This is a genomic window from Stenotrophomonas sp. STEN009 (assembly GCF_056760395.1).
On record NZ_JBRRES010000035.1, the window covers coordinates 1 to 44,799 of the forward strand.

General features: G+C 67.9%; 42 protein-coding genes, 1 tRNA gene and 1 pseudogene. 24 read left to right on the forward strand and 20 right to left on the reverse strand.

Annotated elements, in window-relative coordinates; translation table 11 throughout:
* Positions 1-88: 88 nt before the first annotated feature.
* Together ACVOMM_RS15200 and ACVOMM_RS15205 are read left to right on the forward strand one after the other, a co-directional pair.
* A pseudogene (locus ACVOMM_RS15200) lies at positions 89-2,119 on the forward strand (bifunctional acetate--CoA ligase family protein/GNAT family N-acetyltransferase); the annotation flags it as partial.
* A gap of 76 nt (positions 2,120-2,195) precedes the next feature.
* Complete coding sequence (locus ACVOMM_RS15205) at positions 2,196-2,897, forward strand: alpha/beta fold hydrolase (protein WP_322523115.1); 702 nt, start codon at positions 2,196-2,198, stop codon at positions 2,895-2,897.
* Positions 2,898-3,013: 116 nt separating this feature from the next.
* On the opposite strand, the gene dkgB is transcribed toward ACVOMM_RS15205, so the two are convergent.
* Together dkgB and ACVOMM_RS15215 are read right to left on the reverse strand one after the other, a co-directional pair.
* A complete protein-coding gene (gene dkgB / locus ACVOMM_RS15210; protein ID WP_128989949.1) occupies positions 3,014-3,823 on the reverse strand; it encodes a 2,5-didehydrogluconate reductase DkgB in 810 nt (269 codons plus the stop codon).
* 128 nt (positions 3,824-3,951) lie between these two features.
* Positions 3,952-5,166: an MFS transporter gene (locus tag ACVOMM_RS15215; RefSeq protein ID WP_481526459.1), complete on the reverse strand. Its 1,215-nt coding sequence runs from the start codon at positions 5,164-5,166 to the stop codon at positions 3,952-3,954.
* 104 nt (positions 5,167-5,270) lie between these two features.
* Between ACVOMM_RS15215 and ACVOMM_RS15220 the strand changes: the two genes are divergently transcribed.
* Positions 5,271-6,173, forward strand: a complete 903-nt coding sequence (locus ACVOMM_RS15220; RefSeq protein ID WP_481526460.1) for a LysR substrate-binding domain-containing protein — start codon at positions 5,271-5,273, stop codon at positions 6,171-6,173.
* 92 nt (positions 6,174-6,265) lie between these two features.
* Here the strand turns inward: ACVOMM_RS15220 and ACVOMM_RS15225 are convergent, their stop codons facing one another.
* On the reverse strand, positions 6,266-8,386 hold the full coding sequence (locus tag ACVOMM_RS15225) for a methyl-accepting chemotaxis protein (RefSeq protein ID WP_481526461.1): 2,121 nt from the start codon (positions 8,384-8,386) through the stop codon (positions 6,266-6,268).
* A 184-nt stretch (positions 8,387-8,570) separates the two neighbouring features.
* On the opposite strand from ACVOMM_RS15225, the gene ACVOMM_RS15230 reads away from it, so the two are divergent.
* Positions 8,571-9,026 carry an Rrf2 family transcriptional regulator gene (locus tag ACVOMM_RS15230; RefSeq protein WP_053518119.1) on the forward strand — a complete coding sequence of 152 codons (456 nt, stop codon included), beginning with the start codon at positions 8,571-8,573 and terminating at the stop codon, positions 9,024-9,026.
* On the forward strand, positions 9,016-9,918 hold the full coding sequence (locus tag ACVOMM_RS15235; protein ID WP_481526462.1) for an NAD(P)/FAD-dependent oxidoreductase: 903 nt from the start codon (positions 9,016-9,018) through the stop codon (positions 9,916-9,918). The genes ACVOMM_RS15230 and ACVOMM_RS15235 overlap by 11 nt, the downstream gene beginning before the upstream one ends.
* Before the next feature lie 48 nt (positions 9,919-9,966).
* On the opposite strand, the gene ACVOMM_RS15240 is transcribed toward ACVOMM_RS15235, so the two are convergent.
* The 4 genes from ACVOMM_RS15240 to ACVOMM_RS15255 form a co-directional block, all read right to left on the reverse strand.
* Positions 9,967-11,187: an RtcB family protein gene (locus ACVOMM_RS15240; RefSeq protein WP_065181439.1), complete on the reverse strand. Its 1,221-nt coding sequence runs from the start codon at positions 11,185-11,187 to the stop codon at positions 9,967-9,969.
* Positions 11,188-11,243: 56 nt separating this feature from the next.
* Positions 11,244-12,368, reverse strand: a complete 1,125-nt coding sequence (locus tag ACVOMM_RS15245; RefSeq protein ID WP_065174288.1) for a slipin family protein — start codon at positions 12,366-12,368, stop codon at positions 11,244-11,246.
* A gap of 355 nt (positions 12,369-12,723) precedes the next feature.
* A tRNA-Gln gene (locus tag ACVOMM_RS15250) sits at positions 12,724-12,797 on the reverse strand.
* Positions 12,798-13,434: 637 nt separating this feature from the next.
* A complete protein-coding gene (locus tag ACVOMM_RS15255) occupies positions 13,435-14,391 on the reverse strand; it encodes an aldo/keto reductase (protein WP_481526463.1) in 957 nt (318 codons plus the stop codon).
* 170 nt (positions 14,392-14,561) lie between these two features.
* Here ACVOMM_RS15255 and ACVOMM_RS15260 point away from each other — a divergent pair, with 170 nt between their 5' ends.
* The 3 genes from ACVOMM_RS15260 to ACVOMM_RS15270 all read left to right on the forward strand — a co-directional run bounded on the left by ACVOMM_RS15260 (position 14,562) and on the right by ACVOMM_RS15270 (position 16,373).
* Complete coding sequence (locus tag ACVOMM_RS15260) at positions 14,562-15,419, forward strand: class I SAM-dependent methyltransferase (protein WP_065174289.1); 858 nt, start codon at positions 14,562-14,564, stop codon at positions 15,417-15,419.
* An 85-nt stretch (positions 15,420-15,504) separates the two neighbouring features.
* Positions 15,505-15,765 carry a hypothetical protein gene (locus ACVOMM_RS15265; protein ID WP_065174290.1) on the forward strand — a complete coding sequence of 87 codons (261 nt, stop codon included), beginning with the start codon at positions 15,505-15,507 and terminating at the stop codon, positions 15,763-15,765.
* Between the two features lie 68 nt (positions 15,766-15,833).
* On the forward strand, positions 15,834-16,373 hold the full coding sequence (locus ACVOMM_RS15270) for a pseudouridine synthase (RefSeq protein ID WP_065174511.1): 540 nt from the start codon (positions 15,834-15,836) through the stop codon (positions 16,371-16,373).
* 59 nt (positions 16,374-16,432) lie between these two features.
* On the opposite strand, the gene ACVOMM_RS15275 is transcribed toward ACVOMM_RS15270, so the two are convergent.
* Entirely contained in the window at positions 16,433-16,822 is a 390-nt protein-coding gene (locus ACVOMM_RS15275) for a hypothetical protein (protein WP_065174291.1), read from the reverse strand.
* A 118-nt stretch (positions 16,823-16,940) separates the two neighbouring features.
* Positions 16,941-19,445 carry an ATP-dependent helicase HrpB gene (hrpB, locus tag ACVOMM_RS15280; protein WP_481526464.1) on the reverse strand — a complete coding sequence of 835 codons (2,505 nt, stop codon included), beginning with the start codon at positions 19,443-19,445 and terminating at the stop codon, positions 16,941-16,943.
* 67 nt (positions 19,446-19,512) lie between these two features.
* On the opposite strand from hrpB, the gene ACVOMM_RS15285 reads away from it, so the two are divergent.
* The gene (locus ACVOMM_RS15285; protein WP_111187264.1) at positions 19,513-20,325 is read left to right on the forward strand and encodes a TatD family hydrolase; all 813 of its coding nucleotides are present in this window, start codon (positions 19,513-19,515) and stop codon (positions 20,323-20,325) included.
* Here ACVOMM_RS15285 and ACVOMM_RS15290 read toward each other — a convergent pair.
* From ACVOMM_RS15290 to ACVOMM_RS15305, 4 genes are all read right to left on the reverse strand, one after another.
* Positions 20,316-21,248: a Rossmann-fold NAD(P)-binding domain-containing protein gene (locus tag ACVOMM_RS15290; RefSeq protein WP_481526465.1), complete on the reverse strand. Its 933-nt coding sequence runs from the start codon at positions 21,246-21,248 to the stop codon at positions 20,316-20,318. The two genes, ACVOMM_RS15285 and ACVOMM_RS15290, sit on opposite strands and share 10 nt — an antisense overlap.
* Positions 21,245-22,183, reverse strand: coding sequence for a 2-dehydropantoate 2-reductase (gene panE / locus ACVOMM_RS15295; protein ID WP_481526466.1), 939 nt, complete (start codon positions 22,181-22,183; stop codon positions 21,245-21,247). Before panE ends, ACVOMM_RS15290 begins: the two co-directional genes overlap by 4 nt.
* 71 nt (positions 22,184-22,254) lie before the next feature.
* Positions 22,255-23,046, reverse strand: coding sequence for an ABC transporter permease (locus tag ACVOMM_RS15300; protein ID WP_053519566.1), 792 nt, complete (start codon positions 23,044-23,046; stop codon positions 22,255-22,257).
* Entirely contained in the window at positions 23,043-24,011 is a 969-nt protein-coding gene (locus ACVOMM_RS15305; protein ID WP_164150561.1) for an ABC transporter ATP-binding protein, read from the reverse strand. The genes ACVOMM_RS15300 and ACVOMM_RS15305 overlap by 4 nt, the downstream gene beginning before the upstream one ends.
* Before the next feature lie 84 nt (positions 24,012-24,095).
* Between ACVOMM_RS15305 and ACVOMM_RS15310 the strand changes: the two genes are divergently transcribed.
* Entirely contained in the window at positions 24,096-24,845 is a 750-nt protein-coding gene (locus ACVOMM_RS15310; RefSeq protein WP_080375334.1) for a ferredoxin--NADP reductase, read from the forward strand.
* A gap of 50 nt (positions 24,846-24,895) precedes the next feature.
* Here the strand turns inward: ACVOMM_RS15310 and ACVOMM_RS15315 are convergent, their stop codons facing one another.
* Positions 24,896-26,065 carry a lytic polysaccharide monooxygenase gene (locus ACVOMM_RS15315; RefSeq protein ID WP_481526467.1) on the reverse strand — a complete coding sequence of 390 codons (1,170 nt, stop codon included), beginning with the start codon at positions 26,063-26,065 and terminating at the stop codon, positions 24,896-24,898.
* 213 nt (positions 26,066-26,278) lie between these two features.
* Positions 26,279-26,779 carry a DUF1203 domain-containing protein gene (locus ACVOMM_RS15320; RefSeq protein WP_180876496.1) on the reverse strand — a complete coding sequence of 167 codons (501 nt, stop codon included), beginning with the start codon at positions 26,777-26,779 and terminating at the stop codon, positions 26,279-26,281.
* A gap of 211 nt (positions 26,780-26,990) precedes the next feature.
* Between ACVOMM_RS15320 and ACVOMM_RS15325 the strand changes: the two genes are divergently transcribed.
* The 3 genes from ACVOMM_RS15325 to ACVOMM_RS15335 are packed head-to-tail and all read left to right on the forward strand — an operon-like array spanning position 26,991 to position 30,441.
* Positions 26,991-28,517, forward strand: coding sequence for an alpha/beta fold hydrolase (locus ACVOMM_RS15325; RefSeq protein WP_053519571.1), 1,527 nt, complete (start codon positions 26,991-26,993; stop codon positions 28,515-28,517).
* Positions 28,514-29,260, forward strand: coding sequence for an ABC transporter ATP-binding protein (locus tag ACVOMM_RS15330; protein ID WP_065174298.1), 747 nt, complete (start codon positions 28,514-28,516; stop codon positions 29,258-29,260). Before ACVOMM_RS15325 ends, ACVOMM_RS15330 begins: the two co-directional genes overlap by 4 nt.
* Entirely contained in the window at positions 29,257-30,441 is a 1,185-nt protein-coding gene (locus tag ACVOMM_RS15335; RefSeq protein ID WP_065174299.1) for an ABC transporter permease, read from the forward strand. Before ACVOMM_RS15330 ends, ACVOMM_RS15335 begins: the two co-directional genes overlap by 4 nt.
* A 156-nt stretch (positions 30,442-30,597) precedes the next feature.
* On the opposite strand, the gene ACVOMM_RS15340 is transcribed toward ACVOMM_RS15335, so the two are convergent.
* Positions 30,598-31,383: an AraC family transcriptional regulator gene (locus tag ACVOMM_RS15340; RefSeq protein WP_481526468.1), complete on the reverse strand. Its 786-nt coding sequence runs from the start codon at positions 31,381-31,383 to the stop codon at positions 30,598-30,600.
* 77 nt (positions 31,384-31,460) lie between these two features.
* On the opposite strand from ACVOMM_RS15340, the gene ACVOMM_RS15345 reads away from it, so the two are divergent.
* The gene (locus ACVOMM_RS15345; protein WP_481526469.1) at positions 31,461-31,715 is read left to right on the forward strand and encodes a hypothetical protein; all 255 of its coding nucleotides are present in this window, start codon (positions 31,461-31,463) and stop codon (positions 31,713-31,715) included.
* A 59-nt stretch (positions 31,716-31,774) separates the two neighbouring features.
* On the opposite strand, the gene ACVOMM_RS15350 is transcribed toward ACVOMM_RS15345, so the two are convergent.
* Both ACVOMM_RS15350 and ACVOMM_RS15355 read right to left on the reverse strand, forming a co-directional pair.
* Positions 31,775-32,773 carry an energy transducer TonB gene (locus tag ACVOMM_RS15350; RefSeq protein ID WP_481526470.1) on the reverse strand — a complete coding sequence of 333 codons (999 nt, stop codon included), beginning with the start codon at positions 32,771-32,773 and terminating at the stop codon, positions 31,775-31,777.
* Positions 32,774-32,974: 201 nt separating this feature from the next.
* Positions 32,975-33,580, reverse strand: coding sequence for a TIGR00645 family protein (locus ACVOMM_RS15355; RefSeq protein WP_053519577.1), 606 nt, complete (start codon positions 33,578-33,580; stop codon positions 32,975-32,977).
* 109 nt (positions 33,581-33,689) lie between these two features.
* Here ACVOMM_RS15355 and ACVOMM_RS15360 point away from each other — a divergent pair, with 109 nt between their 5' ends.
* The 4 genes from ACVOMM_RS15360 (at position 33,690) to ACVOMM_RS15375 (ending at position 39,227) form a co-directional block, all read left to right on the forward strand.
* Positions 33,690-34,379 carry a glutathione binding-like protein gene (locus ACVOMM_RS15360; RefSeq protein ID WP_053519578.1) on the forward strand — a complete coding sequence of 230 codons (690 nt, stop codon included), beginning with the start codon at positions 33,690-33,692 and terminating at the stop codon, positions 34,377-34,379.
* Positions 34,380-34,572: 193 nt separating this feature from the next.
* Positions 34,573-36,801 carry a S9 family peptidase gene (locus ACVOMM_RS15365; protein WP_164150492.1) on the forward strand — a complete coding sequence of 743 codons (2,229 nt, stop codon included), beginning with the start codon at positions 34,573-34,575 and terminating at the stop codon, positions 36,799-36,801.
* A 25-nt stretch (positions 36,802-36,826) separates the two neighbouring features.
* The gene (locus ACVOMM_RS15370) at positions 36,827-37,345 is read left to right on the forward strand and encodes a cytochrome c oxidase assembly factor Coa1 family protein (RefSeq protein WP_193396734.1); all 519 of its coding nucleotides are present in this window, start codon (positions 36,827-36,829) and stop codon (positions 37,343-37,345) included.
* 79 nt (positions 37,346-37,424) lie between these two features.
* Complete coding sequence (locus ACVOMM_RS15375) at positions 37,425-39,227, forward strand: DUF885 domain-containing protein (RefSeq protein WP_346480506.1); 1,803 nt, start codon at positions 37,425-37,427, stop codon at positions 39,225-39,227.
* A 90-nt stretch (positions 39,228-39,317) separates the two neighbouring features.
* Here the strand turns inward: ACVOMM_RS15375 and ACVOMM_RS15380 are convergent, their stop codons facing one another.
* On the reverse strand, positions 39,318-39,776 hold the full coding sequence (locus tag ACVOMM_RS15380) for a hypothetical protein (RefSeq protein WP_053517962.1): 459 nt from the start codon (positions 39,774-39,776) through the stop codon (positions 39,318-39,320).
* Between the two features lie 182 nt (positions 39,777-39,958).
* Between ACVOMM_RS15380 and ACVOMM_RS15385 the strand changes: the two genes are divergently transcribed.
* From ACVOMM_RS15385 to ACVOMM_RS15400, 4 genes are all read left to right on the forward strand, one after another.
* Positions 39,959-40,207, forward strand: coding sequence for a hypothetical protein (locus tag ACVOMM_RS15385; RefSeq protein ID WP_006475755.1), 249 nt, complete (start codon positions 39,959-39,961; stop codon positions 40,205-40,207).
* 121 nt (positions 40,208-40,328) lie between these two features.
* Positions 40,329-41,246, forward strand: coding sequence for a bestrophin family protein (locus ACVOMM_RS15390; RefSeq protein WP_053517963.1), 918 nt, complete (start codon positions 40,329-40,331; stop codon positions 41,244-41,246).
* A gap of 19 nt (positions 41,247-41,265) precedes the next feature.
* On the forward strand, positions 41,266-42,255 hold the full coding sequence (gene hemB / locus ACVOMM_RS15395) for a porphobilinogen synthase (RefSeq protein WP_053517964.1): 990 nt from the start codon (positions 41,266-41,268) through the stop codon (positions 42,253-42,255).
* 33 nt (positions 42,256-42,288) lie between these two features.
* Complete coding sequence (locus tag ACVOMM_RS15400) at positions 42,289-42,558, forward strand: hypothetical protein (protein WP_053517966.1); 270 nt, start codon at positions 42,289-42,291, stop codon at positions 42,556-42,558.
* A 21-nt stretch (positions 42,559-42,579) separates the two neighbouring features.
* On the opposite strand, the gene ACVOMM_RS15405 is transcribed toward ACVOMM_RS15400, so the two are convergent.
* Positions 42,580-43,443 (reverse strand): TolB family protein, encoded by an 864-nt coding sequence (locus tag ACVOMM_RS15405; RefSeq protein ID WP_481526471.1) that lies wholly within the window; start codon positions 43,441-43,443, stop codon positions 42,580-42,582.
* 48 nt (positions 43,444-43,491) lie between these two features.
* Here ACVOMM_RS15405 and aroE point away from each other — a divergent pair, with 48 nt between their 5' ends.
* Both aroE and ACVOMM_RS15415 read left to right on the forward strand, forming a co-directional pair.
* Positions 43,492-44,337: a shikimate dehydrogenase gene (aroE, locus tag ACVOMM_RS15410; protein WP_065174307.1), complete on the forward strand. Its 846-nt coding sequence runs from the start codon at positions 43,492-43,494 to the stop codon at positions 44,335-44,337.
* Between the two features lie 3 nt (positions 44,338-44,340).
* Entirely contained in the window at positions 44,341-44,697 is a 357-nt protein-coding gene (locus ACVOMM_RS15415) for a hypothetical protein (protein ID WP_065181457.1), read from the forward strand.
* Positions 44,698-44,799: the final 102 nt, after the last annotated feature.

Here is a 44,799-nt window from a genome sequence, read left to right on the forward strand (position 1 = left end):
ACCCCCCCCGCGCGCCAGGCTGCACCACCACCCCCATACCTCTGCCCCCTAATAATACGGGGGGGCGCCGGGCGCCCCGCCCCCCCCCAAGCCCGTAGTGGTGGTGAAGTCCGGCCGCAGCGAGCGCGTGCAGCCTGGCAGCCGCGATACCCATGTGCAGGCGCTTGCACGAGCCGATGATGTCTACGGCGCTGCGTTCAACCGCGCCGGCCTGCTGCGCGTGGGTGCCCTGGACGAGCTGTTCACCGCCGCAGAGACCCTGGGCCGGCTGGGTACCTTCCCGGGCCGTCGGCTGGCCATCCTCAGCAATGGGGGCGGCGTCGGCCGGCTGGCCGTGGACCAGCTGGCCGCGCTGCGCGGAACCCTGGCGAACCTGTCCGACAGCACGGTCGAAAAGCTCGATGCGGTGCTGCCGCAGGGCTGGTCGCGCAGCAATCCAGTGGATATCGTGGTGGATGCCGATGGTGATCGCTATGCCGCGGCCATCGAGGCCCTGCTGGCCGACAACGAGAACGATGCGGTGATGGTGGTCAACGTACCGACGGCGTTCACCTCCTCGGCCGACGCCGCGCAGGCGCTGACCCGCACGCTCGGCCTGCGCCCGCGCCACCATCGTGACAAGCCGGTGTTCGCCGTGTGGCTGGGCAACGATGACCAGGCCACCGCCACGCTCAATGCGGCGCGCGTGCCGACCTATCCCACCGAAGCCGAAGCGGTACGTGGCTTCCAGCATCTGGTGCGCTATCGGGAAGCGCAGAACGCACTGATGGAAACCCCGCCGAGCCTGCCGCAGGACTTCAGCGTGGATGCGGCCGCGGCGCGCACGCTGGTCGAGGCCGCGCTGGCCAACGGCCAGCAGTGGCTGGACCCGTTGGCCACGCACGAGCTGCTGAAGGCCTATGGCATTCCCTCCGCGCCGGTGATGCATGCGCGCGACGCGCACGAGGCCATGGATCTGGCGCAGCCGCTGCTGGAGCGGGGTGCGACCGTCGCCTTGAAGATCCTGTCACCGGACATCCCGCACAAGTCCGAAGTGGACGGCGTGCGCCTGAACCTGTCGACGCTGCCGGCGGTGCAGGCTGCGGCCAAGGCGATCCTGTCGCGTGCACGCCAGCTGCGCCCGGATGCACGCATCGACGGTCTGCTGGTGCAGCCGACCATCGTCCGCCCGAAAGCGCGTGAACTGATCGTGGGCATCGCCGATGACGCGACCTTCGGCCCGGTGATCGTGGTCGGTCGCGGCGGCACGGCGGTGGAGGTGATCAACGACAAGGCACTGGCCTTGCCGCCGCTGGATCTGCGCCTGGCCCACGAGCTGATCGGGCGTACCCGTGCGTCGCGGATCCTCAAGGCCTATGGCGATGTTCCCGCTGCCGATGAGCGCGCACTGGCCCTGGCGCTGGTGAAACTGGCGCAGCTGGCCGCCGACATTCCGGAAGTGCGCACGCTGGATATCAATCCGCTGCTGGTCGATGGCAAGGGCATTCTCGCTCTCGATGCACGCGTCGCCATCGCGCCTTCGCGCATCCTGCACAAGGGTCGCGGCCATCCGCGCTTCTCGGTGTTCCCGTATCCGAAGGAGTGGGAGCGCACCATCGAGCTGTCCGATGGCGGTCACGCCTTCGTGCGCCCGGTGCGCCCCGAGGACGACGCGCTGTTCCGCGCGTTCTTTGCCCGGGTCAGCGACGAGGATCTGCGCCTGCGCTTCTTCCAGTCGGTGAAGCACTTCAGCCACGAATTCATCGCTCGCCTGACCCAGCTCGACTATGCGCGCTCGATCGCGCTGGTGGCCATCGAACCGCGCAGCGGCGAGATGCTCGGCGCCGTGCGCCTGCACGCGGATGCGGATTATCACCGCGGCGAGTACGGCATCCTGATCCGCTCCGACCTGAAGGGCCATGGCATCGGCTGGCGCCTGATGGCGATCATGATCGAGTATGCGAAGTGGCTGGGGCTGCACGTGGTCGAGGGACAGGTGCTGCGCGAGAACAGCACCATGCTGGCGATGTGCCAGAGCCTGGGCTTCAAGACCCGGCTGGACCCGGACGACCCGACGGTGATGATGGTGACCCTGCCGGTGCAGCAGGTGGACGTTCCCGAGGTACCGCCGGTGGCGTGAGCGTCACCTCATCGGCGGCGTCGTAACGCCGAAGTGATCGTGGCATACCGTCCGTGCGGTTGCGACAATGCGGGCCATGACTGACCGCATACCCTTGCTGCTGCTCCCCGGCCTGCTCAACGATGCCGAGCTGTGGCGCGCGCAGCTGGCCGACCTGGCCGATATCGCCGAGTGCAGCGTGGGCGACCAGACCCGCGGCGCGACCCTGCAGGCGGTGGCCGAGGATGTGCTGGCGCAGGCACCTGCGCGCTTCGCGCTGGCCGGGTTCTCGCTGGGAGGCTTCGTTGCCCAGCAGATCCTGCGCGTCGCACCGGAGCGGGTGCTGCGGCTGGCGCTGATCGACACCTCGATCCACGCCGATTCGCCGGAGCGTGCCGAGCAGCGTCGCAGCCAGCGCGCCAGCGTGCGCCTGCCCGGGAAGTTCCATGGATTCGGTGACGTCCTGATGCGCAGCTACATCGATGCCTCGCGGCTGGACGACTATGTACTGGTGCAGCGCGTGCGCGACATGACGGCGCGTCTTGGCGCGGAGGTGTTCCTGCGACAGAGCGCGCTGGAACGTCGTGACGGCCACGATGTGCTGGCCGGATATCGCGATCCGCTGCTGATCGTGTGCGGTGCCAACGACCGCATCACGCCATTGGCGGTGAGCGAGGAGATGCACGCGCTGGTACCGCACTCGCAGCTGGTGGTGGTGCCCGACTGCGGGCACCTGGCGCCGATGGAGAAGCCGGATGAGGTCAGTGCGGCGATGCGCGGGTGGCTGCTGCAGGACTGAAGGGCCCGCCGGGCATGGCCCGGCGCTACCTGTGGCGATCCGGTAGCGCCGGAGCGCGCCCGGCGGCCCCCATCGTCATCGTCCGGTAGCGCCGGGCCGTGCCCGGCGGCTTCGGCTCAGTCCCAGGCCGGCGCGATGCCTTCCGGATTGGCCAGCCGATGCCCGCGGTCGAGCCTGGCAATCTGTGCCATGTCCTCCTCGGTCAAACGGATGGCCGCCGCTTCCAGATTGGAGGCCAGGTTCTCGCGCCGGGTCGAGGACGGAATCACCGCAAAGCCCTGCTGCAGTGCCCATGCCAGTGCGATCTGTGCCGGCGTGGCCTGGTGGCGGCCGGCGATGGCCTGGATCACCGGGTCCTTGATGACTTCGCCATAGGCCAGGCTCATGTAGGCGGTGACAGGGATGCCGTTTTCCTGCAGGAACTTCACCAGCAGGCGATTCTGCAGGTATGGATGGATCTCGACCTGATTGGTGGCGATGGCGTCGGCGCCGAGGATGCCGATTGCCTTGCGCGTCTGCGCGATGGTGAAGTTGGAGATGCCGATCTCCCTGGTGAGGCCCTGCGCCCTGGCTTCGGCCAGCGCCGGCAGGTACTCCTCCATCGGCACGTCGACCTTGTCGTTCGGTGAGGGCCAGTGGATCAGCGCCAGGTCGACATGGTCGGTGCGCAGCTTCTTCAGGCTGTCGTGCAGGCTGGCCAGCAGCGCATCGCGCTTGAACTCGGTGATCCAGACCTTGGTGGTCAGGTAGATCTCGTCACGCGGCACGCCGGATTCGGCGATGGCCTGGCCGACCTCGGCCTCGTTGTCGTAGATCTGCGCGGTATCGATGGCGCGGTAACCGACGTCCAGTGCGTTGCGTACCGAGTCGATCACAGTCTGGCCTTTCAGGCGGAAGGTGCCGAGACCGAAAGCGGGGACAGTCATGGGGGAACTCCAGCTAATGGGGGGAAGGGCGCGGTAGATCCGCACAAGGGTAGGGCAGGGCCTGCATGCATGCCGGCAACGGTGCATTGCGCAGGCGTGGAGATGCGTCGGTAGTGAGCGGCGTCGTATCAGTGTGCGGTGATCGCGGTGCCCTCGGCGCGGTCGTCGATGCCGTCCCGACGGTCCAGGCGGCCGCTGAGCACGGTCAATGCATAGGCACCCACCACCACCAGCGCGCCCAGCCACGGCGTATGCATCAGGCCGACGTTCTCCACCACCAGGCCGCCCAGCGATGCGCCCAGGGCGATGCCGATGTTGAATGCAGCGATGTTCAGTCCGGATGCCACGTCGGTGGCCTGCGGCGCATAGCGCTGCGCCTGCTTGACCACATAGACCTGCAGTCCGGGCACGTTGCCGAAGGCCACCGCACCCAGGGCCAGCACCGTCAGCAACATCAACACCGTGTTGTAGGCGGTGAAGGTGAGCGCCAACAGGACCATGGCCAGCAGGGCGAAGATGCGCCTGAGCGCCGGAACCGGACCCATGCGGTCGGCCATGCGGCCGCCCCACAGATTGCCGATCGCCACCGACACGCCATACACCAGCAGCACCAGGCTGACCGCGTTGGCCGAGAAGCCGGTGACGTCCTGCAGGATGGGCGCCAGGTAGGTGAAGGCCAGGAACGTGCCGCCGTAGCCCAGTGCCGTCATCGCGTAGACCAGCAGCAGGCGCGGCTGGGCCAGCACGGCCAGCTGCTGGCGGAAGCAGGCGGGCGCGCTCTGCGGCACAGTGCGCGGCACGAACAGCGCCGCGCCGACCAGGGCGATCACACCCAGGCCGGCCACGGCCAGGAAGGTCGCGCGCCAGCCCAGGTGCTGGCCGATGAAAGTGCCCAGCGGCACGCCGGTCACCAGTGCGACGGTCAGCCCGGTGAACATGATCGCGATCGCGCTGGCGGCCTTTTCTTTCGGCACCACCGCCGTGGCGATGATCGAGCCGATCGAGAAGAACACGCCATGGGCGAGGCCGGTCAGGATGCGGGCGACAATCAGCGAGGCGTAGCCCGGTGCCATCCAGGCGATGACGTTGCCCAGCGTGAACAGCGCCATCAGTGCCACCAGCAGGGTCTTGCGCGGCACGCGGCCGGTCAGCGCGGTCAGCACCGGCGCGCCGATGGCTACGCCCAGGGCGTACAGCGAGACCAGCAGGCCGGCCGAAGGCAGGCTGACCTGCAGGTCGGCGGCAATGGTCGGAATCAGGCCGACGATGACGAATTCGGTGGTGCCGATGGCGAAGGCGCCCAGGGTCAGCGCCAGCAGGGCGAGAGGAATGCCGCGGATCATGGCGGGCTCCGGAGGAAGGAAGGCGCGCAGTGTGCGCGGCCCACCTTTGTCGAAAAACCGGTCTTCACGCCAATCACTCTTGCCTGGTGGTCAATAATGGCGCCATGAAGACCACCCTCGATGAAATGCAGGCCTTTCTGGCCGTGATCGACAGCGGTTCGATCAGTGCCGCCGCCGAGCAGCTGGGTCAGACCCCTTCCGGGGTGAGCCGGGCGCTGGGCCGGCTGGAGGACAAGCTGGGCACCACCCTGCTGACCCGTACCACGCGCCGGCTGCACCTGACCGCCGAAGGCGAGGCCTACCTGCGCCATGCACGGGCGATCATCGACGCGGTGGAGTCGGCCGAAGAGCAGATGGCGGCGCGCCGCGAGCGCCCGGCTGGACGCCTGCGGGTGGATGCGGCCATGCCGTTCGTGCTGCACGTGATCGTCCCCCTGGTGGCGGGCTACCGCGCGCGATACCCGGAGGTGCAGCTGGAGTTGAACAGTTCCGAACGCTACATCGACCTGCTGGAACGACGCACCGACGTGGCCATCCGCATCGGCCCACTGGCCGACTCAACGCTGCACGCGCGCTCGCTGGGCCGCTGCCGGCTGCAGCTGCTGGCCAGCCCGGGCTACCTGGCCGAGCACGGTGAACCGGCCAGCGTGGCGGCGCTGGGTCAGCACACGCTGCTGGGATTCAATGAACCCGAATCGCTGAACCGCTGGCCCGTGCCGGGCGACGCCGACGGCCAGCTGATGGTACGGCCGGACATCGCCGTATCCAGCGGCGAGACCCTGCGCCGGTTGGCGGTGGAAGGGGTGGGCATCACCTGCCTGTCGGACTTCGTCACCGAACGCGACCGTGCTGCCGGCACGCTGGTGCCGGTACTGGCTGCACAGACGCTGGATGTCTACCAGCCGATCCACGCCGTGTACTACCGCAACACGGCGGTCTCGGCGCGGATCAGCTCGTTCCTGGACCATCTCGGTGACGCGATGGTGCAGTCGGATTACCTGCGCTGAGGCATGCCGCGCTCGCCGGGCATGGCCCGGCGTTACCTGCGCGTTCGGCAGAGCCGGACCCATGCTCGGCTGCACAGGGTCCATGCAGTCCTTCAGGCCGCGCGCGCCAGCGCATCGCCGCTCGCCGCGGGGGGCGACAGATCGAACACATCCACCGCGTCCATCAACCGGTCCGCCTGCTGCTCCAGGCTGCGCGCGGCGGCGCTGGCCTCTTCCACCAGCGCGGCATTCTGCTGGGTCGCGCCGTCCATCTGCACCACGGTCTGGTTGACCTGTTCGATGCCTGCACTCTGTTCCTGCGACGCGGCGGAGATCTCGGCCATGATGTCGGTCACGCGCTGCACCGAGGCGACGATCTCGGCCATGGTCATGCCCGCCTGGCGCACGCGTTGTGCGCCATCGGCTACCTGGTCCACCGAGGTATCGATCAGCGTCTTGATCTCCTTGGCCGCATTGGCTGAACGCTGCGCCAGCGTACGCACCTCACTGGCCACCACGGCGAAGCCCCGGCCCTGCTCACCGGCACGCGCAGCCTCCACCGCTGCGTTCAACGCCAGGATGTTGGTCTGGAAGGCGATGCCATCGATCACGCTGATGATGTCGGCGATCTGCCGCGAAGAAGCTTCGATCGCCCCCATCGTCGCCACCACCTGCGCGACCACCTCGCCGCCCTGCGAGGCAACCTCGTGCGCGCCGATCGCAAGCTGGTTGGCCTGGCGGGCGTGCTCGGCGTTCTGGCGCACGGTGGAGGTCAGTTCCTCCATCGACGCTGCGGTCTCCTCCAGGTTGGCGGCCTGCTGCTCGGTGCGGCGCGACAGGTCGTTGTTGCCGGCGGCGATCTCGGCGGCCGCGGCATGGATGCTGCCCGAAGTGTGCTTGATGTCGGTGACAATGGTGGCCAGCTGCGCCGCAGTCGTGTTGGCATCGCCAGCGATGCAGGCGAACACGCCCTGGAAGCTGCCGTGCATGCGCGCGCCAAGCCGGCCATCGGCAATCGCGCGCAGCATCGTTGAGACCTCGCCGAGATTCTGCTCGGTGGTCTGCATGAGCTGGTTCAGGCCCTCCACCATCGCGCGGAAGTCATGCTCGAAGCGCGCGCTGTCACCGCGCTGGCTGAAATCGCCGGCCGCAGCGGCGGCGGCAAGGCGGCGGATCTCGCCGTTGATGGTGCCAAGGTTGGCCTTGGCAGTATCCAGCGCTTCGGTGATGACGGCCTTCTCGCCTGGCAGGCGCTCCATGTCCTCGCTGAGATCGCCCACCGCATAGCGGCCCATGATCGTGATCGCGCGCATCTTCACCCGGATGTGCGCGTCGACCAGCGCGTTGCTGTCGGCCACCATGGTTCCGAATGCGCCAGGGAAGGCGCTGGCATCCATGCGATAGCTGATCGAGCCGGCGTCATGCGCCTTCGCCATTGCCGCCTGCGCCTCGAGCACGCCGCCCACCGTGGCCTGCACGGCCTGCATGGCCTGCGCCAGCCGGCCCACTTCATCGCGGCTGCGAACCTGCACGACGTGCTGCAGGTCGCCAGCGGCCACGGCGCGCGCAGCCGCCTCCACCGCCAGCACCGGTTGCACCACCGCGCGGCGCAGCCACCAGGCCAGGCCCATCAGCAGCAGCGCAGCGGCGACCACGGTCAGCACCGCGCACAGCAGCAGCATCTGCCTTGCCTGCTGCGCGCGCGTGGCCACCGCGGCCTCGGCCACCCGGGTGGCCTGCGTGCTCAGCGCGTCCAGCGATGCGGCCACCGCGCGGTCCTTGCCCCGCACCAGGGTATCGCCGGCAGTGGCATCGTAGCCGGCAGCAGCAAACGCCTGCAGTGCAGCGTGATAGTCCTTCTGCAGCTGCGCATGCAGGCCAGCGAAGGCGAGGGCGAGCTCGCGCGTACGGGTATCGGGGCTGCCGGCCAGCCCGCGTGCCAGTCCATCGACGATTCTGCCTTCGCTGTCGAATGCATCCAGATGACGCTGGCGCAGGACCGGATCGTGGCCCCGCAGCAGCACGTTCTTCCATTCCTGCACCTGGCCACGGAACTCGCGCTGCAGGCGTTCGGCATCGCGGCCATGGGCGACTTCGGCAGGCACCTCGGCAGACAGCTTCAGCCAGGCCGACGCCAGGCCGGCCAAGGCACACAGCAGGATGACGGCGAGGCCAAGGGATACGGCGCCGAGCAGCTTCGTCTGCAGTCGCGGCGCATGGGGAGAGGCATTCATGGGGCGAGATCTCGGAAGGGGGGCGATGCGGTATCGACCTGATCTCGCGTGCTCTGAAGTGCGATAAGGATCACATTATCGTTTCGTTCAACGAGGTGAAGGAAATGTTTCATAGGACAGATGTGTCCATATGGAACGAAACAGGACGCTCGACAGGGGATATAAATGTAACTATTGTTGTTACATGAAATCCTCGAACCCGCTTTCCGACGCGCTGCACGTGATGGCCCATCTCGTGGGCCAGCAGGGGCCGCGCACCTCCGAACAGCTGGCCATGTGCCTGCCGACCCATCCGGTGGTGATCCGCCGGCTGCTGGCACAGATGCACAAGGCCGGGTTGGTGCGCAGCACACGCGGGCACGGCGGTGGCAGCCAGCTGGCGCGCGATGCGACCCGCATCACGCTGCACGACATCTACCTGGCGGTCGGCGCACCGCCGCTGGTGCAGATCGGCACACGCGGCGCAGGTCGTGGCTGCCCGATCCAGCAACTGGTCGATTCGGCGCTGCTCGATGGCGCCCGCGAAGCGCAGCGATTGCTGGAACACCGCCTGCAGTCCACCACGCTCGACCAGCTCGGCGCGGAGTTCGCGCGCCACCTCGCCCATCACCGCTCCCTGGAAGGACACCATGAATCCTGAAGTGATCATCGTCGGCGGCAGTTACGCCGGCATCGCCGCGGGCCTGATCCTGGCCCGCGCACGCCGCGCGGTCACCATCATCGACGCCGGCCTGCCCCGCAACCGTGCGGCCAGCCATTCGCATGGCGTCCTCGGCCTGGACGGCATCAGTGGTACCGAGCTGTTGAAGACGGCGCGCCAGCAGCTGCTGGACTATCCCAGCGTGCGCTGGATCCATGCCGAGGCCGCGCACGCCACCGCCAGCCCCGACGGTGTCGAGGTCCGCACCGCGGATGGCCAGGTGCTGGCCGCACGCAAGCTGCTGCTGGCCAGTGGCATCAGTGACCAACTGCCGGACCTGCCCGGCCTGGCCGAGCGCTGGGGCAGCACCGTGCTGCATTGTCCCTACTGCCATGGCTACGAAGTCGGCGGCGGAGCGATCGGCGTGCTCGGCGGCCATCCGATGTCGGCCGGCAAGGCACCGCTGTTCGCCGACTGGGGCAATGTCACCTTCTTCAGCCAGGCGGGGGAGATCAGTGAGGAGGAACGCGTGGCCATGCAGCAGCGTGGCGTGCAGATCGAGATCTCGCCGGTGATTGCCGTGCAGGGCGACCAGCCGACCTGGCTGGAAGTGGAACTGGCCGATGGCCGCCGCATCGCCCAGCGCGCGCTGTTCGTTCCAGCCACCCAGGCGATGGCCACGCCGCTGGTGCAGCAGCTGGGCTGCGCGCTGGTCGAAAGCCCGCTCGGCGTGCTGATCGAGGTGGACGCGATGAAGCAGACCTCGGTGCCGAACGTGTACGCCGCAGGCGACGCGACCACGGTTGGCAATATCACCCTGGCCGCCGCCGAAGGGGTGCGTGCCGGGATCGGCGTACATCACGCGCTGGTCAGCGAAGACAGCATCGGGTGACGGAAAGGGCCGGATTCCGCTCTCTTGAACGACACCCGGCCCGCCCCATCAGCCTTTGACGCACAGCACCTGGCGCAGTGTGTGGACCACGTCCACCAGGTCGAGCTGGGCGGCCATCACGTCGTCGATCGACTTGTACGCCGCCGGCGATTCATCCAGCACGCCGCTGTCCTTGCGGCATTCCACATGCGCGGTCGCCTCGCGGTGCTGGGCCAGGGTGATCCGCTCGCGTGCCGTGCCGCGGCTCATCACCCGGCCTGCGCCGTGGCTGCAGCTGTGGAAACTGTCTGCATTGCCCTTGCCACGCACGATGTAGCTGCGCGTGCCCATGCTGCCGGGGATGATGCCCAGCTCGCCCTGGCGTGCACTGACCGCACCCTTGCGGGTGACCAGCAGTTCCTGCCCGGCGTGCGTTTCCTTCTGCACGTAGTTGTGGTGGCAGTTGACGGCCATCGCCGCCAGCCGGAACGGCGGCAGCCGATGCCGCATCTCGGCCAGCACGCGCGCCATCATCGCCTCGCGATTGTGCCGCGCGTAGTCCTGCGCCCAGGACACCGCTTCCACGTAGTCGTCGAACAGCGGCTCGCCTTCCATGAAGAAGGCCAGGTCCTTGTCAGGCAGATGGAAACCGAGCACGCGGCGCTCCAGCTCGCGACGCGCCTGCTCGATGAAGTACGTGCCGATCAGGTTGCCGGTGCCACGCGAGCCGCTGTGCAGCATTACCCACACGGCATCCGTTTCATCCAGGCACAGCTCGATGAAGTGGTTGCCACCTCCCAGCGTGCCCAGCTGGCGATCGAGCTTGTCGGTGCGGATCCGGCGATGCCTGTCCTTGATCTTCTCCAGGCCAGCGGCCAGGCCGGACTGCACCAGCCGCGTGTGGATGCTGTCGGGCATGCGCTGATGCTCGCCACCGCGACCGTTGCCGACCGGGATGCTGCGCTCGATGCTGTTGCGCAGCTGCCGCAGGTCATCGGGCAGGTCGTTGGCCTGCAGCGTCGTGCGCACCGCGGCCATGCCGCAGCCGATGTCCACGCCCACCGCCGCCGGAATGATCGCCCCGCGGGTCGGGATCACCGAGCCGACGGTCGCGCCCTTTCCCAGGTGCACGTCCGGCATCACGGCCACCCAGGGCCCGACGAATGGAATGGCGGCGATGTTGCGCAGCTGCTCATGGGCCTGCGCTTCCAGCGGCACGCCGTTCACCCAGCCCTTGATCGGCGTGGTGCCCTCGGCATGCAGCCATTGATAGGTGTGTTGTGTATCCATGTTGCAATCCATCTCCATGATGGGCCGGCGGCGCGTCCCTGCGCCGCCCCAGCCCCCTACTTCATCGTCACCAGCTGCTTCAGCACGCCATCCAGGCCGCCGAACACGGTGAGCTTGTCGATCTTCTCGGTGACCTTCTCCAGCGCCTCCAGCTCCTTCAACCGCATCAGCACCGGGTTGTCCTCGATCAGCCTGGCGGTATTGAGCTGCGAGCGGGTGGCGTTGGCCTCTTCGCGGCGGCGGATCACGCTGGCCTGTGCCTGCTTCTCGGCCAGCACCACGCCGTTGAGGATCTCCTTCATCTCGCCCGGCAGGATCACGTCCTTGATGCCGACACCCAGCAGCTGCACACCGTGGCCCTCGATCGCGGCCCGCACGTGCGCGGCGATCTCACCGTCCAGCGCCGCCTTCTCGCCCAGCAGCTCATCCAGGCTGCGCGTGGCGATTGCCTGGCGCAGGCCGAACTGCAGCTGCCGGTAGATGAACTCGTCGGCGTTGCTGAGCGTGCGGTGTGCACGCACCGGGTCGACCACCTGTACGGTCGCGGCCAGGTTCACCCGCAGGGTCACCTTGTCGCGGCTGAGCAGCTCTTGGCCGGACACGTCGAGCGAACGCGCGCGCAGTTCGACGCGCTCCACCGACACGTTGCCGTTGAAATTCCAGAACGCGTGCAGTCCGGCATCCAGGGTCTGTCGCAGCGTACCGTCGACGAACAGCAGGCCGACCGATTCGCTCGGCACGGTGCTGATCACCGCCACGCGCGGCAGTACGCCCAGCTGCCCCAGGCGCTGCTGCACGTCGGCCGGCACGCGCGGTTCGTCACCCAGGGCCATCACGCGCACCTCGGTGTCGACCGAACCCCGCCAGTAAAGATGGCGGCTGCCGGGCGGCAGGACATCGTCGATACGGCCATTGCGCAGCAGCAGACCCACCTGTGCAGCGCCGATATCGGCCAGCACGAAGTGTTCGTGCAGCTGTGCTCCCAGCGCGTCGATCAGGCTGTCCTGGTCGCTGCCGTTGTAGGCGCTGCCCTTCGATGCGTTGTGCACGGTCACCTGCGGCGAGCCGCCGAACCGCGACAGGCGGTGCACGCCCGGCAGCAGCACCTGCTGGAAACGACGGTTGCGATACACCAGGCCGCGCTCGCCGTCGCCGATCACGACCTTGATGGTCCAGAACATGGGAGTCTCTCCTTGTATGGCTCTGGTGGTTCGACCCGATGGAAATCAATCGCCGTTACCCGGGCCGATCAGGTCGTGGCGAGGCGGCCTGCACACCCGTGCTGGCCGCGGAAGAGGGCGGCCACCGGTGGACGGTCCGCGCGCGGAGCCTTCGGTGCGCCGGCAGTACCGCCATGGGCGCCGCCGGCAGGCAGCACCGGGGTGGACCAAGGCGGGCAGTGACGGCGGACCGGGGCCCGGCGTGCGGTCCGTTGCTTCCACTTCTCCGCCCGAAGGCGATGTCCGTGGATGGCGACGATGGCCGCTGGGACGTGCGTCCCGGGTGTTGCTTCAAGTCATGACGTGACAGGTCATGTGGTTTGGAGTGGGAATTGAACCCACGACAGACGGACTCAGGATCCGTTGCTCTGACCAGGCTGAGCTATCCAGTTGGGAACCGCGCGGAATCGAACCGCGTGCCGGCGAACCGGCGCCTGCGACCAGCAGGCGATCCAGGCGAGGGCATGTCCACGACCTCCGGCATACGCTACGGCAGCGCCGCGCGCACCAGCCCGCCATTGAAGCGGGACCGTTGGAAAATCGAGGGTGCAGGCCATCGACATTATCGGCGGGCGATAATGTTGTGAGGCGATGCAGATAATGTCCGGGCACGGCCGCCCGCGCGAAGATAAACTCCGGCGTGCAGGTAATGGCCGATCAGTGTGCGGCGGAATGCCGCGCGGGGTGCAGTTCTGGCATCGCGGGTCCTTGTGCCGACGCAAACGAAAACGCCCCCGGGACATGCGTTCCGAGGGCGTCGTCAAGCCTCGGAGATCGGGGTGGCCGATCTCCGCAGGGCGGGTATCAGGCCGTTGTGGGCAGTGCTTCCTTGCCGGACGCGCGCGCCAGCACATCCATGCGCAGGCATGGCAGCAGTGTGGCGATGGCGGAGAAATGCGCGTTCAAGGGAAACATCCAGGCGGGTGTTGAAACGAGGTGCGCACGATAAACCACGATTTAGTCGTGCGCAACCATTTTGTTGAATTATTTTCTTCTGCCCGATGCCGGCGACCGCCCCCGGCCAATCTCAGCCTTCCGCGCTTGCCGCGTCCAGCTGCGCGACATCCTGCACGCTCAGCGATACATTCGCCGCGGCCAGCAGGTCGTGCAGCTGTTCGACGCTGGTGGCGCTGACGATCGGCGCGGTGATCGACTGCCGTGCGATCTGCCATGCCAGTGCGATCTGTGCCGGGCTGGCAGTGTGCTTGCTGGCCACGTCATCCAGCGCTTCCAGGATGCGCAGGCCGCGCGGGTTGAGATAACGCTTCACCACGTTCTCGCCCCGCGCCGGGCTTTTGCCCGCATCGGCTGCCGTGCGGTACTTGCCGCTCAGGAAGCCGCTGGCCAGTGCGTAATAGCCGATCACGCCGATCTGCTCGCGCTGCACCAGCGGTTCCAGCGCGGTCTCGTAGCCGGCGCGGTCGTAGAGGTTGTACTCCGGCTGCAGGGTTTCGTAACGCGGCAGCTTGTAGTCGGTGGATACCTTCAGCGCATCGGCCAGGCGGGTGGCGCTGTAGTTGGAGGCACCGATGGCGCGCACCTTGCCGGCTTCGATCAGGCGACCGAACGCGGCCAGCGTGGCTTCCAGCGGTGTCGACTCATCATCCTCGTGCGCCTGGTACAGATCGATCACATCGGTCTGCAGGCGACGCAGCGAGTCTTCCACCGCCGCATTGATGTTGTCCGGGGTCAGCCCCGGGCGCTCGGCCCATTTGCCGACCTTGGTCGCCAGCACCACCTTCTCGCGCTTGCCGCTGCGGGCGAACCACCTGCCGATCAGCGTCTCCGATTCGCCGCCTGCATTGCCGGGCACCCAGGCCGAGTACACGTCGGCGGTGTCGACCAGGTTGAAGCCGGCGTCGACGAAGGCATCGAGCAGGGCGAAGCTGGCCTTCTCGTCGGCGCTCCAGCCGAACACGTTGCCTCCGAAGGCGAGCGGACGTACATGCAGGCCGGAACGGCCCAGTTCACGGGTTGCCGTCATGGGCACGGTCTCCTTGGGGGAAGTGCTCCAGAATAGAACGCGTTGTGTTACCGCGCTGCGGCGCTGACCACAAAACAGTGTTCCGCGACGGGCGCGCGGCTAACGATTTGTGAACACCTGGCGCGCGGTGACTGCTAGTCTCGCCGCATCATTCCGCTGGAGTCGCCCCGATGATGCCTGCTTCGTCCCTGCGTGGTTGCCGCCTGTTGCTTGCTTCCGCCCTGCTTGCTGCCGTGCCCGCGTACGCTGCGCCGACCTTGGTGGCGCCGGCGCAGATCCAGGTATCGCCCGCCATCGACGCTGCGGTGAAGGCTTCGACCCGTGATCCGGCCAACGTCAAGCGTGATGGCTACCGTCATCCGGCACAGTCGCTGGCCTTCTTCTCGGTGGCACCGGAGAAGACCGTCATCGAAATCACTCCGGGCAATGGTTGGTATTCGGAAATTCTCGCGCCGCTGCTGCATGACAAGGGCCGGTACGTGGCAGCCGTGGTCGACCCGATGGCGGTGGCAGAAGGTCGTGGCCGCGACTACCAGCAGCGCAGCCGCGATGGCCTGGAAAAGAAGTTCGCCGGTGCGCCGGCACAGTTCGGCAAAGCAGTCGTGATCGCTTACGATCCGGCCAAGCCGGTGTTCGGACCGGCCAACTCGGCCGATGTGGTGCTGACCTTCCGCAACGTGCACAACTGGCGCAAGGCCGGCCAGGCGCAGGGCATGTTCCAGGGCTTCTTCAACGTGCTCAAGCCGGGCGGCGTGCTGGGCGTGGTGGAGCACCGCGCCAAGGCCGATGTGGCCGACGATGATGACACTGGTTATGTCGGCCAGCAGCAGGTGATCGCCTTGGCCGAGGCCGCCGGCTTCAGGTTGGATGCGCGCAGCGAGATCAATGCCAACCCGCGCGACACCAAGGATCATCCCAACGGCGTGTGGACCCTGCCGCCGACCAACCAGCATGACAAGGCCGACGCCGCGAAGTACCAGGCCATCGGCGAAAGCGATCGCATGACCCTGCGCTTCATCAAGCCCTGAGGCGAAGCCTCGCAGCCGCAAGCGGCAATGGACACACGTGTATCCGCCGGGCCTGGCCCGGCGCGACAGTCAAAGGAGTGAGCGGTTGAAGAAGATCCTGTACATCGTGATCGCAGTACTGGTGCTGGTACGCCTGTTCGACTTCACCTTCCATGGCGGCAATACCTATGACCTGCTGGGCGCGGTGGGGTTCGCGGTGCTGTTGATCGGCATCCTGCAGGATGAACGCGCGCGCCGTGCGAGCCCGCCATTGGCGTCTCAGCGGCGGCGGGCGGCGATCGCATCGGCCTGTGGCATTGCGCTGGTGCTTGTTTCGTTCCTGCTGAAGTGGAAAGTCTTCGGCTGAGGCGCCCGTGATCGCGATGGCAGCGCCGGGATGGGACAATGCCGCATCCACCGCCTGCCGTGCCTGCGATGCTGATTGCCTTCAACAAGCCGTTCAATGTGCTGTGCCAGTTCACCGATCGCAGCGTCCCGCCGCGCCCGACCCTGGCGGGGTTCGGCCTGCCGCCGCGTGTCTATGCGGCCGGCCGGCTGGATCATGACAGCGAAGGCCTGCTGCTGCTGACCGACAACGGTCCCTTGGCGCACAGGTTGACCGACCCGAAGCACAAGGCCGACAAGACCTACTGGGTGCAGGTGGAAGGCACGCCTGGCGAGGAACAGCTGCAGCGCCTGCGCAGCGGCGTGATCCTCAATGATGGGCCGACCCTGCCGGCGAAGGTCGAACGGCTCGATCCCGCGCCGGAGCTGTGGACGCGCGATCCGCCCGTGCGTTTCCGCAAGACCGTTGCCGATACCTGGCTGGCGATCACGATCCGCGAAGGGCGCAACCGCCAGGTACGGCGGATGACCGCCGCCGTGAACCTGCCCACCCTGCGCCTGGTGCGGGTGGCAATGGGTCCTTACCGGCTGGATGATCTGCGCCCCGGACAGTGGCGGCAGATCGGCTGAAACGAAACGGGCCGGAGATCACCCACAGGCGATCTCCGGCCCGGATGCAGCCGCCTGCCTCAGGCGTCGCTGCCGATATCGCTGTGCTCGTCGACCACGGTGTCGTTGCGGCGGTCGCGGGCACTGATGCGCTGCGCCTGGCCATCAACGACCTGACCATTGGCCGCCTTCTTCTTCTGCTGCTTGCGATACAGGGCATAGCCGAGCAGACCCACACCCACTGCCGCGGCGGCGATGGTCACTGCCGGATTGCGGCGGGCGAACTTGGTGGCAACCTTGCCACCGGTCTTCACTGCGCCCAGTGCCGCTCCCGTCTTGATCCAGTCGCTGGCCTGCGGGCCCAGATGGCGCAGGCTGCCGCCGGCACTCTTCAGGCCGTCGCCCGCGGTGTGGGCCAGGTCCAGGGCGCGCTCCAGGGCGCGGTCGGTAATCACGGTCAGTCTGCTCATGCGGGGGTCCTTTGCCTCGGGTCGAAGTCCAGTGTGGCGCGTTGCCCGTAAACGGTATGTCAGTCGGGCAGTCACACGGCGTGACTCTACGCGCTCCATTCAGGATCAGGCAGGATTGCTATGTTCCCCGTGGTTTGGCCCGGTGGGTGGCGGTGGCCGTCCACGGGTCGTCCGGCCAGGGATGGCGGGGATAGCGGCCCTTCATCTCTTTCTTCACCTCGGCATAGGTGTTTTCCCAGAAGTTGCGCAGGTCCTGGGTGACCTGCAGCGGACGACCGCCGGGTGACAGCAGGTGCAGGGTCAATGGCACGCGCCCATCGGCGATGCTGGGGGTGTCTGCCAGTCCGAACAACTCCTGCAGCTTCACGGCCAGCACCGGTGGCAGCGGTTCGCCGGACTCGCTGTCCAGTGCATAGGTGATGGGCCGCTCCAGCCCGGAGGGCACAGTGATGCGGGTTGGCGCATGCCGCTCCACGAGCTGCCGCTGTGACCATGCCAGGGGCGACTTCAGCGCTTCTGCGAAGCTGGCTTCGTCCAGCGCATCGAGGCGGCTCTTGCCGGCAAACGCAGGCTGCAGCCACTGCGCGCGGGTGGCGAGCAGCGTGGCATCGCTGCAGTCGGGCAGCTCCAGCTCGGGCATCCAGCGACGCAGCGACTCCACCCGTGCCTGCCATTGGCGCAGGGCCTCGGTCCACGGCAATGCCTGCAGGCCGAGCTCGGCAACAGCCTCGGTCAAGGCGCCGGCCGCGTGTTCCGGATCGACCCGGCCCGCCGAGCGACTGTCCAGCACGATGCGATCGAAGCGGGTTTCGCGCAATGCGACCAGCGCACGCCGTTCGCCGTCCCAGCGCACGGTGTCGGCGGTGACGAAGCGCTGCGGGTAGATCCTGCGCAGATGGTCCTCATCGACCGGCGCGGCGCGCAGCAGCAGCGCATCGCGGGCCTCGAAACGCAGTTCGCTGGCGACCAGCCACGGTTCGCCACGCAGATCGCTCAGTTCATGCAGGCGCGCGCTGCGCCCGTTGGCGAGCAGGTAGCGCAGCGGATCGCCCGGATGCTGGAAGCCGATGCGATCGGGAAAGGCGTGCGCCAGCAGATCGCCCAGCGCGTGCGCTTCGATGCTGGCAGGGGGCGCGGCATCGCAGCGCAGCCGACGCCGCCACTGGCGCGCGGCGGCATCAATGGCAGCCAGTCCACCACGACTGGCATCGGCCGGCGCGCGGCCAGCACGGAACGCGGCCAGCGCGCGCCAGCGTGCCGCCAGTGCATCGCCGCCCTGGCGCAGGGGGTCGCGTGCTTCCAGCAGCGCCGCCAGATCGGCCGCCAGCGCCTGTGCGTGCGGGTCAGGGGCGGCGAGCAGCATCGCGGCCATGCGTGGATGGGTACCCAGCGCCAGCACGCGTCGGCCCAAGGCGGTGATCGCGCCCGACTCCGACAACGCGCCCAGGCGGTGCAGCAGCTCGCGCGCCGCACTCATCGGTCCGCTTGGGGGCGGATCGAGAAAGCGCAGGTCGCTGCTGCCCCACGCCGCCAGCTCCAGCGCCAGTCCTGCCAGTTCGACCTGGTCGATCTCGGCACGCCGCTGAGGCTCCAGCCGCTGCGACTGCGGCCACAGGCGCCAGGCCACGCCCTCGGCCACGCGGCCGGCACGACCGGCACGCTGGTCGGCCGAGGCCTGCGCAATGGCCACCACGTCCAGGCGGGTGAAGCCGCTGTTCGGGTCATAGCGGGGCTCGCGTGCCAGGCCGCTGTCGATCACCACGCGCACGCCGGGCAGGGTCACCGAGGATTCGGCCACGTTGGTGGCCAGCACCACGCGCCGGCGGCCCTCATCTGCGGGTTGCAGCACGCGCGCCTGCTGTTCCACCGGCAGTTCGCCATGCAGTGCCAGGACCTCGGTGTTGCCGCCGATCGATTCCTGCAGACCGGCCTGCACACGGGCGATCTCCCGCTGGCCAGGCAGGAACACCAGCACGTCGCCCGGGTGCTCGACCAGCGCCTGCTGCACTGCACGGCGGACCTGCAGTTCCAGTGATTCTTCGCGACGCGCCGGGAAGTGGCTGACGGTCACGGGGTAGCTGCGGCCCTCGCTGCTCAAGCGGGGTGCGTCGAGGAAGCGTGCCAGCCGCTCGCCATCCAGGGTCGCCGACATGACCACCAGCCGCAGGTCGTGGCGCAGCTGTGCCTGTACGTCCAGCGCCAGTGCCAATCCCAGGTCGCCGCTGAGGTGGCGCTCATGGAACTCGTCGAACAGGATCGCGCCCACCTGTTCCAGCAACGGGTCGTCCTGCAGCATGCGGGTCAGGATGCCTTCGGTCACCACCTCGATGCGGGTGCGCGCGGACACCCGGTTCTCGAAGCGGATGCGGTAGCCGACGGTATCGCCGACCTCCTCGCCGAGCTGCCTTGCCATGAACATCGCTGCGCTGCGCGCGGCCACCCGGCGCGGCTCCAGCAGGATGATCCTGCGGCCCTGCAGCCACGGTGCATCGAGCAGCGCCAGCGGTACCTGGGTGGTCTTGCCGGCGCCCGGTGGTGCCTCCAGCACGAGCCGTGGCTGTGCAGCCAGATGCTGCTGGATCTGCGGCAGCAGCGGAGAAATGGGGAAGTGCGGGGCGTTCATGCGCAAAGGATAAGGGGCCACGCTGGGCGCGGGTACAATGCGCAGGCACATTTCCTCCGCGATGACCATGCACCTGATCGATATCGGCGCCAATCTGACCCACGACTCCTTCGACCGCGACCGCGACGCCGTGCTGCAGCGTGCCCGCCAGGCCGGGGTGGTGCAGATGGTGGTCACGGGGGCCAGCCGCGAGCACTCTCCGCTGGCGCTGCAGCTGGCCCAGCAGCATCCGGGATTCCTGTATGCGACGGCCGGCGTACACCCGCATCATGCGGTGGAGTACACCGAAGAATGCGATGCGGAGATGCGCGCCCTGCATGCCCACCCGGAAGTGGTGGCGGTCGGCGAGTGCGGACTGGACTACTTCCGTGACTTCTCGCCGCGACCTGCCCAGCACCGTGCGTTCGAGCGCCAGCTGCAGCTGGCGGCGGAGAACGGCAAGCCGCTGTTCCTGCACCAGCGCGACGCGCACGCCGACTTCATGGCGCAGATGAAGAACTTCGAGGGTCGCCTCGGGCCGGCGGTGGTGCACTGCTTCACCGGTGAACGGGAGGAGTTGTTTGATTACCTCGACCAGGACTGGTACATCGGCATCACCGGCTGGCTCTGCGACGAGCGTCGCGGGGCGCACCTGCGCGAGCTGGTGAAGAGCATTCCAGCCGATCGCCTGATGATCGAGACCGATGCGCCGTACCTGCTGCCGCGCACGCTCAAGCCGATGCCGAAGGATCGCCGCAACGAACCGATGTTCCTTTCGCACATCGTCGAGGAGTTGGCCCATGATCGTGGCGAGGATGTCGTGCTGACCGCAGCCCATGCCACGGCGGCAGCCCGTGCCTTCTTCCGGCTGCCCGACGCCGACACGACACGTCAGCCGTGAATGCCCGGATCCGGTGACGCTCGGCCATGCCCGGCGAGCGAAGCGGCAAGATCCGTCAGCCCTTCCCGATACGTCGGAAACTGCGGCGCCCCCCCCAGCGCTTCGCGCGTACCGCGGCTGTCGATGCGCTTGCTGCCTTCGTAGAAGCGGCGCAGGGCCGGGCTCAGCGCCGGGTCGTCCCACGCCACTGCCGGAGGCATCGCAAAGCCTCCCAGCTGCGCGGCGAAGGCCAGCACGTCCTGTGGCGGTGCGGGCTCATCGTCGTTGGGCAGGTACAGCGCCTGCAGGGTGGGTCGCCGCATCGCCGCGATGATCACCGCCACCAGGTCCTGTACATGCAGGCGGTTGAACAGCAGGCCCGGCTTCAGCACATGGCGGGCACGCCCCTGCGCGAGCTGCACCAGTGCATTGCGGCCGGGACCATACAGCCCGGGCAGCCGGAACACTGCCGAGGCGATGCCGCGCCGGCTGGCCAGTGCGCGCCATTGCGACTCCGCGCGCAGGCGCTGCAGGCCCGCAGGCCCGGTGGCGTCGGCCACGCTGTCCGCATCGATCCAGCCGCCCTGGCGGTCGCCGTACACCGACGTCGACGACAGATAGCCCACCCACTGCAATGCGGGACTGTCTTCCAGTGCCGTGCGCAGCATGCGCACTGCCGGGTCGCCGTCGGCATCGGGCGGTATGCTGCCCAGCACCGCATCGGCGCGCGCGATGTCATCCAGAAGCGCGGGTGCAGGTGCTGTTCCAGCGCAGAGTCGATGGCAGCGCAGGCCATCCACGGCTGCCGTGGCCGGATCGCGTACGGTGCCGGCGACCTGCACGCCCAGCGCTTCCAGGCGAGCCGCCAGTACGCGCCCGCTCCAGCCCATGCCCAGGATCAGCACCCGTCCGGGCAACGGACCGGCCGGCAGCGTCAGGCTCACGCCCGGCGCTGCGCCTGGTAGGCCTGCAGGCTGCTGTAGGCGACCTGCAGCAGCACGCCCTGCTGGCCGGCGCTGCGTGCACGCGCCAGCATGTCACCGACGATGTGGCCGGCCTCCACCTGCTGCCCGGCCTCCAGGTCACGCAACATCGAGGCCTTCAATGCCGAGCCGGCCTGGGTCAACGTGCCGCGCGCAGTGTCCTGCGCTGCCGCCGGGACTGCCTCACCGGCCGCCTCCGCCACGGCCAGGCACTCGTCGTACAGGCCCTGCACGATGGCCGTGCCATCATCGGTCGCGACAATCGTGCCGATGTCCGCGCGCAACAGGCAGGTCGCCGCGGCAAGCGCGGTGAGGAAGGTGTACTTGATCCACTGCTCCTGGCCGATGCGTTCGCTGGCCAGGTGATCGAGGTTGGCCTGCGTGCAGGCGGCTGCGAAGGCACGCACGCGCGCCGAGAGCGCGCCACCGTCCCGTTCCCCGAAGGTGAGCTTGGCGGGTTTCCCCAGATGCACCACCGCACCGTCCGGTGCCTTGGTCGCACTGATGAAGCACAGCCCGCCCAGCACCGCCTCGCGGCCGAAGCGTGCATCCAGATCGTTGTAATGATGCAGCCCGTTGAGGATCGGCAGCACGGTGGTGCCGGGGCCCACCGCCGGCGCGATGGCCTCGATCGAGCTGTCCAGGTCGTAGGCCTTGCAGCTGAGGATGACCAGGTCGAAGGGCCTCTCCCGGGCCAGCGCGGGCAGCGCATCGGCTGTCACGTGCTGCACCGGGAAGGCGGCATCGCCGACCGGACTGCGGATCACCAGTCCATCGCGTGCAAGCTGCCCGGCGCGGGCAGGGCGGACCAGGAAGGTCACGTCCACACCGGCCTGGGCCAGGCGGCCGCCGAAGTAACCGCCGGTACCGCCGGCGCCGAGAATCAGGATGCGCATTGCACGTTCACCGTTGTCTGCGGAACCAATGTTGCGGGTGTGCCGGGGATCGCGACCCCGGCGATCGGCGCTCAGCTGCGCATGCCCACGCCGCGGCGCAGCAGCCACAGCGCCACCGCTGTCAGCACCACCACGAAGCCGATCATCAGCGCGTACGCGACCCACAGCGGCACGTCACTGCTGCCCAGCAGGCCGTAGCGGAACGCGTTGACCATGTAGAAGATCGGGTTCGCATGGGTCGCTGCTTCAGCCCAGGCCGGCAGCAGCTTCACCGAATAGAACACGCCGCCCAGATAGGTCAGCGGGGTCAGGATGAAGGTCGGAACGATCGCCACGTCGTCGAACTTCTTCGCGTACACGGCATTGATGAAGCCGGCCAGCGAGAAGATGGTGGCGCCCAGCAGCACCGTGGTCAGTGTCACCAGCGGGTGCGGGATGCGCACGGGGGTGAAGAACATCGCGATGATCAGCACGATCACGCCGACCATCAGGCCGCGCAGTACCGCACCGGCCACGTAACCCCACAGGATCACCCAGTTCGGCATCGGGCTCACCAGCAGCTCTTCCACGTGGCGGCCGAACTTGGCGCCGAAGAAGGACGAGCTGATGTTGCCGTAGCTGTTCTGGATCACGCTCATCATGACCAGCCCGGGCACGATGAACTGCATGTAGCTGTACCCGCCCATCTCGCCCACGCGCGAGCCGATCAGGCCGCCGAAGATGAGGAAGTACAGGGTCATGGTGATCGCCGGCGGCACCAGCGTCTGGCCCCAGATGCGCATGATCCGGGTCACTTCGCGGCGCACGATGGTCAGCAGCGCGACGCGGTTGCGCTGGCCGTCGGTCAGCTCGGTGGTGCTCATGCGGATTTCTCCTGGTTGCCGGTGAGGCGCACGAACAGCTCCTCCAGTCGGTTGCTCTTGGTACGCATCGAGCGCACGCGGATGCCGGCTTCATTCAGCGCGGCGAACACGCGGTTCAGATCCATCGCCCGTGGCATGTCGATGTCCAGGGTGTGCGCGTCGGGCGCGCTGAGGGTTGCGCCCTCGATCGCCGGCAGCTGCACCGGCAGATCGCCATCGATGTCCAGCAGGAAGCCTTCCACGTCCAGCTTGGCCAGCAGCGCACGCATCGGCCCCTGCTCGACGATCCGGCCGTGGTTGATGATCGCCAGATGCCGGCACAGGTACTCGGCCTCCTCCAGGTAGTGGGTGGTGAGGATGATCGTCGTGCCAGCGGCATTGATCTCCTTCAGCACCCGCCACATGTCGCGCCGGATCTCGATGTCCACGCCCGCGGTCGGCTCATCCAGGATCAGCAGGCGGGGACGCGTCATCATCGCGCGGGCGATCATCAGCCGGCGCTTCATGCCGCCGGACAGGGTGCGGCTCATCACCTGCGCCTTCTCCCACAGATGGGCACGCTTGAGTTCCTCTTCCGCGCGCTGCTCCGCTTCCTCGCGCGGTACGCCATAGAAGCCGGCGTAGTTCACAAGAATGTCGAAGGGTTTTTCGAACAGGTTGAAGTTGATCTCCTGCGGCACCAAACCAATCAGGCGCATGGTCGCGCTGCGGTTGCGCACCAGGTCGCTGCCGAACACCTCCACCTGGCCCTCGCTGAGGTTGACCAGGGAGCTGATGATGCCGATCAGGGTGGACTTGCCAGCCCCGTTGGGGCCCAGCAGGGCGAAGAAGTCGCCCGGGGCGACCTCCAGCGAGACCCCCTTCAGGGCCTGGGTTCCGTTGTCGTAGGTTTTGCGCAGGTCGCGCACGCGCAGGGCGGGCGCCGTATCGTTCAGGGATGCCAAGCTCGAAGCCTTCGCGCCTATGGGCTGGCGCTGGAGAGGGGCGGGGAAGGGCTATTATAGAAGACCCCGAGGGCTCGCCCCGGCTACACACTGTCCCGAAAAGTCGTGCCTGTTCAATTCCCCCTCAAGCTGGTCGGCCGCCGCATGCTGGCCCCGACCGTCGGCCACTACCAGTTCGTGCGCGACGATGGCCAGCCGCTGGATTTCCAGCCCGGCCAGTTCATCCAGGTCCATTTCAGCTACGCCGATGGCACCGAGACCAAGCGCAGCTATTCCCTGGCCACCCTGCATGATCACGCACTGGGGCCCGGCGAAGCCGTGGATATCGCGGTCAGTTTCGTGCCCGGCGGCGCCGCTACAGCGCTGTTCGAGGCGCTGGAAACCGGCGGCCAGATCAGCGCGTCCGGCCCGTACGGGCGGTTCTGCCTGAACCCCGGCGATCACAACGCGCGCTATCTGCTGATCGCCACCGGTACCGGCGTGACCCCCTATCGCTCGATGCTGCCACTGCTGGAAAGGGCCATGACCGAACGCGGCGTGCAGGTCGTCCTGCTGCAGGGTGCACGCAGCCCGGGCGAACTGCTGTACAGCGAAGATTTCTACAGTTTCGCCGAAAAACATGCGAACTTCCGCTATGTTCCGTGCCTGTCGCGGGAGTTGCCGGAACAGGCCCACGCCGACGTCCATCATGGCTACGTGCAGCAGGCCCTGGCTGGTTTCACGCCGGACCCGGCCACCGATATCGCCTACCTGTGCGGCAACCCGGACATGGTCGATGCCTGCGCCGAGCTGCTCAAGGCGGCCGGGCTGGGCAACCCGCAGATCCGCCGCGAGAAGTACGTCAGCAGCAAGTGAGTGCGCTGCGGAGAGGCGGCGCCAGCCGCCTCCCGCAGACCGCGCCGGTCTCAGTACGGCACCCAGGCATCACGCCAGGCTGCGCCCACGCCCGGCCGGTACGCGTCGGCGTTGACGTTGCACCACGCGCCTTCAGGGAACGGGCGGCAGGCATACAGCCGGCCATCGCTGCCCTTCACCACGGTCTGCCCGGGCACATAGCTGCCGATGCCTGCCGGGTACACGTAGTCGAAGTCGCCGCCCGGCGAAGGCGTGCCCGGATCGGGTACCCGGGTGTCCAGCTGGAAGCGGTTGCCTTCTTTCAGATAGACCCGGTTGCCGGTTGCCGACGCCGTCGGCGTGATCGTGCCGTTGGACAGTACGCCCACCCGAGCGTGCTGGCTGGCGCCATTGACCTTGCGGGCCAGCACCAGCGGCCACTGCGCGGCCGCCGTCTGTCCGCCGGCCAGTGTGGCCTCCACCCGCTCCACATCGTTGCCGCTGGCGTTGAACACGCGCAGCGCCAGGACGGTGCCGACCGGCAGATCGCCACGCGCGGTGAGCGCGCCGGCATCCTGCCACTGCGATGTCGGGGGAGTGCTGCCGCCCTCGAAACGCACATCCATGCAGGTGTAGAACGCTTCGGTCGAATCCGCGCGCTGCCACGTGTTGTAGATCACGTGCTGGCCCGTGCGCTGTGGCAGCGGGCACTGCAGCCTGTACGTGCCATCGGCGGACAGCGGGGTGTTGCCCAGTGTGCAGAACTCCTGCAGGTCCGCCCAGCGCAGAGGACTGCCCGGTGTCCAGCCTTCGCGGGTAACGAAGAATCGCCAGTCACGCGTGGCATGCGGTGCGGTGGCCTTGAACACGAAGGTGAACCTGCCGTTCGCATCGGGTTGGATCGGCGTGGTCTGCCAATCACTGCGGTTCAGATCCAGGCCGCGGAAGGTCGGGTTGTTGCCGCTGCACAGCGTGCCGTCGGGTACGACGGCCTGATGGTTGCCATTGGCGTTGGCCTGGTTGATGCCGTTCCAGTCGTAGAACGCCTGCGAGCCGGCGAGTGCTTTCGCGGCGGCGCAGGCCGGGTTGGTTGGATTCTCCGGATTGCCCTGGAAACAGGCGTAGACGCGACTGGCCGGCGTGGTCATGGTGCCGTGCGCGAATGCGCTGCTGGCCAGGCAGATCAGGCCGGCGGCTGCGAATGAGCTGGCCAGCACTACACGTGTGGATCGGAATGACATGGCGCATCCTTGTGGTCGTCGATGGGAACGGTGACCGCAGGCGTTGCGCTGCGCAGCGGACGGTCGGCGGCACCTCGGCGAGTATCAAGGTGCGTTGCATCGCGCGGTACCTTGGAAGTGCCGTTCCGTGACTGCCTGCGTGAAGCCTTTCCCACAGGCTTCACGCAGGCCTGAACGGATGCGCAGAAGGTCACGCGTCGTGCGTGGTGCCGATCACGCGACGCCGTGTGTCAGCGCGTCCTGATCCACCCGGTCTGCCTGGCACGAAAAGCACCCGTAGCCTGCGTTGTGCAACTGCACGAAGGCCACCGCGGGATCGGCGAACAGCGCATCGAGCTGCCCCCCGACCTCGTTGCCGGGGCAGACCTGCCCGCTGATCATCAATGCGTTCGCGTCGTAGGCGCGCAGTGAGATCAGCCGTCGCTCGACGTAGGGCGGAACGACCCCGGCGGGCAGGACGCAGCGCGTAGCGCCGCGCTGCACGAAGATCGGACCGGACGCGCGATAGGGCGAGTGCCTGGCCAGGTGGGTGTGGGGCAGCAGAAGCAGTTCGGCTCCACTTGGGGCGTCGGACAGGCTGACCCGGCACGGATGGCCGCCGCGATCACCGGCCCAGCGTCGCAGGATGCCCTGCGCAGCCAGCGTGCGGTCGCTCTGTTCGAACAGGTGCTGGAAGGGGCGGTGATCGAGGCCGCTGAGGTACCACGCGTTCATGGGAGTCTCCTGGGTTCGCCATGAGTCTGCGTGGCCGACCGCTGCGCTGCTCGCCATGATGCGACGCCGCATTCGATCCGGCCGACATGGGCCTGGCTTTCCGGTGACGATTGCCCATCGCCGCCAGCCTCCTGCCCGTGTAAGTTGGGTCACATCTTCCGCGGCAGCCCGTCGTGGTCGACAGGAACGTCTTCCAGGGGAAACGAGCACGATGCAAAGACACCACCTCGCACTGGCCGGCGCGCTGGCCAGCCTGCTGCTTGCCGGTTGCGGCGCAGCGCCTTCCGGCAGCGCCGATGCGGCGGCGGAAACGCCCGGCCGCCGCTACGGACAGATCGACTTCCAACCCTGCACACTGACCACGATGGGCGCCAGCGCCAACGTCGAGGCACAGTGCGCCACCCTGCAGGTGGCCGAGGACAGGGCTCAGCCGCAAGGGCGGAAGATCAACCTCCGTATCGCCTGGCTGGAATCGGGCAACAGTGGCTCCGGCCAACCGGATCCGGTGTTCTTCCTCGCCGGCGGGCCCGGGCAGGCGGCCAGCGAGGTGGCGGTCATCGTCGATACCGCCCTGCGCCAGGTTCGCAAGCAACGCGACATCTTCCTGATCGACCAGCGCGGCACCGGTGGCTCTAACCCGCTCAACTGCCTGGGCGCAGATGGCAAGGAACTGGCGTTCGACGAAGAGGCCCCCCCCAGCGAGGCGCTGCTGCGCGACTACGCCCAGCGCTGCGCAAGCTCTCTGCAGGGACGTGCCGATGCGCGGTTCTACACCACCCGCGACGCCGTTGCCGATCTGGATGCCGTGCGCCAGGCGCTGGGCGTGGATGCGCTGAACCTGGTGGGTGGTTCCTACGGAACCCGCGTGGCCCAGCGTTATGCCGCGGCCTATCCGCAGCACACCCGCAGCATCGTCATCGACGGCGTCGTTCCGAACGAGCTGGTGGTCGGGGGTGACTTCGCCAATACCTTCGAAGACGCGATCAATCTGCAGTCGGCCCAGTGCCGCAAGGACCCGGCGTGCAGCAAGCGCTTTCCGAGCGACACCAGCAGGCAGCTGCGCGGCGTGCTCGATACGCTGCGCGCCGCGCCGGTGACCGTTGACTACCGTGACCCCGGCACGAATGCGCCGCGGCGCGACGTGCTGACGCCGGACAGCGTGATGGGGCTGGCGTTCGCCTTCTCCTATGTTCCGCAGTACGCCTCGCTGTTGCCGCTGGTGCTGGACGAGGCTGCGCAGGGCCGCTACGCGCCGCTCGCCTCGCTGGCACGCGGTGCCAACCGCAGCATGGGTTTCCAGATCAACCGCGGCATGCAGTGGTCGGTGATCTGCAGCGAGGACGCTCCGCGCTACCACGCGCCAGCCGCCAATGCCGAGCGCCTGTTCGGCAACGAGGTGGCCAGCGCCTTCTTCGCGCCGTGTGCTGTCTGGCCGCACACCGCGGCCCCCGCCGCGGATGCCGCACCGCTGCGCAGTGAGGTGCCGGCGCTGCTGCTGTCCGGTGAACTGGACCCGGTCACGCCACCGCGCTACGCCGCACAGGTGCTCAAGGGGCTGCCGCAGGGGCGCGCACTGGTCGCGCGCGGCCAGGGCCACGGCACGCTCTCCGCCGGCTGCATGCCCCGCCTGCTGGGCCAGTTCATCGACAGCACCGATGCCAAGGCGCTGGATGCCAGCTGCCTGGATACGCTGAGCTACGTGCCGGCGTTCACCTCGTTCAACGGATGGGAACCATGATCGTCGCCGACAACCTGCACAAGGCCTTCGATACCCGCACCGGCCGCATCCAGGCAGTGGCCGATGTCGGCTTCCGCGCCGAGGACGGTCGCATCACCGGTCTGCTTGGCCCGAACGGTGCCGGCAAGACCACCACCATGCGCATGCTGTACACCCTGATGACGCCTGACCAGGGCAGCATCAGCGTCGATGGCATCGATGCCGCGCGCAATCCCGTGGAGGTCCGTCGCCACCTGGGCGTGCTGCCCGATGCGCGGGGCGTCTACAAGCGGTTGACCGCGCGCGAGAACATCGCCTATTTCGGCCGGCTGCACGGCCTGTCCGAAGCACGCATCCGCGAGCGCATCGACGTGCTGTCGCAGGCGCTGGACATGGGCGACATCCTCGACCGCCAGACCGATGGCTTCTCGCAGGGCCAGCGCACCAAGACCGCGATCGCGCGCGCACTCGTGCACGATCCGCGCAATGTGATTCTCGACGAGCCGACCAACGGCCTGGATGTGATGACCACCCGTGCACTGCGCCGGTTCCTGCTGGGACTTCGTGAGGAAGGGCGGTGCGTGATTCTGTCCAGCCACATCATGCAGGAGGTGGCTGCACTGTGCGACCACATCGTGATCATCGCCAAGGGCACGGTCATGGCCGCCGGCAGTGCCGATGAGCTGCGCGCGCAGTCCGGCGAAGCCAATCTGGAAGATGCGTTCGTGAAACTGATCGGCAGCGAAGAGGGCCTGCACGCATGAGCATGATGTCGACCCTGATGACGGTGATGCGCAAGGAGCTGCGTGATCTCTCCCGCGACCGCCGCACGCTGATGCTGACCCTGCTGTTCGGTCCGCTGCTGTACCCGGTGCTGCTGCTGGGCATGGGCAAGCTGGCCGAGAGCCGCGTGCGCACGCAGATCGAGCAACCGCTGCAGATTCCGACCATCGGCGCGGACAACGCACCGAACCTGGTCCGCTTCCTGGCCGCGCAGGGGCTCAACGCCAGCGCAGCACCCAAGGACCTCGCCGCGGCCATCCGCAACCAGGACATCGACGTCGCGCTGCGCATCAGCGATGACTTCGGCGAGGACTGGGCCGCGGGCAGGCCGGCGCTGGTGGAGGTGATCAAGGACAGCACCCGGCGTGCCGCCGAAGTGCCCAGCGCACGCCTGGAAGCGGCGCTGGCCACCTACAACGGCCAGGTGGGCGCACTGCGGCTGATGGCACGCGGCGTGGATGCCCAGGTCGCGCGTCCGCTGGACGTGGGCAGCCAGGATCTGGCCAGTGCCGAAGCGAAACGGGGCATGATCCTGTCGATGCTGCTGCCGGTGCTGTTGACCCTGACCTCGTTCATCGGCGGCGCCTATCTGGTGATGGACGCCACCGCTGGCGAACGTGAGCGGCAGTCACTCGAGCCCCTGCTGGCAACGCCCGGCTCTCGCAGCGCGATCGTCAGTGGCAAGATCGCCGCCGCCTGCGTGGTCGGCTTCGCGTCGCTGCTGTTGACCCTGGTGGCTTTCAAGGTCAGCGCGCAGATCGCCCCGGGCAACATCGGCCGCCAGTTCAACATGAATGTCGGCTCGATGCTGCAGATGCTGCTGGTGATGCTGCCGATGCTGCTGATCGGTACCTCGCTGCTGACCTTCCTGTCGGCGGCGGCCAAGAGCATGAAGGAAGCGCAGAGCCACATGACCTGGCTGATGCTGCTGCCGATGCTGCCCGGCTACGCGCTGGTCGCCTACCCGCTGAAGAGCGAGCTGTGGCAGTACGCGGTGCCGTTCCTGTCGCAGAACCAGATGCTGCTGAAGGTCATCCGCCATGAAGTGATCAGTCCCAGCGTCTGGGCGATCTATCTGGGCGCCAGTCTCGGTCTGGCCGCACTGCTGTGGTTTGCCGCCGTGCGCCGCTACCACAACGAACGCCTGGCGATTTCCGGCTGACCGCCAGTGGAAGCGCCGGGCCCTGCCCGGCGGATAGGGAACGAGGCCCGGTCATTCCGGGCCTCGCTGTTTTCAGGTCCGCGTTGCCTGCCAAGTAGCGACGCGCTGGGTGAACCCCGGTGCCGGTCGATCGACGTCGCCCCGCTGTCGGCGACGTCAGCCCTCTGCATATCGCGCAGGCGTCACCCCCATCTCGCGCTTGAACACGGCGATGAAGGCGCTGGGGGTGTCGTAGCCGAGCGACAGCGCCACGCTGATCACCGGTTCCCCGGCCAGCAGGCGTGGCAGCGCCAGCAGGACGCGCAGGCGCTGGCGCCATTGGCTGAGTGTCATGCCGGTTTCGGCGCGCCAGTGGCGCGCAAGGGTGCGGCTGGACAGTCCCATGGCAAGGGACCAGGCCTCGACGCTGCGGGTGTCCTGTGGTGCACGCGCCAACGCCGCAGCGACGCGCCGCAGGCGCCGATCGCGTGGCTGCGGCAAGGCCAGCGGCAGCGGCGTGCTGGCGTCGATCTCATCGGCAATGACGCCGGCAAGACGCTCCTGCACCGCGTCGAGCGGTGCGGGCGCCCAGCGCAGCGCGCGATCCACGGCTGCCTGCAGCAGGGCGCCCGGTTGCACGATGCGTGGGCGTGCCGGGAGTCGCTTGCAGGTCGCTGCGTCGAGGTACAGGCTCCAGCCATTGAACGGGCCGATGCTGACCAGCGCATGCGGCAGTCCGGGCGGAACCCACGCCATATGGCCGGCTGGCAGCAGCCAGTGCAGGTCGCCTGCCTCGATCCGCAGCAGGCCCTGTCGCGCCCCCAGCAGCTGCCCGCGGGCGTGCTGGTGCCGGGCGGTCCGGCGTGGACGGTCCAGGGCCAGTTGCGCGGTCAGCAGCACCGGCCCTCGGGCGGTGTCGACCAGGGGCGGGTCAATCAGGGCGGGGGATGTCTGATATGCCATATCAACTGGCAGTTATACGGCAGATCCGGCAGACAGGAGCGTCCACACTGCACTCCACCCGCCGAAAGGAGTTCCTCATGCAGCCTCAAGACATCCTCCCTGACCATCAGAACGACGTGGTGGCCAACGGCCTCACCGTGCGCAAGGGCAGCGTGGGCGCCTTCCTTGCCAGCGTCCGCGACTGGCAGGATCCCGCCGGCAGCCCTGCGTCCCGGGCAGCGGCGGAAGCCGACCTGCGCGCGCTGCTGCCAGGTCTGCATGCGTTGGGCCTGTTCCGCATCCTGAGGGCACGCGATCCGGTCCTGCAGCACCTGATCGACAGCGCGCGCTGATACGAACAAGGCCCGGACAGACCGGGCCTTGTCGTGATGGTTGGCAGGGATGTCCCGGCTCAGCCGCCTGGCGCGAACACCAGAGTGCGGCGGGTGGTGACCGGTGCGCTGACCGGCTCGAAACGCCAGCGCTTCACGGCGTTCATGGCTTCGCGGTCGAAGATGCGCGCGGGCGTCGCACGCAGCACGCGGGCGTTCACCACCGAGCCGTCGGTACCCACGGTGATCTCCACCAGTACCTCGCCGGACGTGCCAGCGCGCAGGGCGTCGGCCGGATAGCGGGGGGCCGGCGTACTGACCGGACGCAGGCTGGGCGCGGCGGCAGGTGCCTGGCGTGCGGCATTGGCCTGCTGCGCAGCGGCCTGTTGCTGCTTCTGCTCCGCTTCACGCCGTGCGGCGGCCCGGCGCTCGGCTTCCTCGCGCTCGCTGTCACGGCGGGCGGCATCCTGCTGTGCGGCGATCTGCCTGGCCGCATCGGCTTCCTTGGCACGCTGCTCGGCCAGGCGCTGCTGCTCGGCCTGTTGCCGGGTACGGTCCTCGGCGTCCTTCTTGGCCCGCTCCGCTTCCGACTCGGTGCGCTTGGCCGCGTTCTCCACGCCCTTGGCCAGGCCTTCCTTCAGGCGTGGCAGGGCCGGTGCGGAGGCATCCACCTTCTCGATCAGGGCGACCAAGCGCTGCGCCTCGGTGAAGTCCTCGCGGCCCAGATGCTGCTCGGCCGCGATCAGGGTGTAGGGCAGCAGGTCGGTCAGCGCACTTTTCACCGCGGCATCGTCCGGCGTCTTGTCGCGCAGGGCCAGGTAGTACTCGATGGCGTTGTCGCCGGCCGGGGCGTACATGCGGTTCTCGCGCAGCGCCTGGCTGGCCGACTCGCGCAGCTGCTCGGTGCCCATCGACTGCACCTTGGCGGCCACCACCGGTGTCGCCGGCGCCGCAGCGGCAGGCGATCCTGCCGGGGCAGGGGCAGGCGTTTCTTCCTTGCCCGAGCAGGCGGCCAGGGCCAGTACCAAGGCAACCGGCAGCCACCGGCGCGCGGCGGTGATCGTTGTGACGTGCGACATCCTGCTCCCCTCTAAGAAGACGACGTTACGTAAATCATTGATATGCATGGCCGGGACCGTGGGTCCGAGCACGGCAGGGTGGCGTTTCCCGACGCCACCGCCGGCAACGGCGAGGAAGCAATCTAGCATCCCCGCCAGCGCTGCGTACAAGGGCGGCAGCGACGACCGGCGGTGGCGTCCGCGCCACCACCGGCCAGCGCCTCAATGCGCCTGTGCCTTGTCGTGGCTGTTGGACATCAGCTTGTCGGTCCAGGCGATGCCGATCGCCGAGAGGATGAACACGCAGTGGATGATGGTCTGCCAGAGCACGCCCTGCTCGGTGAAGGTCGAGCACCTGGCGGCACCGATGTTGGCAGCGGCGACGTTCATCAGTTCCGGCGCGCACAGCGGCAGGCCGCCCAGCGAACCGCTGGCGATGAAGGTCTTGAGCAGGTGGATCGAGGAAATGCCGATGATCGCCATCGCCAGCTTCACCTTCAGGACGCTGGCATTGACGTGGCTCAACCATTCCGGCTGGTCGGGATGGCCTTCCAGCCGCAGGCGCGAGACGAAGGTTTCATAACCGCCGACGATCACCATCACCAGCAGGTTGGAAATCATCACCACGTCGATCAGGCCCAGCACGATCAGCATGATCTGCTGTTCGCCCATCGAGGCCGAGTGGGAGATCAGGTGCCACAGTTCCTTGCCGAACAGGAACACGTAGACACCCTGGGCGACGATCAGGCCCAGGTACAACGGCAGCTGCAGCCAGCGCGAGGCGAAGATCAGCGAGGACAGCGGGGAGAGGGGGCGTTGGGGGGACATGCAGGACAGTGCGTTGCGGGGGAGGAGCGAGGTTACCGGCCCGCCATGACGGTGCCAAGCCAACTCCCGCACTAGACTTCAGGTTCCTTACCGCACCCGAGCCGCTGCCATGATCGATCTGTATTACTGGCCTACCCCGAACGGCCATAAAGTCACCCTGATGCTGGAGGAAAGCGGGCTGGAGTACCGCATCCACCCGGTCAACATCGGATCGGGCGACCAGTTCAAGCCGGACTTCCTGGCGATCTCGCCCAACAACAAGATGCCGGCCATCGTCGACCATGCGCCGGCTGACGGCGGCGCGCCGCAGAGCGTGTTCGAATCCGGTGCGATCCTGCTGTACCTGGCCGAGAAGACCGGTCGCTTCCTGCCCACCGATGCGCGTGGGCGCATCGCCACGCTGGAATGGCTGTTCTGGCAGATGGCCGGGCTGGGCCCGATGAGCGGCCAGATGGGGCATTTCAATGTCTACGCACCGCAGAAGATTCCTTACGCCATCGAGCGCTACGACAGCGAGGTGCGGCGCCTGCATGGGGTGATGGACAAGCGTCTGGCCGGGCATGCCTTCCTGGCCGGCGAGGAGTACACCATCGCCGACATGGCCAGCTATCCGTGGGTCGGTGCCTACGATGCGCTGCCGGCAGATTTCGATGCCTTCCCGAACCTCAAGCGCTGGCATCAGGCCATCGCCGCCCGCCCGGCCACCCAGCGGGCGTATGCGCTGCGCCAGCAGGTCAATCCGAACGCCGGCAAGCCGCTCAGCGATGATGAGCGCAAGCATCTGTTCGGCCAGCGCTGAGGGTCCTGCGCAGGCCGCTGCGCTCGCCGGGCGTGGCCCGGCGCTACCCGCCCGTCAACGGCCGATGTGCCGTGCCCGGTCCCTGCCATGGGCAGAAGGTCATGCTGCCTTCCCGCACGGGCTTGGTTAGGATGGGGGCTGATCGCCACCGCACATGCTGCGGTGGCGGACCTGCCGTTTGCCGGGATCCTCCATGCGCCACCTGTTCGCTTCGCTTGCTCTCATGCTCGCCACCAGTACTGCCGCCCACGCTGAAAAACTGACGCTGGAAGCCATCACCGGTCCATTGCCGCTGTCCGGGCCGACCCTGATGAAGCCCAAGGTCGCTCCGGACGGTTCGCAGGTCAGCTTCCTGCGCGGCAAGGACAGCGACCGCAACCAGCTGGATCTGTGGACCTACGACATCGCCAGCGGCCAGACCCGCCTGCTGGTCGACTCCAAGGTGGTGCTGCCGGGCACCGAGACCCTCAGCGACGAGGAGAAGGCCCGCCGCGAGCGCCAGCGCATCGCGGCTATGACCGGCATCGTCGATTACCAGTGGTCGCCGGACGCACAGCGCCTGTTGTTCCCGCTCGGCGGCGAGCTCTACCTGTACGACCTGAAGCAGCAGGGTCCGGCAGCAGTACGCCAGCTGACCCACGGCGAAGGCTTTGCCACCGACGCCAAGCTGTCGCCGAAAGGCGGCTTCGTCAGCTTCATCCGCGGCCGCAACCTGTGGGTGATCGATCTGGCCAATGGCAGCCAGCTGCAGCTGACCGGCGACGGCAGCGCCACCATCGGCAACGGTGTGGCCGAGTTCGTGGCCGACGAGGAAATGGACCGCCACACCGGCTACTGGTGGGCGCCGGATGATTCGGCCATCGCCTTCGCCCGCATCGACGAAGCACCGGTACCGGTACAGAAGCGCTACGAGGTCTATGCAGACCGCACCGATGTCATCGAACAGCGTTACCCGGCCGCCGGCGATGCCAATGTGCGCGTGCAGCTGGGCGTGATCGCGCCGGCCGCCGCGGCACAACCGCGCTGGATCGACCTGGGCAAGGAACAGGACATCTACCTGGCGCGCGTGGATTGGCGTGATGCCCAGCACCTGACGTTCCAGCGCCAGTCGCGTGACCAGAGGCAGCTGGATCTGGTGGAAGTGGCATTGGACTCAAACCGTCAGCGCGTGCTTGCCCATGAAACCAGCCCCACCTGGGTGCCACTGCACAACAGCCTGCGCTTCCTGCAGGACGGCAGCATGCTGTGGTCGTCCGAGCGTACCGGCTTCCAGCATCTGTACCGCATCGACAGCACGGGCAAGGCCACCGCGCTGACCCACGGTGACTGGCCCGTGGATGAACTCCTGGCTGTGGATGAAGCGGCCGGCAAGGCCTATTTCCGCGCCGGCATCGAGACGTCGCGCGAGAGCCAGATCTACTCCGTCCCGCTGCAGGGCGGACAGGCGCCACAGCGGCTGTCCAAGGCGCCGGGCATGCACAGCGCCAGCTTCGCGCGCAACGCCAGTGTCTATGTCGACAGCTGGTCCAACAGCACCACACCGCCGCAGATCGAGCTGTACCGCGCCAACGGTGAGAAGATCGCGACGCTGGTGGACAATGATCTGGCCGATCCCAAGCATCCCTACGCGCGCTATCGCGATGCGCAGCGACCGGTCGAATTCGGCACCCTGACCGCTGCCGATGGCCGGACGCCGCTCAACTACAGCCTGATCAAGCCTGCCGGCTTCGATCCCTCCAAGCGCTATCCGGTGGCGGTGTACGTCTATGGCGGCCCGGCCAGCCAGACCGTCACCGACAGCTGGCCCGGACGTGGCGATCATCTGTTCAACCAGTACCTGGCGCAGCAGGGCTACGTGGTGTTCTCGCTCGACAACCGTGGCACCCCACGGCGTGGCCGTGAGTTCGGCGGCGCGCTCTATGGCAGGCAGGGCACGGTGGAGGTGACCGACCAGCTGCGCGGCGTGGCATGGCTGAAGCAGCAGCCCTGGGTCGACCCCGCGCGCATCGGCGTGCAGGGCTGGTCCAACGGCGGTTACATGACCCTGATGCTGCTGGCCAAGGCGTCCGACAGCTATGCCTGCGGCGTGGCCGGTGCACCGGTCACCGACTGGGGGCTGTACGACAGCCATTACACCGAACGCTACATGGATCTGCCGGCACGCAACGAGGCCGGTTATCGCGAAGCGCGCGTGCTGACCCACATCGACGGACTGCGCTCACCCCTGCTGCTGATCCACGGCATGGCCGATGACAACGTGCTGTTCACCAATTCGACCAGCCTGATGAGTGCGCTGCAGAAGCGTGGCCAGCCTTTCGAACTGATGACCTACCCGGGCGCCAAACATGGCCTGTCCGGTGCCGATGCGCTGCACCGCTACCGTGTGGCGGAAGCGTTCCTGGGACGTTGCCTGAAACCCTGAGTGACAACCGGGAAGGAGCCCGCCGATGAACCACCTGCCACCCCCTGTTCCTGGCCATCCCGCCCATCCCCCCGGCTGGTGGCGCCGTCACTGGCGATGGGCGATGCCACTGACCGTGGTGGTGTTCCTGGGCGTACTGGGCGGTTCCGCGGCATGGAGTGTGATGCGCTGGGGCGAAGCCGCACGCGAGAGTCCGCCGATGCGTGAGGCGATGCGGCGCGCCGGATGCAGCATCGAGCTGGTGGCGGCCTTCGGCGAACCGCTGCGCGCCGGCTCGCTGCCGCTGGGCAGCATGCAGACCGCGATCACCGGTGAGCGCGATGTGGGCCTGACCGTATCGCTGGAAGGGGCCCATGCGCACGGTCGCCTGTTCGTGCAGGGCATCCGCCGCGACGATGTCTGGGACTACCCGGTGATGTATGTGCTGGGTGCGGACAAACAGACCTTCGATCTGACCGCGCTGGACGATGAGGAGGCTGCGCAGGAGTGCGAACTGCAGGCCTGCCGCGAGCGCGGTGGCTGCCCGATGACGGCCGCGTTCTGACCGGCGCCATGACTTCCCACCGATTGTCGCCATCGCCATGAGCGCGTAGGGTGCGGGCAACCCTGTCCTGGAGTGCTTCATGAAGCCGATCGCGCTGGCCGTCGCCCTGGCCCTGACCGCTGCACCGCTGCTGTCCGCCCCCCCGGCCCTGGCCGCACCGGCCGCCAAGGCCACCACGCCTGCCAGCCCCGCCTGGGTCGCGCGCAGCAATGCGCTGGCGCAGATCCTGCTCGACGCGCAGGGACCGTTCCAGCCCGAGCAGACCGGCTTCTTCGGCGTGCCGGGCTATGACGACAAGGTGGCCGACCTCGGCCCGGACAATGGCGCGCGCTACCGGGCCGCGACAGCCAAGGCGCGCGACGAGCTGCAGACCCGGCTGGCTACGGAGAAGGATCCCAACGTCCGCCAGGACCTGCAGATCATGATCCACGCCGCCAACCAGAACATCGAGGGCAGCGAGCTCAACGACAAGTACCTGCTGCCGTGGACCGATGCGCCGCAGACGGTGTTCAGCGGCCTCAATCTTCTGCTGTCCGACCAGGTGCCGGCCGAGCGCCGGGCCAAGGCGCTTGATCGCCTCAAGGCGTACGCCGGGCTGACGCCGGGCGGCACCGCCTTCACCACGCTGGCGCGCCAGCGCTACGAAGAACGCCTGAAGGACAGCGCGCTGCTGCAGCCGACGAAGATCGAAGTGCAGCAGTCGCTGGACAACGTCGAGACCTACATCAGCGGCATCGAGTCGCTGCTGAAGAAGTACCAGATCAGCGGTGCCGATGAAGCGATGAGGGCCCTGGCGGGGCAGATGAAGGAGTACGCGGCCTGGACGCGCAAGGAGGTGCTGCCGAAGGCGCGTACCGACACGCGCCTGCCGGCGCCGCTCTACGCATACCAGCTCAAGCAGGTCGGCATCGACATCGACCCGAAGCTGCTGATGCAGCGTGCCCAGCTGGAGTTCATGGAAACCCGCTCGGCGATGCAGCAGCTGGCGCCGCTGGTGGTGAAGGAGAAGGGCCTGAAGGTCGCCGATCCCACCGATCCGGTCGCCGTGATCCGCGCACTGAAGGCCGACAAGATCGCCGACGACCAGCTCGAAGGCCACTATCGCAAGGTGATCGACGCCATCGATCCACTGATCCGCGAGCATGGCATTGTCGACGTGCCCAAGCGCGCCATGCAGATGCGCCTGGGTTCGGCTGCCGAGAGCGCCGCCAGCCCGGCACCGCATTTCCTGCCGGCACCGCTGGTGAACAACACCGGGCAGCAGGGCACCTTCGTGCTGCCATTGGGCAACCCGGCGGCCGGTGCCGGCGCCCAGTACGACGACTTCAACTTCGGTGCGGCCGCGTGGACCCTGAGCGCGCATGAGGGCCGTCCCGGCCATGAGCTGCAGTTCACCGCGATGGTCGAGCGCGGCGTCTCGCTCGCGCGCACCATGTTCGCGTTCAATTCGGTGAACGTGGAAGGCTGGGCGCTGTACGCCGAAGCGGAGATGGTGCCGTACGAGCCTCTGGACGGGCAGATGATCGCCCTGCAGTTCCGCCTGCTGCGCGCCGCGCGCGCGATGCTTGATCCGATGCTCAACCTCGGCCTGACCGACCGTGCAAACGGCGAACGGGTGCTGATCGAACAGGTCGGCCTGTCCAAGGCCATGGCCACCCAGGAGCTGGACCGCTACACCGTGCGCATGCCCGGCCAGGCGGGCAGCTACTTCTATGGCTACACCCGCATCCTGGAGCTGCGCATGCAGACCGAACTGGCACTGGGCGCGAAGTTCGACCGCCTGGCGTTCAACAACTTCCTGCTCGACCAGGGCCTGCTGCCGCCGGATCAGCTGGCCGACGCAGTGAACCAGGTGTTCGTGCCGAAGTACCGGAAGAAGTAACGGTAGCGCCGGGCCATGCCCCGCGAGCGCAGCGGGAAAGCGAAATGCCGCCGGGCACGGCCCGGCGCTATCCGCGGTGACGCTGCTGCGTCACCGCTGCGGCGTGATCACCTGGGTCGGCAACCGTGCCGGCGGCGCCGGGTTCGGCACCCAGATCGCCACGCCTGCGGCGCGCTTCTGCGTGGTCGGAATGCCAATGCCGAGACCGCCGCCCACATGCGAACCATAGCTGCCGGCGCCCACGGACATGCCCACCGGCGAGCCGCTGCTGCCCACGCCCATCAGCACTACGCCGTTGGCGCCCAGCGCTGCGGCTTCGCGCTTCAGCCGCGCCACGGCGGCGTCGGTCTGGCCCTGGGTGCCGAAGCCCACCGCAGAGGCGGATTCCAGCTGGGCGATCTCCTGCGAGCCGGCCGGCGGCGTTGAATAGATCTGCACCTGCGCCGGGTCGATTGGCGCCCGCGCGCGGCCCAGCATGACCTTGGAGGTGCTGGCACAACCGGCGGCGGCCAGCAGCATGGCCGCCAGTGCGGCCCAACGGATGTTCATGGCAATACCCCTGCAGGACTGGATGGGATCATCGGTGGGCCACTCTGAATCGGCGCCAACGCCCTGTGCGCTGGGCATCCAGACGCTAGCACGGCCGAGGTGAGCGGCCCGCCAACGGGAGTAGGCGACGGCGGCCGGAACGTCTATGGTTGGGGCCGGGAACCAACTGCGGGAGAGCGGCGATGGGTGTGATCAGTCTGTTGTGGGGTGTATTGGCGCTGCTGTGGATGATCCTGGCGCTGATACCGCTGCTGGGCTGGGGCAACTGGTTCCTCATTCCGTTCGCTGCGGTCGGCGCGGTGATCGCTGCGCTGGGCATCCTGTTCACCCACCCGAGCAAGCGCGGCCGGGCCTGGGCCGGCCTGGTCCTGAACGGCATCGTGGTGGTGGTGGGCATCCTGCGCCTGGGCCTGGGCGGTGGCGTGATCTGAACCTGTGGCCGGGTGCGACCGGGCGTCGCAGGGCTGCGGCCCGCAGCCGGGCAGGGGCGTACAATGAACGGCTGCGCGAGCCTGCGCGTGCCTGTGAATCCGCGCCCGGCGCGGCTGCCCCATGATCATCCGACCTCGTCCCCACGGCTGGCAACTGCTGTACATCCTGCGCGGATCGATCGTTCCGGCGATCGCGCCGAAGGTGCTGGCCATCCTGATCCTGTCCATCGCCGTCGCCGCGGTGGTGGAACTGGCGCCGCCGATCGGCATCGAGCGCGTCTCGGTCACGCCGTTCACCCTGCTGGGCCTGGTCCTGTCGATCTTCCTGAGCTTCCGCAACAGCGCCTGCTACGAGCGCTGGTGGGAAGGCCGCAAGCTGTGGGGGCAGCTGGTGTTCGAATCGCGCTCACTGGCCCGGCAGGTGAACCTGCTGCTGGTGGATGACGCAGGCCGCCGCCGTCGCATCGCCTATCTGGCCACCGCCTTCGCCCATGCGCTGGCCGCCCGCCTGCGCGGCCGCATCGTGGCGCTGGCGGCCTTGCCGTGGCTGGACAAGCGTCAGCGTGCGCAGCTGGCCGAGCGCGAGAACGTGCCCGATGCATTGCTGGCGATGATCGCCGCCGAACTGGCGCAGGCGCTGCGCAGCGGCGATCTCGATCCGATCCTGTACGCCCAGCTGGAGGACCGCCTGCATGCGATGTCCTCGATCCAGGCAGGCTGCGAGCGGATCCTGACCACGCCGCTGCCGTTCGCCTACACCCTGCTGCTGCACCGCTGCGCGTGGATGTTCTGTGTGCTGCTGCCGTTCGGCCTGGCCAGTTCGCTGGGCTGGGGCACGCCGGTGCTGTCGGCGGTGCTGGCCTACGCCTTCTTCGGCCTGGACCAGCTTGGCGAAGAAATGGAAGATCCGTTCGGCCTGGAGCCGAACGATCTGCCGCTGGACGCGCTGGTGCGCACGATCGAGATCGACCAGCTCGACGCGCTCGGTGAACGCCCCCTGCCCGAACCCCTGCTGCCGCAGGGCTACCTGTTGCACTAGCCACTCCTCGGAGCCTGCCATGCCTCATCCCCACTACCGCCCGCGGCGCATGCGCCATGACGAGTTCTCACGCCGCCTCATGCGCGAGAACACGCTGACCACCGACGATCTGATCTATCCGGTGTTCGTGCACGAACCGGCCGGCCGCACCGCTGTGCCGTCGATGCCCGGTGTGGAGCGGTTGTCCATCGAGGAACTGCTGAAAGTGGCCGAAGAGGCGCTGGAGCTGGGCATCCCGGTGATCGATCTGTTCCCGGTGATCGACGCCTCGCAGAAGTCGCTGGATGCCTCGGCGGCATGGGCGGAGGACGGACTGGCGCAGCGTGCGATCCGCGCCCTGAAGTCGCGCTTCCCGGAGCTGGGCGTGATGACCGATGTGGCGCTGGACCCCTACACCACCCACGGCCAGGACGGCATCATCGATGACAAGGGCTACGTGCTCAACGACATCACGGTCGAAGCGCTGGTCAAGCAGTCGTTGTCGCATGCCGAAGCCGGCGCGGACATCGTCTCGCCGTCGGACATGATGGATGGCCGCATCGGTGCGATCCGGCGCGCGCTCGATGCAGACCATCACCTCAATGTGCGCATCATGGCCTACTCGGCCAAGTACGCCTCGGCCTTCTACGGCCCGTTCCGCGACGCGGTGGGCAGCGCGGCCAGCCTCGGCAAGGCGGACAAGAAGACCTACCAGATGGACCCGGCCAACGGCGACGAGGCGATGCGCGAGATCGCGCTGGATCTGGAAGAGGGCGCTGACATGGTGATGGTCAAGCCGGGCATGCCGTATCTGGATCTGGTGCGTCGCGTGAAGGAACAGTTCGGCGTGCCCACCTTCGCCTACCAGGTCAGTGGCGAGTACGCGATGATGAAAGCGGCGTTCGCCAATGGCTGGCTGGACGAGCGCGCCTGCGTGATGGAGTCGCTGCTTGGTTTCAAGCGCGCCGGCGCCGATGGCGTGCTGACCTATTTCGCGCCACAGGTGGCGCGCTGGCTGCGCGAGCGCTGACAATAGCGCCATCGATGGAGGGAGGAACGGCTGATGGGACCCGAACTGGGATGGATGCAATGGCTGATCTGGGGCGTCGGCACGCTGGTGTTCGGTGCCGTCATCGTCGGCGTGTTCATCGCAGCCTGGCGGGCGAGCAAACGCCCTCCCGAGCAGCTCTCCGCCGCCCGTCGGATCGCCCGTGAACAGTCCCTGCCGGACAGCGTGCAGGCCGAACTGGCCGCGCTCAACCAGCGCAAGGACAGGGGCCAGCTGAGCGAGGCGGACTACGAACAGCAGCGCGCCAAGGTGCTGTCGCGCTGATTGCGGTGCCCGGGCCGGGATCTACCGCATGCACCCGGCCACGGCAGGCACTTTCGGTACCGCCAACCGGTAGAGATCCACGCCCCCGGCACGCGGCGCCTTCGCCGCACTGCTGACGACCAGCATTTCCCCCGGCTTGGCGTTGTCGATCACCGGCGCACCGGTCCAGCCGCCTGCCTGGTTGAAGGACAGCCCCAGCGGCTGCAGCGCCACGCCGCTCCAGGCGCACCCGCTGCTCCATACCTGCGCGCTCGTGCCGCTGCCACGACTGAACACCACGGCGCCATCGTTGCCCAGCCAGTCAGCGTCAGTCTCGTCATCGGCGCTGTTCAATGCCGCCAGCGCGGTGGCCGGGCCCCGCACGCCCTCGGCATCCAGGGTGGCCACGAACAGATCCCAACCGGCGCCACGGCCCTGATGGCGCGCGAACAGCAGCCGCCGGCCATCCATGCTCAGCGCTGGACCGCGCTCTTCGTACCGCCCACGCTCGCCGCGCAGGGCCTGTGCGTTGCCAAGCTGGCCATCGCCGGTCACGGCGGCACGGTACAGCGCCAGCTGGCCTTCGGTGCCCGCCGCGAACAGCAGCCAGCGGCCATCGCGGCTGAAGTAGGGATCCCGGGCCTCACCGCTGACATCGACCGCCAGCGCCTGTGCCTGCTGCCAGCGGCCATCGATCAGGCGGGCCTGCCACAGGCCCCAGCCGCCCTCGCCGCGGCGGGCGAAAACGATGCGCTGGCCGTCGGCACTGATCGTGCCGCGAGCCTCGTCGGCACGGGTCGAGACCACGCCCATGCCTTCGATGCCGTACTCGTTCAACGCCATCGCCACGGGGGCAGAGAGTAGACTGGCGGCAAGCACCAGCAGGGTCGGGGTGATGCGCATCATCCGGGTCCGTACACGAAAGAGCATCAGTCTAGCCAGCTTGAGGAATCCATGACCGACCGTTACGCCGTCTTCGGACACCCCGTCGCCCACTCGAAGTCGCCGCAGATCCACGCGACGTTCGGTCGCCAGGAAGGCATCGCCATCGACTACCGCACGATCGACCTTGCCCCCGACGCCTTCCTCGCCGGCCTGGAAGCATTCGCCGCCGAAGGTGGTGTCGGTGCCAACGTCACCCTGCCGCACAAGGAAGCCGCGTTTGCGGTCTGCACTACGCTGACGGCCCGTGCGCGCCGCGCCGGTTCGGTCAACACGCTGCTGCGCAAGGGCGAGCGCTGGCATGGTGACACCACCGACGGCATCGGCCTGGTGCGCGACCTGACCGACCGCCATGGCCTGGACCTGCGCGGCCGCCGGGTGCTGATGATCGGCGCCGGCGGCTCGGCCCGCAGCGTCGCCCCGGCGCTGCTCGATGCCGGCATCACCGAGCTGGTGGTGGTCAACCGTACGCCGGAACGCGCCGATGAACTGATCGACGCGATGGGCGAGCCGGGCCGCGCCATCAGCCGCTACTGGGAAGACCTGCGCGAGCTGGGTGACTTCGAGCTGATCGTCAACGCCACCTCTGCCGGCCGTGACCGCGACGTGGAGTTCAAGCTGCCGCTGTCGCTGGTCAATTCGATGACCACCGCGGTCGACCTGAACTACGGCGAGGCGGCCATCGCGTTCCTGGCCTGGGCGCGTGCGGCGCAGTGCCGCAATACCGTCGATGGCCTGGGCATGCTGGTCGAGCAGGCCGCCGAGAGCTTCCTGCAGTGGCATGGTGTGCGTCCGCAGACCGACGAGGTCTACCAGCAGCTGCGGCAGGGCGCCCTGGCGCTGGCCGGCGAGGACTGACCGATGGACAACATGACCCTGCTGGTGACGGTGCTGAGCATGGTGGGCGTGCGCCTGCCGGTGCTGATCGCGCTGTGCGTGGGTCTGGTGTGGGTGGTGGGCGCGCCGCGCGATGCCACCCGCAGCGGCGCGCTGGCCGGGCTGCTGCTGTTGCTGCTGGCCAGCCTCGGCAGCATGGCAGCGGGCATCCTGCCGATGTGGATGGTCAGCAGCGGTGACTTCAGCGCGGTTTCGAGCATGAGCGCCATCCTGGGCGTGCTGCATTTCGCTCTGGCGATGGTGGAAGCGATCGGCATGGTGCTGCTGGTCTGGGCGCTGGTGCGCCTGCTGCGCCAGCGGCCGCCTGTGGTAGGCCGGTAAGGTCGTGGCGGGGGGGGGGCCCCCCCCCCCCCGCCGGGGGGGGGGTCAATTCCCCGGCCCCCCCCCTCGCCCTCCAGCGCTTCGACCATGCCGCTTTTACCC

Coding starts and splice junctions, on each gene's coding strand:
- ACVOMM_RS15385 (WP_006475755.1), top strand. CDS start 39,959: ATGGGTGTGATCAGTCTGTTGTGGGGTGTATTGGCGCTGCTGTGGATG.
- ACVOMM_RS15220 (WP_481526460.1), top strand. CDS start 5,271: ATGAAGACCACCCTCGATGAAATGCAGGCCTTTCTGGCCGTGATCGAC.
- ACVOMM_RS15345 (WP_481526469.1), top strand. CDS start 31,461: ATGCAGCCTCAAGACATCCTCCCTGACCATCAGAACGACGTGGTGGCC.
- ACVOMM_RS15365 (WP_164150492.1), top strand. CDS start 34,573: ATGCGCCACCTGTTCGCTTCGCTTGCTCTCATGCTCGCCACCAGTACT.
- ACVOMM_RS15405 (WP_481526471.1), bottom strand. CDS start 43,443: ATGATGCGCATCACCCCGACCCTGCTGGTGCTTGCCGCCAGTCTACTC.
- ACVOMM_RS15245 (WP_065174288.1), bottom strand. CDS start 12,368: ATGTTCTGGACCATCAAGGTCGTGATCGGCGACGGCGAGCGCGGCCTG.
- ACVOMM_RS15230 (WP_053518119.1), top strand. CDS start 8,571: ATGAAATCCTCGAACCCGCTTTCCGACGCGCTGCACGTGATGGCCCAT.
- ACVOMM_RS15415 (WP_065181457.1), top strand. CDS start 44,341: ATGGACAACATGACCCTGCTGGTGACGGTGCTGAGCATGGTGGGCGTG.
- ACVOMM_RS15355 (WP_053519577.1), bottom strand. CDS start 33,580: ATGTCCCCCCAACGCCCCCTCTCCCCGCTGTCCTCGCTGATCTTCGCC.
- ACVOMM_RS15255 (WP_481526463.1), bottom strand. CDS start 14,391: ATGACGGCAACCCGTGAACTGGGCCGTTCCGGCCTGCATGTACGTCCG.
- ACVOMM_RS15235 (WP_481526462.1), top strand. CDS start 9,016: ATGAATCCTGAAGTGATCATCGTCGGCGGCAGTTACGCCGGCATCGCC.
- aroE (WP_065174307.1), top strand. CDS start 43,492: ATGACCGACCGTTACGCCGTCTTCGGACACCCCGTCGCCCACTCGAAG.
- ACVOMM_RS15330 (WP_065174298.1), top strand. CDS start 28,514: ATGATCGTCGCCGACAACCTGCACAAGGCCTTCGATACCCGCACCGGC.
- ACVOMM_RS15375 (WP_346480506.1), top strand. CDS start 37,425: ATGAAGCCGATCGCGCTGGCCGTCGCCCTGGCCCTGACCGCTGCACCG.
- ACVOMM_RS15285 (WP_111187264.1), top strand. CDS start 19,513: ATGCACCTGATCGATATCGGCGCCAATCTGACCCACGACTCCTTCGAC.
- ACVOMM_RS15390 (WP_053517963.1), top strand. CDS start 40,329: ATGATCATCCGACCTCGTCCCCACGGCTGGCAACTGCTGTACATCCTG.
- ACVOMM_RS15225 (WP_481526461.1), bottom strand. CDS start 8,386: ATGAATGCCTCTCCCCATGCGCCGCGACTGCAGACGAAGCTGCTCGGC.
- hrpB (WP_481526464.1), bottom strand. CDS start 19,445: ATGAACGCCCCGCACTTCCCCATTTCTCCGCTGCTGCCGCAGATCCAG.
- ACVOMM_RS15300 (WP_053519566.1), bottom strand. CDS start 23,046: ATGAGCACCACCGAGCTGACCGACGGCCAGCGCAACCGCGTCGCGCTG.
- ACVOMM_RS15325 (WP_053519571.1), top strand. CDS start 26,991: ATGCAAAGACACCACCTCGCACTGGCCGGCGCGCTGGCCAGCCTGCTG.
- ACVOMM_RS15360 (WP_053519578.1), top strand. CDS start 33,690: ATGATCGATCTGTATTACTGGCCTACCCCGAACGGCCATAAAGTCACC.
- ACVOMM_RS15380 (WP_053517962.1), bottom strand. CDS start 39,776: ATGAACATCCGTTGGGCCGCACTGGCGGCCATGCTGCTGGCCGCCGCC.
- hemB (WP_053517964.1), top strand. CDS start 41,266: ATGCCTCATCCCCACTACCGCCCGCGGCGCATGCGCCATGACGAGTTC.
- ACVOMM_RS15340 (WP_481526468.1), bottom strand. CDS start 31,383: ATGGCATATCAGACATCCCCCGCCCTGATTGACCCGCCCCTGGTCGAC.
- ACVOMM_RS15205 (WP_322523115.1), top strand. CDS start 2,196: ATGACTGACCGCATACCCTTGCTGCTGCTCCCCGGCCTGCTCAACGAT.
- ACVOMM_RS15275 (WP_065174291.1), bottom strand. CDS start 16,822: ATGAGCAGACTGACCGTGATTACCGACCGCGCCCTGGAGCGCGCCCTG.
- ACVOMM_RS15215 (WP_481526459.1), bottom strand. CDS start 5,166: ATGATCCGCGGCATTCCTCTCGCCCTGCTGGCGCTGACCCTGGGCGCC.
- ACVOMM_RS15320 (WP_180876496.1), bottom strand. CDS start 26,779: ATGAACGCGTGGTACCTCAGCGGCCTCGATCACCGCCCCTTCCAGCAC.
- ACVOMM_RS15370 (WP_193396734.1), top strand. CDS start 36,827: ATGAACCACCTGCCACCCCCTGTTCCTGGCCATCCCGCCCATCCCCCC.
- ACVOMM_RS15400 (WP_053517966.1), top strand. CDS start 42,289: ATGGGACCCGAACTGGGATGGATGCAATGGCTGATCTGGGGCGTCGGC.
- dkgB (WP_128989949.1), bottom strand. CDS start 3,823: ATGACTGTCCCCGCTTTCGGTCTCGGCACCTTCCGCCTGAAAGGCCAG.
- ACVOMM_RS15270 (WP_065174511.1), top strand. CDS start 15,834: ATGCTGATTGCCTTCAACAAGCCGTTCAATGTGCTGTGCCAGTTCACC.
- ACVOMM_RS15350 (WP_481526470.1), bottom strand. CDS start 32,773: ATGTCGCACGTCACAACGATCACCGCCGCGCGCCGGTGGCTGCCGGTT.
- ACVOMM_RS15240 (WP_065181439.1), bottom strand. CDS start 11,187: ATGGATACACAACACACCTATCAATGGCTGCATGCCGAGGGCACCACG.
- ACVOMM_RS15335 (WP_065174299.1), top strand. CDS start 29,257: ATGAGCATGATGTCGACCCTGATGACGGTGATGCGCAAGGAGCTGCGT.
- ACVOMM_RS15260 (WP_065174289.1), top strand. CDS start 14,562: ATGATGCCTGCTTCGTCCCTGCGTGGTTGCCGCCTGTTGCTTGCTTCC.
- panE (WP_481526466.1), bottom strand. CDS start 22,183: ATGCGCATCCTGATTCTCGGCGCCGGCGGTACCGGCGGTTACTTCGGC.
- ACVOMM_RS15315 (WP_481526467.1), bottom strand. CDS start 26,065: ATGTCATTCCGATCCACACGTGTAGTGCTGGCCAGCTCATTCGCAGCC.